Source organism: Microbulbifer mixtoriginis (SeqCode), assembly GCF_052467705.1.
This window is the reverse complement of record NZ_CP174322.1, coordinates 4,685,243-4,742,913: the sequence shown is the minus strand read 5'-3', so window position 1 is coordinate 4,742,913 and position 57,671 is coordinate 4,685,243. Positions and strand designations below refer to the sequence as shown.

51 protein-coding genes and 1 other RNA gene (2 of these 52 running past the window's edge) are annotated in these 57,671 nt (G+C 53.7%); 26 read left to right on the top strand and 26 right to left on the bottom strand.

The annotated features are described in order from the left end of the window. From ACJJIB_RS20550 to ACJJIB_RS20535, 4 genes are all read right to left on the bottom strand, one after another. Positions 1-1,048, bottom strand: partial view of a CaiB/BaiF CoA transferase family protein gene (locus ACJJIB_RS20550; RefSeq protein ID WP_444887409.1) — the 5' portion only. 146 nt of this gene lie to the left of the window's left edge; the window shows 1,048 of its 1,194 coding nt (coding positions 1-1,048); it begins with the start codon at positions 1,046-1,048; the stop codon falls past the left edge of the window. Between the two features lie 242 nt (positions 1,049-1,290). Then, complete coding sequence (locus ACJJIB_RS20545) at positions 1,291-2,439, bottom strand: acyl-CoA dehydrogenase family protein (protein WP_444883005.1); 1,149 nt, start codon at positions 2,437-2,439, stop codon at positions 1,291-1,293. A gap of 141 nt (positions 2,440-2,580) precedes the next feature. Next, positions 2,581-4,737 carry a 3-hydroxyacyl-CoA dehydrogenase NAD-binding domain-containing protein gene (locus ACJJIB_RS20540; protein WP_444887408.1) on the bottom strand — a complete coding sequence of 719 codons (2,157 nt, stop codon included), beginning with the start codon at positions 4,735-4,737 and terminating at the stop codon, positions 2,581-2,583. 9 nt (positions 4,738-4,746) lie between these two features. Next, positions 4,747-5,955, bottom strand: a complete 1,209-nt coding sequence (locus tag ACJJIB_RS20535) for an acetyl-CoA C-acetyltransferase (RefSeq protein ID WP_444887407.1) — start codon at positions 5,953-5,955, stop codon at positions 4,747-4,749. A gap of 377 nt (positions 5,956-6,332) precedes the next feature. Between ACJJIB_RS20535 and ACJJIB_RS20530 the strand changes: the two genes are divergently transcribed. Next, entirely contained in the window at positions 6,333-7,574 is a 1,242-nt protein-coding gene (locus tag ACJJIB_RS20530; protein ID WP_444887406.1) for an OmpA family protein, read from the top strand. Between the two features lie 107 nt (positions 7,575-7,681). Here ACJJIB_RS20530 and ACJJIB_RS20525 read toward each other — a convergent pair whose 3' ends face one another. Further along, the gene (locus ACJJIB_RS20525) at positions 7,682-8,716 is read right to left on the bottom strand and encodes an AraC family transcriptional regulator (protein ID WP_444887405.1); all 1,035 of its coding nucleotides are present in this window, start codon (positions 8,714-8,716) and stop codon (positions 7,682-7,684) included. Positions 8,717-9,168: 452 nt separating this feature from the next. Between ACJJIB_RS20525 and ACJJIB_RS20520 the strand changes: the two genes are divergently transcribed. Continuing rightward, entirely contained in the window at positions 9,169-9,483 is a 315-nt protein-coding gene (locus ACJJIB_RS20520) for a helix-turn-helix domain-containing protein (protein WP_252083600.1), read from the top strand. Between the two features lie 178 nt (positions 9,484-9,661). Here ACJJIB_RS20520 and ACJJIB_RS20515 read toward each other — a convergent pair whose 3' ends face one another. The 3 genes from ACJJIB_RS20515 to rpiA form a co-directional block, all read right to left on the bottom strand. After that, entirely contained in the window at positions 9,662-10,042 is a 381-nt protein-coding gene (locus tag ACJJIB_RS20515) for a DUF4168 domain-containing protein (RefSeq protein ID WP_252083599.1), read from the bottom strand. A 212-nt stretch (positions 10,043-10,254) separates the two neighbouring features. Then, positions 10,255-10,878, bottom strand: a complete 624-nt coding sequence (locus ACJJIB_RS20510) for a transglycosylase SLT domain-containing protein (RefSeq protein WP_444887404.1) — start codon at positions 10,876-10,878, stop codon at positions 10,255-10,257. 12 nt (positions 10,879-10,890) lie between these two features. After that, positions 10,891-11,565 (bottom strand): ribose-5-phosphate isomerase RpiA, encoded by a 675-nt coding sequence (gene rpiA, locus ACJJIB_RS20505; RefSeq protein WP_252083597.1) that lies wholly within the window; start codon positions 11,563-11,565, stop codon positions 10,891-10,893. Between the two features lie 216 nt (positions 11,566-11,781). On the opposite strand from rpiA, the gene ilvA reads away from it, so the two are divergent. Continuing rightward, positions 11,782-13,296 (top strand): threonine ammonia-lyase, biosynthetic, encoded by a 1,515-nt coding sequence (gene ilvA / locus ACJJIB_RS20500; RefSeq protein WP_252083596.1) that lies wholly within the window; start codon positions 11,782-11,784, stop codon positions 13,294-13,296. A 236-nt stretch (positions 13,297-13,532) separates the two neighbouring features. Continuing rightward, positions 13,533-13,679, top strand: coding sequence for a hypothetical protein (locus ACJJIB_RS20495; RefSeq protein ID WP_444887403.1), 147 nt, complete (start codon positions 13,533-13,535; stop codon positions 13,677-13,679). Between the two features lie 167 nt (positions 13,680-13,846). Here ACJJIB_RS20495 and ACJJIB_RS20490 read toward each other — a convergent pair whose 3' ends face one another. The 4 genes from ACJJIB_RS20490 to ACJJIB_RS20475 form a co-directional block, all read right to left on the bottom strand. Next, on the bottom strand, positions 13,847-14,425 hold the full coding sequence (locus ACJJIB_RS20490) for a 5-formyltetrahydrofolate cyclo-ligase (RefSeq protein ID WP_444882996.1): 579 nt from the start codon (positions 14,423-14,425) through the stop codon (positions 13,847-13,849). Positions 14,426-14,453: 28 nt separating this feature from the next. After that, positions 14,454-14,634: non-coding RNA, 6S RNA (ssrS, locus tag ACJJIB_RS20485), on the bottom strand. A gap of 72 nt (positions 14,635-14,706) precedes the next feature. Then, entirely contained in the window at positions 14,707-15,036 is a 330-nt protein-coding gene (locus ACJJIB_RS20480; RefSeq protein ID WP_252083593.1) for a cell division protein ZapA, read from the bottom strand. Beyond that, positions 15,036-15,239, bottom strand: a complete 204-nt coding sequence (locus ACJJIB_RS20475) for a TIGR02449 family protein (protein ID WP_152455364.1) — start codon at positions 15,237-15,239, stop codon at positions 15,036-15,038. The genes ACJJIB_RS20480 and ACJJIB_RS20475 overlap by 1 nt, the downstream gene beginning before the upstream one ends. A gap of 120 nt (positions 15,240-15,359) precedes the next feature. On the opposite strand from ACJJIB_RS20475, the gene ACJJIB_RS20470 reads away from it, so the two are divergent. The 9 genes from ACJJIB_RS20470 to gcvH all read left to right on the top strand — a co-directional run bounded on the left by ACJJIB_RS20470 (position 15,360) and on the right by gcvH (position 26,685). Next, entirely contained in the window at positions 15,360-16,001 is a 642-nt protein-coding gene (locus ACJJIB_RS20470; RefSeq protein ID WP_444882995.1) for a UPF0149 family protein, read from the top strand. After that, complete coding sequence (locus ACJJIB_RS20465; protein WP_444887402.1) at positions 16,001-17,356, top strand: aminopeptidase P N-terminal domain-containing protein; 1,356 nt, start codon at positions 16,001-16,003, stop codon at positions 17,354-17,356. Before ACJJIB_RS20470 ends, ACJJIB_RS20465 begins: the two co-directional genes overlap by 1 nt. A 66-nt stretch (positions 17,357-17,422) precedes the next feature. Further along, entirely contained in the window at positions 17,423-18,664 is a 1,242-nt protein-coding gene (ubiH, locus tag ACJJIB_RS20460) for a 2-octaprenyl-6-methoxyphenyl hydroxylase (RefSeq protein ID WP_444887401.1), read from the top strand. Between the two features lie 80 nt (positions 18,665-18,744). Further along, entirely contained in the window at positions 18,745-19,983 is a 1,239-nt protein-coding gene (locus ACJJIB_RS20455; protein WP_444887400.1) for a UbiH/UbiF/VisC/COQ6 family ubiquinone biosynthesis hydroxylase, read from the top strand. Positions 19,984-20,119: 136 nt separating this feature from the next. After that, positions 20,120-21,085, top strand: a complete 966-nt coding sequence (locus ACJJIB_RS20450) for a rhomboid family intramembrane serine protease (protein ID WP_444882991.1) — start codon at positions 20,120-20,122, stop codon at positions 21,083-21,085. Between the two features lie 425 nt (positions 21,086-21,510). Then, positions 21,511-23,562 (top strand): alpha/beta hydrolase family protein, encoded by a 2,052-nt coding sequence (locus ACJJIB_RS20445; protein ID WP_444887399.1) that lies wholly within the window; start codon positions 21,511-21,513, stop codon positions 23,560-23,562. Between the two features lie 253 nt (positions 23,563-23,815). After that, positions 23,816-24,940, top strand: a complete 1,125-nt coding sequence (locus ACJJIB_RS20440) for a CNNM domain-containing protein (protein WP_444882989.1) — start codon at positions 23,816-23,818, stop codon at positions 24,938-24,940. 202 nt (positions 24,941-25,142) lie between these two features. Further along, positions 25,143-26,231: a glycine cleavage system aminomethyltransferase GcvT gene (gene gcvT / locus ACJJIB_RS20435; RefSeq protein WP_252083586.1), complete on the top strand. Its 1,089-nt coding sequence runs from the start codon at positions 25,143-25,145 to the stop codon at positions 26,229-26,231. A 67-nt stretch (positions 26,232-26,298) separates the two neighbouring features. Beyond that, positions 26,299-26,685, top strand: coding sequence for a glycine cleavage system protein GcvH (gene gcvH / locus ACJJIB_RS20430; RefSeq protein ID WP_252083585.1), 387 nt, complete (start codon positions 26,299-26,301; stop codon positions 26,683-26,685). Positions 26,686-26,751: 66 nt separating this feature from the next. Here the strand turns inward: gcvH and ptsP are convergent, their stop codons facing one another. Together ptsP and ACJJIB_RS20420 are read right to left on the bottom strand one after the other, a co-directional pair. After that, positions 26,752-29,016: a phosphoenolpyruvate--protein phosphotransferase gene (gene ptsP / locus ACJJIB_RS20425; protein ID WP_444882988.1), complete on the bottom strand. Its 2,265-nt coding sequence runs from the start codon at positions 29,014-29,016 to the stop codon at positions 26,752-26,754. A gap of 88 nt (positions 29,017-29,104) precedes the next feature. Next, positions 29,105-29,611 (bottom strand): RNA pyrophosphohydrolase, encoded by a 507-nt coding sequence (locus ACJJIB_RS20420; RefSeq protein ID WP_252086035.1) that lies wholly within the window; start codon positions 29,609-29,611, stop codon positions 29,105-29,107. A gap of 339 nt (positions 29,612-29,950) precedes the next feature. Between ACJJIB_RS20420 and ACJJIB_RS20415 the strand changes: the two genes are divergently transcribed. Both ACJJIB_RS20415 and ACJJIB_RS20410 read left to right on the top strand, forming a co-directional pair. Next, positions 29,951-30,616, top strand: coding sequence for a histidinol-phosphatase (locus ACJJIB_RS20415; RefSeq protein ID WP_444882987.1), 666 nt, complete (start codon positions 29,951-29,953; stop codon positions 30,614-30,616). Between the two features lie 58 nt (positions 30,617-30,674). Continuing rightward, positions 30,675-31,856, top strand: coding sequence for an imelysin family protein (locus ACJJIB_RS20410; RefSeq protein ID WP_444887398.1), 1,182 nt, complete (start codon positions 30,675-30,677; stop codon positions 31,854-31,856). A 54-nt stretch (positions 31,857-31,910) separates the two neighbouring features. Here the strand turns inward: ACJJIB_RS20410 and mepK are convergent, their stop codons facing one another. The 5 genes from mepK to ACJJIB_RS20385 form a co-directional block, all read right to left on the bottom strand. Further along, complete coding sequence (gene mepK, locus ACJJIB_RS20405) at positions 31,911-32,444, bottom strand: peptidoglycan L,D-endopeptidase MepK (protein ID WP_252083581.1); 534 nt, start codon at positions 32,442-32,444, stop codon at positions 31,911-31,913. A gap of 318 nt (positions 32,445-32,762) precedes the next feature. Further along, positions 32,763-33,923 carry a L,D-transpeptidase family protein gene (locus ACJJIB_RS20400; RefSeq protein WP_444887397.1) on the bottom strand — a complete coding sequence of 387 codons (1,161 nt, stop codon included), beginning with the start codon at positions 33,921-33,923 and terminating at the stop codon, positions 32,763-32,765. Between the two features lie 27 nt (positions 33,924-33,950). Then, positions 33,951-35,189: a L,D-transpeptidase family protein gene (locus ACJJIB_RS20395; RefSeq protein ID WP_444887396.1), complete on the bottom strand. Its 1,239-nt coding sequence runs from the start codon at positions 35,187-35,189 to the stop codon at positions 33,951-33,953. 183 nt (positions 35,190-35,372) lie between these two features. Then, positions 35,373-37,328 carry a L,D-transpeptidase family protein gene (locus tag ACJJIB_RS20390; protein WP_444887395.1) on the bottom strand — a complete coding sequence of 652 codons (1,956 nt, stop codon included), beginning with the start codon at positions 37,326-37,328 and terminating at the stop codon, positions 35,373-35,375. A 447-nt stretch (positions 37,329-37,775) separates the two neighbouring features. Next, positions 37,776-38,612: an NRDE family protein gene (locus ACJJIB_RS20385; RefSeq protein WP_444887394.1), complete on the bottom strand. Its 837-nt coding sequence runs from the start codon at positions 38,610-38,612 to the stop codon at positions 37,776-37,778. Between the two features lie 95 nt (positions 38,613-38,707). Here ACJJIB_RS20385 and lgt point away from each other — a divergent pair, with 95 nt between their 5' ends. The 10 genes from lgt to ACJJIB_RS20335 all read left to right on the top strand — a co-directional run bounded on the left by lgt (position 38,708) and on the right by ACJJIB_RS20335 (position 47,280). Then, positions 38,708-39,556: a prolipoprotein diacylglyceryl transferase gene (gene lgt / locus ACJJIB_RS20380; protein ID WP_252083576.1), complete on the top strand. Its 849-nt coding sequence runs from the start codon at positions 38,708-38,710 to the stop codon at positions 39,554-39,556. Positions 39,557-39,562: 6 nt separating this feature from the next. Next, positions 39,563-40,396 carry a thymidylate synthase gene (locus tag ACJJIB_RS20375; protein WP_444887393.1) on the top strand — a complete coding sequence of 278 codons (834 nt, stop codon included), beginning with the start codon at positions 39,563-39,565 and terminating at the stop codon, positions 40,394-40,396. Positions 40,397-40,410: 14 nt separating this feature from the next. Continuing rightward, positions 40,411-40,920 (top strand): dihydrofolate reductase, encoded by a 510-nt coding sequence (locus ACJJIB_RS20370; protein ID WP_444887392.1) that lies wholly within the window; start codon positions 40,411-40,413, stop codon positions 40,918-40,920. 287 nt (positions 40,921-41,207) lie between these two features. Next, positions 41,208-41,990, top strand: a complete 783-nt coding sequence (locus ACJJIB_RS20365) for a DUF3450 domain-containing protein (protein WP_252083573.1) — start codon at positions 41,208-41,210, stop codon at positions 41,988-41,990. Then, positions 41,987-43,357 carry a MotA/TolQ/ExbB proton channel family protein gene (locus tag ACJJIB_RS20360; protein WP_444882981.1) on the top strand — a complete coding sequence of 457 codons (1,371 nt, stop codon included), beginning with the start codon at positions 41,987-41,989 and terminating at the stop codon, positions 43,355-43,357. The genes ACJJIB_RS20365 and ACJJIB_RS20360 overlap by 4 nt, the downstream gene beginning before the upstream one ends. Positions 43,358-43,371: 14 nt before the next feature. Next, positions 43,372-43,899, top strand: coding sequence for a MotA/TolQ/ExbB proton channel family protein (locus tag ACJJIB_RS20355; RefSeq protein ID WP_152455321.1), 528 nt, complete (start codon positions 43,372-43,374; stop codon positions 43,897-43,899). 116 nt (positions 43,900-44,015) lie between these two features. Then, positions 44,016-44,417 (top strand): ExbD/TolR family protein, encoded by a 402-nt coding sequence (locus tag ACJJIB_RS20350; protein ID WP_444887391.1) that lies wholly within the window; start codon positions 44,016-44,018, stop codon positions 44,415-44,417. 5 nt (positions 44,418-44,422) lie between these two features. Continuing rightward, positions 44,423-45,040 (top strand): energy transducer TonB, encoded by a 618-nt coding sequence (locus tag ACJJIB_RS20345; protein ID WP_252083570.1) that lies wholly within the window; start codon positions 44,423-44,425, stop codon positions 45,038-45,040. 12 nt (positions 45,041-45,052) lie between these two features. Next, positions 45,053-46,405, top strand: coding sequence for a tetratricopeptide repeat protein (locus tag ACJJIB_RS20340; RefSeq protein ID WP_444887390.1), 1,353 nt, complete (start codon positions 45,053-45,055; stop codon positions 46,403-46,405). 224 nt (positions 46,406-46,629) lie between these two features. Further along, positions 46,630-47,280 carry an energy transducer TonB gene (locus tag ACJJIB_RS20335; protein WP_444887389.1) on the top strand — a complete coding sequence of 217 codons (651 nt, stop codon included), beginning with the start codon at positions 46,630-46,632 and terminating at the stop codon, positions 47,278-47,280. A gap of 44 nt (positions 47,281-47,324) precedes the next feature. Here the strand turns inward: ACJJIB_RS20335 and ilvD are convergent, their stop codons facing one another. From ilvD to ACJJIB_RS20300, 7 genes are all read right to left on the bottom strand, one after another. Then, on the bottom strand, positions 47,325-49,160 hold the full coding sequence (gene ilvD, locus ACJJIB_RS20330) for a dihydroxy-acid dehydratase (protein WP_444887388.1): 1,836 nt from the start codon (positions 49,158-49,160) through the stop codon (positions 47,325-47,327). 126 nt (positions 49,161-49,286) lie between these two features. Continuing rightward, positions 49,287-50,609, bottom strand: a complete 1,323-nt coding sequence (argA, locus tag ACJJIB_RS20325) for an amino-acid N-acetyltransferase (protein WP_252083566.1) — start codon at positions 50,607-50,609, stop codon at positions 49,287-49,289. A gap of 82 nt (positions 50,610-50,691) precedes the next feature. Then, the gene (gene argE / locus ACJJIB_RS20320) at positions 50,692-51,855 is read right to left on the bottom strand and encodes an acetylornithine deacetylase (RefSeq protein ID WP_444887387.1); all 1,164 of its coding nucleotides are present in this window, start codon (positions 51,853-51,855) and stop codon (positions 50,692-50,694) included. After that, on the bottom strand, positions 51,833-52,711 hold the full coding sequence (locus ACJJIB_RS20315; protein ID WP_444887386.1) for a carboxylate/amino acid/amine transporter: 879 nt from the start codon (positions 52,709-52,711) through the stop codon (positions 51,833-51,835). Before ACJJIB_RS20315 ends, argE begins: the two co-directional genes overlap by 23 nt. 177 nt (positions 52,712-52,888) lie before the next feature. Further along, positions 52,889-54,589, bottom strand: a complete 1,701-nt coding sequence (locus ACJJIB_RS20310) for a thiamine pyrophosphate-binding protein (protein ID WP_444887385.1) — start codon at positions 54,587-54,589, stop codon at positions 52,889-52,891. Positions 54,590-54,785: 196 nt separating this feature from the next. After that, entirely contained in the window at positions 54,786-56,060 is a 1,275-nt protein-coding gene (locus ACJJIB_RS20305) for an inorganic phosphate transporter (protein ID WP_252083562.1), read from the bottom strand. A 10-nt stretch (positions 56,061-56,070) separates the two neighbouring features. Then, positions 56,071-56,748: a TIGR00153 family protein gene (locus tag ACJJIB_RS20300; protein WP_444887384.1), complete on the bottom strand. Its 678-nt coding sequence runs from the start codon at positions 56,746-56,748 to the stop codon at positions 56,071-56,073. A 144-nt stretch (positions 56,749-56,892) separates the two neighbouring features. On the opposite strand from ACJJIB_RS20300, the gene tfpB reads away from it, so the two are divergent. Continuing rightward, positions 56,893-57,671, top strand: partial view of a type IV pilus assembly ATPase TfpB gene (gene tfpB / locus ACJJIB_RS20295; protein ID WP_444887383.1) — the 5' portion only. The gene runs 997 nt beyond the window's last position; only the first 779 of its 1,776 coding nucleotides appear in the window; the start codon lies at positions 56,893-56,895; the stop codon falls past the right edge of the window.

Here is a 57,671-nt window from a genome sequence, read left to right as displayed (position 1 = left end):
TGATCTGTAGGAGAGGGCTGTCACTTTTGGTCTTTGCGTTTACAACCATTTGCCGCTCTTTGAATAATTTACTTTCTGTTGCTTCACTAAAGTTGAGAACAGGCTCAACGCAGGCGTCGAGATCAGAGAAAATATTAATCCATTCACTCAGCTTACGTTGTTGTATAACCTCGGAGATATCTTGTTTCAAGCTCTCTTGCTGATCGCTCTCTAGTACCCGAACCATCCAATCCGGATGCCCAATTCCTTGAAAGAAAGCTTCGGCAAACTGAGGTTCAAGGCTACCAACGGATAGATAGCGGTCATCGGCTGTACGGTAATAATCATAGTAACTTCCACCGTTAAGCAGTTCCATTTCCACCTTAGGATCTCCACCATTTGCGAGAGCACTGGCTCCGCTTATGGCGTTCAAAGCATAGGCACAGTCGGTCATACTGATATCGATATAGCCGCCGCTGCCTGTTTGTTGACGGTGATACACGGCGGCAAGAATTGCCATGGCTGCATGGTGGGATCCACCAGCAATATCGGCAACTTGCATACCACTCAGACTGGGTCCGCTGCTCTGCCGACCGGAATAGCTGGCGAGCCCTGAGAGTGCAAGATAATTGATATCATGCCCAGCACGCATTTTAAGAGGGCCATCTTGTCCGTATCCGGTAATTGAACAATAGATAATATCTGTGCGTATATCACTGAGGTCTTCATAGCCAAAACCAAGCTTATCCATGACTCCTGGGCGGAATTGTTCAATGACAATGTCGTATTCAGAAAGTAGTTTTTCAATAATTTTTTTTGCTTCATGGCTTTTTAAATCTAAAGCCAAAGATTTTTTGTTGCGATTAATTGTTGCATGAGCTGCGGAAACGGGATCCTCACTGTCGATCATAGGAGGAAGCCCCCTAAGCATATCCGGACGATTCGGCGACTCTATACGTAGAACCTCCGCACCCATGTCCGCTAATAACATAGTGGCATATGGACCTGGAAGCAGGGTGGTGAAATCGAGTATACGTAGGCCTTGCAGGGGGGTGATAGATTTATTCATTGCTTATTTTATATATTATTATTTGGAGGTTTACGTAAAGGAATTTTCAGAAGTTAAACATGTAATTAATCTTTTGTATGACAAGTATGAACGAATTGTGTGGAAAAGTTATATTTATTAGTTGATGGCAAATAGAGATTGGTGTAGTTGAAATCGTAAATTGGACCGGCGATTAATTGTTCTCTTATTAATACAGTGGCAGGATGAACCCGGCGATAGTGTAGACCGCCGGGTTATTGCATTTAGTTATCACGGAGAATTTCACGGGAAATAATGAGTTTCATGATTTCATTCGTTCCTGCATAAATACGTTGTACCCTGGCGTCAGCCCAGGATCGGGCAATAGGATACTCCCACATATAGCCGAATCCACCATGGAGCTGAACACACTCATCCAGCATCTTACATTGGAAGTCGGTAGCGAGTAATTTGGCTTTTGCTGCAGTGGCTACATCAAGCTTTTTCTCGTAATGGAGTTCCAGGCAACGATCCACAAAGACTCTGAGGGCAGAGAGTTCACTGTCCAGTTCCGCCAGCTTGAACTGTGTATTTTGAAACGCGGCTATCGGTTTTCCAAAGGCTTTGCGGTCTCGTACATAGTCAATAGTCCACCCTAATGCTGCTTCCGCATTGGCAATGGCAAAAATAGCTACACTGAGTCTTTCTTGTGGTAATTCCTGCATTAGGTAGACAAAACCTTGGCCTTCAGCTCCCAGTAAATTCTCCTGGGGTACTCTGACATCATCAAAGAAAAGCTCGGAGGTATCCTGAGCTTTCATGCCAATTTTTTCCAGATTATTGCCTCTTTTGAATCCTTCCGATTTGGCATCAACCAATAATAGGCTTACTCCGGAAGCCCCTTCACTGGGGTCTGTTTTTGCAACAACGATAACTAGATCGGCGTGCTGGCCATTGGTTATAAATGTCTTTGAACCATTGAGTAGATAGTGATCGCCACGCTTGATTGCGGTTGTTTTTACTCCTTGCAGATCGGAACCCGCGCCGGGCTCTGTCATGGCGATGGCCGTTACAATTTCACCGCTGATACATTTAGGTAAGTACTCCTTTTTTTGCTCTTCACTGCCGTAATTAATAATGTAGGGTACGGCAATATTGGAGTGCAGCCCCCAGCCGATGCCAGAAAGACCTGCACGGGCGATTTCCTCATCGATAATAGAGTTATAGCCGTAGTCCAGCCCAAGGCCGCCGTAGGATTCGGAGATTTGAGGGCAGAGAAAGCCCATTTCACCGGCCTTATTCCAAAGAGCACGATCGACCTGCCCATCTTTCTCCCACTGACTGTGAAAGGGGATGGCCTCGTTTTCGAGGAACTTTCGCACGGTATCGCGAAAATGCTCGTGGTCTTCGTTGTAAACGGTTCTCGGTATCATTCTGAACTCCAACATTCGTTTTTATTATCTGGAATTGTAGACTCTTCGCATTTGTGCAATTGCGGGACTGCCCGGCCGTTGCAGCCCCGTTAATTCTGCTGAGTCTTCTCGCTCATCAGCGACTTGGTAGTCTTTATGTGACTAATGGGTATCCTTCAACTCCTCTCTGGACTCGGCGAGTGCAATTAATGTTTCCGGGGGAGAAAATCTGTCCCCGTAGATTTCGGCAAGTTTTTGGGCGCGCTGTACAAAAGCTTCAACGCCATATTGGTTAATATATTGCAGGGCTCCGCCGGTCCAGGGAGGAAAACCAATACCAAAAATTGAGCCGATATTGGCCTCTCGCACGCTGCGTAGCACTTTTTCTTCGTAGCAGCGCAGTGTCTCTATGGCCATGATAAATAACAGGCGCTCCTTGATATCCTCAACAGGGGGTTGTTTGGCCGCTGGAAACTCCTGCTGTAGGCCTTGCCAAAGGTGTTTCTTACCCCCTTCTGGATAGCTGTAAAAACCGCCACCCGCCAACTTGCCGGCGCGGCCAAGTTCCAGCATATGATCAATTACAGATTCTGCAGGATGTGTGGGGACACTTTTACCCTCCTTCTGCAGGTCGTTAATCGTCTGTTGGCGAATTTTTCCCATCAAGGTGAGAGAGACCTCATCACTCACAGCTAGAGGCCCTACTGGGAATCCGGCCAGGGATGCGGCATTTTCAATCGTGGCGGGATTTATCCCTTCGCCAAGCATGCCAATTCCCTCATTGGTAAAGCAGCCAAAGACCCGAGAGGTGAAGAAGCCTCGGCTATCGTTAACAACAATCGGCGTCTTGCCGATTTGTAAAACGAAGGCGAAAGCCTGGGCCAAAGTCTCTTCACTGGTTTGCTTACCACAGATGATTTCCACCAGCGGCATTTTGTCTGCCGGGGAGAAAAAATGCAGGCCGATAAAGTTATCTGGCCGAGCAGAGGCCTGAGCCAGGCCGGTAATTGGTAGTGTGGAGGTGTTGGAGGCGAAGACAGCACTGCTATCCAGTTGGGCTTCTGCCTCGCGGGTAACTTCGGCTTTTAACTCTCGGTCCTCGAACACTGCTTCAATGATCAGCTCACAACCGCTCAAGTCGGCGGCATTATCTGTTGGGTGAATATGAGACAGGATAGTCTGTACGTGTGCCTCGTCTGTTCGGCCGCGCTCCAGACGTTTTTGCAGTGCCTTTTCTGCATAGTTTTTACCTTTTAAGGCTGCCTCGGTGGAAATGTCTTTCAGCACAACCTCAATGCCCTTGTTGGCACAGGCATAGGCAATGCCGGCACCCATCATTCCAGCCCCGAGTATGCCGATCTTTTTAACCGGAGTGGTTTTGGATTCGCGTGCGGCTGGTGGGAGAGAGGTGCCGGCCTTCAGGGCATTAAGAGCAAACCAGAAGGTGCCGATCATATTTTTTGCTACTTGACCGCAAGTGAGGTCGACAAAGTAACGCGATTCGATACGCGTCGCGGTGTCGAAATCCACTTGGGCGCCCTCGATAACCGTCGCCAGTATCGCTTCAGGAGCGGGCATACAGCCGTGGGTTTTCTTTTCCAGCATGGCGGGGGCAATCATCAGCAGCTGGGCATTTTTAGGATTTTTGGCGTCACCGCCGGGCATACGGTAACCGGGTTGATCCCAGGGCTGTAGGCTCGGTTGTTCACTGTTGCTGAGGATATGGTCCCGAGCCTTATTGAGCAGCTCTCCGGCATTTTGGGCTGTCTCATGGATTAAACCACTTGCCAATGCTTGCTTGGCTTTTATCTGCTTACCTTCCAGCAGGAAGGGCAGTGCATTTTGAATACCTAGCAAGCGGGGCATACGTACACAGCCTCCACCACCAGGCAGCAGCCCAAGGGTGACTTCCGGTAGCCCTATTTTTACTGAGTTCTCTTCTAAGGCGATCCTATGATGGCAGCTGAGGGCAATTTCCCAGCCGCCGCCGAGAGCGGCACCATTAATTGCCGCTACAACAGGTTTGCCCTGAGTTTCTAGCCAGCGCAAGTTTGCCTTAAGGGCCTCACAAGAGTTAAAAAACTCCTGAGCCTCACTTTTCTTTGCGGCATAGAGGGACTTGAGATCGCCACCGGCGAAAAATGTTTTTTTAGTGGAGCGAACAATAATCCCCGCATAGTCCCACTGTTTTATCTCCTCCACCGCGGCCTGTAGTGAGTCTGTAAAATCCCGATCCATTACATTGGCGGAGGCATTGGGGTTGTCCATAATCAGGTGGACAATGTTATCGCTGTCTCTTTCCAAGCGTATAGATTTCATATTTTCCCCCTAGACTCTTTCGATAATAGTTGCCACGCCCATACCGCCACCTACACATAGGGTGATCAAGCCATAGCGCAACTGACGTTGCTCTAATTCATCAAGCACGGTGCCAATTAACATGGCACCAGTGGCGCCGAGAGGATGACCCATAGCGATAGCGCCACCGTTTACATTGATCTTCTGCGGGTCGATATCCAATTCATGTTGGAAGCGCAGTACTACTGCAGCGAAGGCTTCGTTGACTTCGTACAGGTCTATGTCATGGGCGCTTAGGCCCGCAGCCCTGAGGGCTTTGCGAGCGGAGGGAGCGGGTCCAGTCAGCATGATGGTGGGCTCGGTGCCGACGACTGCGGCGGAGACGATACGTGCCCGGGGTGTCAGGCCCAGGTCTTTTCCGGCCTGCTCACTGCCGATAAGAATGGCGGCGGCGCCGTCCACAATGCCTGAGGAGTTTCCTGCGGTATGTACGTGTTCGATAGCTTCCACCTGGGGGTAGCGGGAAATCGCTACGCTATCGAAGCAGAGGTCGCCCATGGCAGTAAAAGATGGGGAGAGATTGGCAAGCCCCTCCATGGAGGTTTCTGGGCGCACCAACTGATCGCGATCGAGAAGTAACAGGCCGTTCTGGTCCCGCACGGGGATTACGGATTTGTTGAAGGCACCACGTTGCCAGGCACTTGCAGCTTTGCGCTGGGAGTGCAGAGCAAAGTTATCCACATCTTCCCTGGAAAAGCCCCCCAGCGTGGCAATTAGGTCGGCTCCGATGCCCTGGGGTGCGAAGCCTGTTTCTATGGCGGTTTGTGGGTCCATAGCCCAGGCACCGCCATCACTGCCCATGGGCACCCGCGACATAGACTCAACGCCACCGGCCACTACAAGCTGTTCCCAGCCAGAGCGGACCTTGGCGGCGGCTAAATTAACAGCTTCGGCACCGGAGGCACAAAAACGGTTTAAGGTGACGCCGCCAATATCCCAGTCCCAACCGGCACTGAGTGTGGCGACCTTGGCGATGTCAGCGCCCTGCTCACCGACAGGTGTCACGCACCCCATTACCACATCATCGACCCTGGCCGTATCCAGTTGGCTGCGCTGTTGCAATTCGCGCAGCAGGTTGGAGAGCAGGGTGATGGGTTTGACTTCGTGCAGCGCGCCGCTGGGTTTTCCTTTGCCACGCGGGGTGCGGATTGCATCGTAGATATAGGCTTCACTGGGCACGGTTATGGCCTCTTTATTTTTGATTGTGGGTACAACCATAGTTGTGTGGGGTTTCGGCGCAATGATGAAAGACGCCAGGGGGGGTGACGTGGTTGTCAGCTCAGATAATTAATGCAGCGAATCTTTTTACTTTACTTATTCCAAATCAAACTAACTCGATGAGTGGTGTGCCGTACACTCAAATAAGGCGCTTTATTTTTTATTTTCGGCCAGCGAATAGCAGCCGATTAGATTGTATTTAAGCCGCAATAGCCCCACCGAAAAATTTAGTTGTGGGTTTTGGCTCACAGGAAAAAGTCTTTATCTGGGTTGATTCATCACCAACACCATTTAAAGAGTGGCTTTAGCTTGCGGTTGTCTGGCAGTGAGGATCGACTATGGCAGAGAATCTACTGGAACTGGCGGCGAGCCAACTGGGCACCTCGGGTATCGGTACCCTGGCATCTGCACTCAACCTTCCGGCAGAGAAAGGTCAGTCAGCACTGGATACTGGAATTGCATTTGTTCTTGCAGGCATGCTGAATAAAGCCAGTAGTAAAACTGGTATGGCTTACTTGTTCAATATGGTTACGGACACTGAAGTTGCGGATCTCCCCAGTGTTTTGCAGCAGTTTGCAGATAAGGCAAAGTTGGAAGCCTCACTGCCAGCCGGTGATGCCTTGCTGCAAAAAGTATTTGGTACCCGGGTCGAAGAAGTGACCAAAGTAGCCACTACAGAACTGCCGGGTAATGAAGGTGGCCACCTATTAAAGTTGGTGTTGCCACTGGTGATGGCCCTGCTAGGCGCTCAGGTAAAAGCCAACAAAATGGACGTCTCTGACTTGGCTTCATTTTTAATTGGTCAGAGAGAGTTTTTACGTAACAAGGTCCCTGATGCACTCCTGGATGCTCTTGATGTAAAAGGGTTTGATAATCTGGGGGCCGCCCTGGTTACCCATGGCCATGCCAAGCCTCAGGAACCTCGGGAACAAGCCCTGCATGGCCATGTGGAAAAGAAAAAGCCCGTAAGTTTTAGCAGCTGGTTTTTTCCATTATTAGTGGTACTAATTGCCCTCTATGCCTTAAATATGTGCATGGACAAGGGTAGGCAGGAGGAAGCGGCAGGCCAACCTTTTGAGACTCCACAGGAGCAAGCCTTTATGGAGGCGCCTTCACAGCCTGCTGGCGATACTCCTCCCAATGAAAATAGCGCCCAGGCTCAGTTGGGTCCGGATAAATTCTCTAGTAACTTGCGGGATTACTTGAAGAGCTTTGATCGGGACCCGAACCAGGAATTTATTCTGCGAGTGAAGTTTGAAAAAGGCACGGCAAAAATTCTTGATCCCCAGTCTGCAGATATTGATGCACTTGCACAAATTATGCAGGAAAACCCACAGCTTACGGTTGCTATTGAAGGGCATGTACAAGGGGAGGGCAATGAAATTAAAGAGCAGGAAATTTCGCAAGAGAGAGCGGATGTTGTGCGGGAGCTGTTGCTGCAAAAGGGGATTGCGGCTAATCGTATGACGGCCACCGGTATGGGATCCGCTAAACCTGTGCAGGAAAGTGAGACAGGGCAAACAACACCGCAGCCGATGAACAATGAGCGTATTAGTGTACGAGTGGTTAATACCGAATAGATATTTTCACAATCTTGGCAAGCAAATAGCCCTACATTTCTGTGGGGCTATTTATTTTATGAAGCGATAAAAAACGCCCATTAATGTTGGAAATTTAATACTGGCAATCAGCTGCGAAATTTCTCGCGGTAGGCGCCGGGGGCGAGGCCAGTCCATTTTTTAAATGCGCGATTGAAAGCACTGGGTTCAGAAAAACCGAGTCGTTCGGCGATTTCTGCCACTGCGGTTTCCTGCTGTTTTAGCTGGTACACGGCCATATCGCGGCGTACAGAGTCTTTGATGTCCTGCCAGCTGTTGCCCTCGTCTTTTAGGCGCCGGCGCAGCGTTTGCGGGGAAGTGAACAGGCGTGCAGCCACATCGTCGAGGGAGAGATTTTCAATACTGTTCTGTTGTTGCAGCATACGGCGTATACGACCGGTAAAGCTGTGGTCAGATTTATATTGGGTGAGCAGGCACTCCGGTGCTCTGGATAAAAAGTCTGCCAGTTGCTGCTCATCCCGCACCAGCGGCATTTGTAAATAGCGGGTATTAAAAACCAGGCAGGTTTCAGCCTGGTTGAAGTAATGCCGGCACGGGAACATATCGCAGTAGTCCTCATTGTAATCCGGTGGCGGGAAGGCCAATAACACCCGTTCGAGCAAAATGGTGCGATCGATCAGCCAACTGAAAAAGCGCAGCCAGATAACGGCAATGGACTCTACGAAAATCTGATTAGGCAACTGTTTTTCGTTGCTGTGATGAATAATCAGCCTGGCCTCTTCGCCATCCTCTACCAGCTTGATATGCAGGTCGTCGCTGACCATGCTGATAAAGCGTGCTGAGCGCAATAGAGCACGCCGCAGGTTGGGGCAGCTGATGCAGGCGTGGCCCATCATGGCAAAAGTACCCGGTAGCCAGGGGCGGGCTAAAAACCCGCCTGACTCATCATTCAATAAATCCCACTCAAGGCGCAGTAGACTGGCCATCTGCTCACGGCCGATGCGGCTGTCGGAATCTTCAAGATGGGCGGGATCTATCCCGCTGTCCCGCAGCAACTGTTGGCAATCCAGCCCCGCTGCCTGGGCGCCCACCAGCTGGGCGCGAACTACTGCGGCGAGGATACCTGGGTCCGCATCGCGGAGTTTGGGAGTCTCGCTTTCCACTGTCTCAGCCCTCAACGTGATCTTGTTTGCTGGGTGTAATTTTTACGTGCAAGCAGAGATTATGCGCAAAGCGAGCGTGAAAGTCAGGTTTATCCCCAGCGGGTGTAAGAAAAGGGCAACTCAGGCGAGCTGCACGGTAAAGGAGCGCTAATGAAAACTGTAGCTATTGCAGCTTTTTCCACGAAGTTAGGCGTATGTTCATTGATTTATCGCCACCACTTATCAGATAGAGTGTAAGTGGTCGTAGCAATATCACTTTTCTTCGCTCTTTGCGTGAGGAGCAAGTCCTCCATCATTTGACTATGTTTTTCTCCAGGCGTAGGGAGTATAAATGGTCCAATAAACCCAATGATCAGCTTTTGGATAAAGCGTCTCGTAGGGTAGCTATAAATTAGACTAAAAAGTCAGATAAGATAAGAATAACCTAAACATGCCAATGAGGGAGTGGCCCGATGCCGTCAGCATCCGTCGAAAGCCAGCTGAATCCGACAATTTGTCGGCGTATGTTGATCGCCTATCTGATTGAACAGATTCCCCGCCCCAACAATCCAGCCCTGGAAGAGGCAACCGGGTGGCCGCGACGCACGGTTCAGGACATTATTGCCAAGGGATTACCAGGCCACGGCACACAGGTGGAGTTTATTCAGGAGGGGGTACGCCATAATGATGGCTATTACCGGCTTCACGACTGGGGCTCATTCGACCGCAATTGGGTAACAAGCAACTTATCGGTGATCTGTCGGGTGCTGGGAGTCAGCATCGAATAGCCTTTTCTTCGCGGATACTCACCAATAAAGCATCTTATTTATTCTGAAAACCAGCTGACCGGAATTAGCACAAACACGTAGGCACAATTGAAAAGTTGCGCCGACCAGTGGCCGGCGACGAAATCCAATTATTTGTTAATTGAGCAGATTGGCGGTGCAGTGAGATATTGTGTTGGAATTACTGCGGTTTTTGGTTATGTCCCTGTTGCAGTATTTTATTGACCTTTTCCAGTAGGGCAGGATTAGATTTAATACTGCTGGCAATTTCCTGATATTTACTCTTTGATAACCCTGCCTTTTCTATAGCTGCGACCATCTTGCCCTGCGCCTCCTTGTTGAGGGCTTCAGCCTCTTTGATATCTGCAGCGGCCTTGAGCTTGGGGGCATACTCCCGGCTCAACATCACGATTGAGCGATAGGCATCGGCAAATTGCTTGAGCTGAGGTTCACTGAAAGAGACTTTTGGGGCCTCGGCCTGTGAAGTTGCTGTCTGGGCGGTCGCAAAGGGCACTGTGAGCAACAAGGCGAAAAGAGCGAGATATTTAAAAGGGAATTTCATTGGGCACTCCTGAAAGTTGGGGGGCGCTTTTGCTTCTACAGAGCAATACCCAGTCACACTGCTCAAATGCCTGGGTGTTGCTGCGGAATCCATCGGTAATTGAAAGCGTTGGCAATCAACTCTGAGACATTAGTTTCAGGGTAGTCAGTTTCAGAGCGGCTGTGGCGCCATTCCCCGCCACCGCAGCAATTTTTATCGGCAGTGGCTCAGGGCTAAAACAGGCCGAGGAACTTCCTGCGTTTTGGCAGAGACTGCTCACAGCTGTTGAGTTGTTGCTGGTAGCGCTGCGCTTTTGCCGAAACCTTGTGGGAAACCTTCTTGAGCCAGGCTTTATTTTTAAAACTACGCCGATTAAAGCCGCCGTGCCCCTCGTGGTAAGCCAGGTAGAGGTGGTAAGCGTCGCGAGTGCGGATTTGGCAGCGGCGCGCACTGGTATTGTTATACCAGCCAACAAAATCGATGGCGTCGCCAAAATCATCTCGATCGGCGCCATAGTTAAAGCTGGAACGTTGATATCCGCGCCAGGTGTTGCCGAGTGCCTGGGCGTAGCCATAGGCATCTGAGGGCCGAGGACCGGGAATAAAGCCGAGGATCTTGGTGCGGGGGGGGCGTGCATCATGCACAAAGCGCGACTCTTGGTGCAGAATAGCCATCATAACGGCCACAGGTGATCCCCATTTCTCCTCGGCAGCCTTGGCTTCCCGGTACCAGCTCTTCTTCTCACGAAAAATAGAGCAGATATTATCGAGGTTGCTCGGCGGGCTTGTGGCACAGCCCGCGCTCAGTGTCACGGCACACAACAGTGCCGCCAGCAGTTTCTTATTCTTGTTTTCCATAATGTCTCTAGATTATCCAGCGGTGATGGTTTTCACTCCAGAGCTGGTGCCGAGCAGCAGTACATCCGCTGGGCGCTTGGCAAAGATTCCGTTAGTGACAACGCCGGTGATATTGTTGATTGCGTCTTCCAGGTCCTTGGGTTGCTCGATCTTCAAGTTATACACATCCAAGATGGCATTGCCATTATCGGTAATTACACCCTGGCGATAGACAGGGTCTCCTCCCAGCTTTACCAGCTCGCGGGCTACCAGCGAACGGGCCATGGGAATGACTTCCACCGGCAGGGGAAAATCGCCCAAAGTCTCTACCCACTTACTGTCATCGGCAATACAAACAAATTCCTCAGCACAGGCGGCGACAATTTTCTCGCGGGTCAGGGCCGCACCACCGCCTTTGATCAGCTCCAGGGCGGGGTTAGTCTCATCGGCACCATCCACATAAAACTGCATGCCATCCACGCTATTCAGTTCATAGACCGGGATACCGTGGGCCTTGAGTCTCTGTGCGGAGGCTTCAGAGCTGGCGACGGTGCCGTCAAATTGGCCTTTGATCTCTGCCAGGTAGTCGATAAAGAAATTGGCTGTGGAGCCGGTGCCGACGCCGACGATGGAATCGGCCTCCAGGCGCGGGGAGATATAGTCGATGGCGGCGCGAGCAGTAGCCTGCTTCAGTTCATCCTGGGTCATACGCTGGATAGTTTCCTGTGCAATTATTTCTGCTTTATCTATTTCTTTCGATAAAAAAAAGCGCAATAAATCTAAAAAAATGGTAATTATGCTGATCAAGGCTTAGACTGGCCTGCCGGTGTTGCGCTTGCGGCGGCTCCATGACCGCCCACTCCTGCTACTACGCTTGCCTGAGTCGCGCACAGAAATTAACCGCAACGGCAGTTGATACACGCCATGCCCAAGTCCTATATCAAGCGCATTTTAGACGCGCGCATTTACGATGTCGCCATTGAGACGCCTTTGGAGCCAATGCGCCAGTTGTCCCACCGTCTGGGCAACCGAATTTTGCTCAAGCGGGAAGACCTACAGCCGGTTTTTTCCTTCAAGATTCGCGGCGCCTATAACAAGTTACTGCAACTGCCCCCGGAGCAACGAGCGCGCGGAGTAATTGCCGCCTCTGCGGGTAATCATGCCCAGGGGTTGGCAATGGGTGCCGCACAATTGGGGGTGCGCGCGACTATTGTGATGCCAAAGACCACCCCGCAAATTAAGGTCAGTGCCGTTCGTATGCGCGGTGCTGAGGTGGTGCTGTACGGGGATACTTTTGATGAGGCGGCCAGCCGTGCCCGCCAGCTGGTGAATGAACGCGACTTGGTATTTGTACATCCTTATGACGATCCGGATGTGATCGCCGGACAGGGCACCGTAGCCATGGAGTTATTGCGCCAGCATTCGGGTAATCTCGAGGCGGTTTTTATCCCCGTAGGCGGGGGTGGGCTTGCTGCGGGCATGGCGGCTTACATTAAATATGTGAGGCCGGAGACCCGTGTCTATGCGGTGGAGCCAGAGGAGGCGGCTTGTCTTAAAGCGGCCCTGAAGAGTGGTGAGCGTGTCCGCTTGCCGCAGGTAGGGTTGTTTGCCGATGGCGTTGCGGTGGCGCAAATTGGCGAGGAGACCTTCCGTGTGTTACGCGAAACAGTGGATGACGTGATCACGGTTAGTACCGATGAAATTTGCGCGGCGATCAAGGATATTTTTGAAGACACTCGCTCAATTGCCGAACCGGCCGGGGCAGTAGGCTTGGCCGGCTTAAAAAAATATGCAGAGCAGAGTGGTGGCCGCAATGTGGCTCTGGCGACGGTGTGTAGTGGCGCCAATATTAATTTTGACCGGCTGCGTTATATCAGTGAGCGCACAGAAATTGGTGAGAAACGCGAAGCGGTGCTGGCCGTGCGTATTGAAGAGCGACCGGGCAGCTACCTGCGCTTTTGTCGCGATCTTGGGGACCGTGCTATCACCGAATTTAATTACCGTTATGCAGGCGATGGTGAGGCGCATATTTTTGTCGGCTTGCAGGTTTCTGCCGGCAGCGACCGCAGCCAGTTGGTAGAAGAGTTGGAGCGCAAAGGTTATAGCGTGACAGATCTTACCGATAATGAAATGGCCAAATTACATATCCGCCATTTAGTCGGTGGGAGAGTTCCGGGCTTGTGCCACGAGGTGGTCTACCGCTTTGAGTTTCCGGAGCGCCCCGGAGCCCTGCGGAAATTTCTCGAGCAATTAGCAGGCCGCTGGAATATCACCCTGTTTCACTACCGCAATCACGGTGCCGCTTACGGCCGGGTCCTAGCGGGTATGCAGGTTGAGCCCTCTGAGCGCGAGGAGTTATTGGATCTGTTGGAGCAACTGCAGTTTCCATTTTGGGATGAAACTGAAAATCCCGCTTACAGCTTCTTTCTGGGTAGTTGATCCCAATTTGGAGGCACGGCGAGAAAGGTATCTCTTCACTTTCTTTTCGAGTAGACCAGGGTTTAAGTTTTGTCGAACCCCCTTGAGCAAAAATGCGACAAAAAACGCAGAAATTATTCAATAAACGGTTACTATTCCGACGATTGTTCAGTATCTTCTTTTGTCGTGGAACTTTTGCTATGGCTTAGGTCATAAGCGGGGTGAAACGCATATAACAAAAAAATTGATCGTACAGGATGGTCCCAATGAAAGCCGATGCGCTGACAATCGCCGTGGTTGTCTTTGTCGCGGGCGTTCTGCTGAGTACTAGTGGTTTGACCGAGGTATTTGCCTCGGAAAAAGAGCCGCCTGCTGCTCTGCAAGAGGGAGTGGTTACCCGTTAGGCTGATGCCGGGGGGCGCTCTGCCCAAGCACAACAAAAAAGGCCGGATACCTATGGTGTCCGGCCTTTTTTGTTGTGCTTTTGCGCCTAGCTAGTTTTTTATAGGCCGGTGAGTGCTCAAAAACTTTGGCATTATGTGATGTTTGTCAGAGAGTTGCTGCTCACGAATTACCGGCAACGATAGATACGCTTCTCTGTCACCACCATATCGAGAGGAATATCCCAGTTATCCGTTGGCAGCTGATCCACACATTGCAATTGGTGGGCGGCGCCAATTAGCAGTGGTCCACTACCGGGCAGCAACTGTTTGTGTTCAAAGGTACGATCATAAAAACCCGCGCCCATCCCCAGACGGGCGCCATTGGGATCGAAAGCCACCAGTGGTACCAGCACTAGGTCTAATATGCCTGCGGCCCGGCTGGGGCTTCGCACTGGCTCAGGAATATCGAAACGGTTTCGAAAAGGTAGCGGGCTGCCATTCCACTGCTTGAAGCCCAGGTGTGGGTGTGGTTCCACCGGTAGTATTGGCAGGTAGAAGCGCTTCTTCGGAAAGCGTTGTAATAGAGGGCGAACATCTAACTCACCATCCATTGGCCAGTAAATACCAATATGGAGGGCGCGCTTCATCTGCGGAATTCGGTTCAGCAAAGTGATGGCAGAGCGGCCATGCAGACGCTGTTGGTAGGCACTAAGCTGCCTCCGCCCCGCGCGCATACGCCGTCGCAGCTGCGTTTTATTTTCGCTCATGAATTGGGGGAGTAATAGAAAAAGAAATGGAAACCCCGAGTGTGCGGCTGTAGACGGAGCCTTGAACCGTAAGGTTCAAGGTGGCAGTCTCCGGGGTACATAAGGCTTTCCGCTACATGGCGGACCTGCACACCAGCACCCGCTGGAAACCACCAGGGTAAGATTATCGGCTCAAGGACATAGTCTGCTGGCCAACACCCCAGGGTATGTACTAATTATAACTTGTTGAAAGGGGGGCTGTTAACCGCAAATTGGGATGTTTTGCGGCACTGCTGGCAAAGTTATGACTGGGCCTCGCTTTCTGGGTCGGTATCCCCCAGGGCGTTTTGCATCTTATTTTGAAGCCGTTCCAGGATTTCTTTCTGCAGGGGAATACTGCTTAATTCCGCTTTCGCTTGGATAAGTTCGTGGGCAATATTGAGCGCGGCCATCACGGCAATACGCTCTACGCCAATAACGGTGCCGGTGGTTCGGATTCGAGACATGCGCTCATTAAGTAATTGAGCGGAAGCCTGTAGTCCCGCACGCTCGCCGTCGGCACAGGCAACGCGGTACTCTTTGCCGAGAATGGAAACGGTGACGGTTTCAGAAGTTAATGCAGAGTCTGCCATCAGGATTCTTGCGTAAGCCCTTTGAGACGATTAATCATGGCTTCAACCCGCGAACGGGCGGCCTCATTATTTTTAATTAAGCGCTGGCGTTCGCGCAGCCAGTCGGCTTCCTGCCGGCGCAGTTCACGATTGTCATTAGCCAGCTGTTGGCAGCGGGCGATCAGTGAATCCACGGTGCTTTCTAACGCTTGCAGCTTATCCATATTTCCTGCGTTTGAGGTCTACGTCTGAGTTCGCAACACGACAGACTGCGAGGGATTCCGCTACTATATTGCCGGCGAAATGGTGGGTCAATCGCTCCACCTGCGTGGACAATCACAAAATTGTCCTTAGAACCCCGATTCTCATGCCTGCTGCTGCCACCGCAGCGCATCGAATCCATCCCGATTAAGAAAAACTGTGCGGTAATCATGACTTCAGAAAACAACCGATTTGAGCAGCTCGCCAATGCCATTCTCTCCGCGGGTGGTCAGGTGGACCCGAGTGAGTTACACGGCTTTACCTGTGGCGTGTTGGCTGCTGGCGCCGAACCGGATAAAAAACGCTGGCAAAAAGAACTGGCGGAGTTACTCGACCTTGAGGCGGTACCCGCAGATCTGGATCGGGACTTATTGCAATTGGCGGAGGAAAGCCGCAAGCAGCTGGGTGGATCGGATTTCTCTTTTCAGCTGCTCCTCTGCGACGATGAAGATATTGTCAGCCGCACTCTGGCCCTGGGGCACTGGTGTGAGGGTTTTTTACACGGGTTTGGCATCGGTGGAGCAGAAGTAAAGATGCAGCCCACCAGTGAAGAGGCGCTCAAAGATATTGGAGCTATCTCCCAAGTGGATGCCGATCACGTTGAAGAGAGTGAAGAAGCTGAACAGCAATTAATTGAGTTGCAGGAGTATGTGCGGGTTGCGGTGCTCAACATATTTACCGAAGTGCGCGGCAGCCACTCCGGCAGCGGCCCCACCGTCCACTGATGAGCGGCAGCGAAAGCGCAAAAGATCCGCTGATTAGTGGGTCGGAATATGCCCTGCGACGCGCCCGGCTTATGGCGGGGTTGGCCCCGGATAGCCTGGCGATTATCTCATCGGCTGGGGAACAGCTGCGCTCCCGCGATACCTACTTTCCTTTTCGACAGGACAGCGACTTTCTCTACTTAACCGGATTCGATGAGCCGGAATCATTACTGGTGCTTCTACCCGGCCGCAGTCAGGGAGACACGTTGCTGTTTTGTCGCGAGCGCGATAAAGAGAAGGAACTTTGGGATGGGCCACGTCTGGGACCAGAACGCGCAGTAGCTCAATTTGGTCTTTCGGATGCTTTTCCCATCGGCGACCTCGACGATATTCTGCCCGGATTAATGGAAGGGCGAGAGCGTATTTACTTCCCTATGGGGCGCTATGCCCATTTGGATCGACGGCTGCGCGCTTATCTACAGGCGATACAGGAGGCGCCCTCGAGCAAGGGAGCGCCGGAAATGCTTGACCTGGATTATCAGTTGCGCGAGCTGCGTCTGCTCAAGAGCGAACGGGAATTGGATTTGATGGCCCGTGCAGGGGAAATTAGCGCTGCTGCACATCACTCCGCCATGGTGCGCTGCCAGCCGGGACTTTACGAATACCAGTTGGAGGCGGCTCTCTTACATAGCTTTATGGATGCTGGTGCCCGGGAAACTGCCTACCCGACAATAGTCGGCAGCGGTCGCAATGCCCTGATTATGCACTATTGCAGCAATAAGGCACGGATGCGCGATGGCGACTTGGTATTGGTCGATGCGGGTTGTGAATACCGGGGGTACGTCGCCGATATTACCCGAACCTATCCGGTCAATGGCCGTTTTAGTGATGCGCAAAAAGCAGTGTATGAAATTGTCTTGGCGGCGCAGGCGGCAGCAATGGAGCAGGTTTGTGTCGGCAACCACTGGGATCAGCCTCATGGTGCCAGTGTTGAGGTAATCACACGCGGCTTGCTGGACTTGGGGCTGTTGCAAGGAGACTTTCGTGAACTGATCGATTCGGGTGCCTATCAGCGTTTTTATATGCACCGTGTAGGGCACTGGTTGGGTATGGATGTCCACGATGTGGGCGACTATCGGGTACAGGGCGCTTGGCGGCAGTTGGAAGCGGGTATGGTGATGACTATAGAGCCCGGTATTTATATTCCTGCAAACGATGATCGCATACCTCTGGAATTTCGCGGTATGGGGATTCGTATTGAAGACGATGTTGCGCTCACTGCCGAAGGTGTGAGGGTTTTGTCTGAGGGTGCTCCAAAAGCCGTGGCAGACATTGAGTACACCATGCGCCATGGGCGGGATTTACTGACCCGCTAATTTAATTTGAGATTTTATTATTCAGTGGGCATAGCTATTCAAACCACTGGGTAAGGGGAGGTTTCCATGAGTGAGCCGCTAGAGCGGGTAGATGTGGCCATTGTTGGTGGTGGTATGGCCGGTGCCAGTCTGGCACTGATGCTGGCACATTTCTGTCCTCACCTCAGCGTCCAGTTATTGGAGCAGAGGTCTCTGCCCAATGCCTCAGCGAGTGTGCAATTGCCCAGCTTTGATACCCGCGCCACAGCGATTGCTGCCGGCAGTCTGCAGCTGTTTGAGCAGCTGGGTCTCTGGCCGGCACTGCGGGAGTACAGTGCTCCAATCAAACGTATCCAGGTGAGTGATCGCGGCCATGCCTTTGGCGCGGCCCTCTCTGCAGGCGCACAGAAGCAGGCCAGTTTTGCTGGAATGCTGGGAGCCGTCATCGAAAATGCGGCGCTGGGGCCCGTCCTGCACAATGCTCTAAATGACACTCCGGTCAGGCTTATCTCCCCAGCTCGGGTAACTTCGGTGCGCATGAATAATGAGGGCGCTAACTTGCGCTGGACAGCCGTGGATGGCGGTTCGGAACAGGTATTGAAATGTGACCTGTTGGTTGTTGCTGACGGTGTCGATTCACCGCTGTGCAAGCAGCTGGGCATGGAAATTGACACAGTAAAGTACCAACAGAGGGCGTTGGTCACTACTGTTGCTCTACAACGGGACCACAATGGCGTTGCCTATGAGCGCTTCACTGCGTCCGGCCCCATGGCGCTGTTGCCTCTACCTCGTCGTGAGGGAGTACACCGCGCCGCTGTGGTTTGGGCCTGTGCCGAAGAGGAGGCCGATGTAGTTTGTGCGTTGCCAGAGCAGCAGCGCTTGCAACGCTTGCAACAGCAATTTGGGTGGCGAGCCGGTCGGTTTATCAGAGCTGGGGCCCTACAAGGGTATCCCCTCAGTCTTTCTCTGGCTCGTGAGCAGTGGCGTCGCAATCTGGTTTTGTTGGGTAATTGTGCCCACTTTTTGCACCCTGTGGCGGGTCAGGGATTTAACCTGACCCTGCGTGATTGTTATGCCCTGGCCCAGTCACTGGCACGGTCGCAAGTGCAGAGTGGCGCAGTGGGGCAGCTGGAGTGGCTGGCGGCCTATGGGGAAAACCGAAGGCTCGACCAGCAGTTAACCGTAGGTTTCAGTGACCGAATCCCGGCATTGTTTTCCTCGGCTAACCCTTTCCAGCAAGTAGTACGCCAACTGGGGATGCTTGGCCTTACACTGGTACCGCCACTGCGGCAGCAGTTTGCCGGGCAGGCGGCAGGGTTTGGGCTTTAACCCCAAGCCAAAATGGCGGGGTTTCAAACGTTGCACCGCGATGGGCGTTAAATTTGGCACAACAGTGGAATTGGCTAGATATGAATAGACACCGTTTGGACTTTGCCATTGTCGGCGCGGGAATGGTGGGTATGGCTCAGGCAGCACTGCTCGCTGTGCGCCACCCAAATATGCGCTTGGCGCTGTTGGAGGCTTCTCCAGAGACCACTGTGCAGCAATCCGATAGCTACGAGCCGAGGGTTGTGGCGCTTACCCAGGCGTCACGTGAGTTGCTCGAAGAGGTTGGAGCCTGGGAGGATATCTCCGCGCAACGGGCCTGCCCCTACGTGGAGATGCGCGTTTGGGATGCTGATGGTACTGGTTCGGTGCGCTTTAACAGCCGCGATGTGCAATTGCCCAATCTGGGACATATCGTCGAGAACAATATTATCGTCGCCGCTTTACGCGCGCGGCTAGAGGCCCTGTCCAATGTTGAGCTGGTTAACAGCTTCCGCTTGGAGAGCTGGTGGCGCGACTGTGGACTCTGGCATTTACAGCCGCGGGGCGAGCAGTCTGATGATGGGGTCGAAGGTTTGCGCGAGCAGGCTGAGATAGTGCAAACACGCCTGCTGATCGGCGCTGATGGGGCTCGTTCCAAGGTCCGTGATTTATTGCGCATCCGCTGCCAGGAAACCGATTACCACCAGACCGCTCTGGTCTGTGTAGCCCGCTGTGAGAAGTCCCACCGACACACCGCCTGGCAACGCTTCATGCAAAGCGGCCCTTTGGCCTTCTTGCCGATGGCCGGTCTCGGAGACGACAACCACTGTGCCGTGGTTTGGTCGGCGGATGATTCTCTCGCGCGTGAATTACTGATGCTGGATGACCAGGCGTTTGCCCTCAATCTTGAAAAGGCCATTGAGAGCCGCCTCGGTAAAGTGGAATCCGTCAGTGAGCGTTTCTCTTTCCCCCTGCGCGCGCGCCATGCAGAGCGCTACCACGGACCCGGTGCGGTGCTGGTTGGGGATGCCGCTCACAGTATTCACCCACTTGCGGGGCAGGGGGTTAACCTGGGCTTCCAGGACGTACGCGTACTCACCGATGAAATAGATCGCGCTTTGTCACGCGGCCTGGAGCCGGCACATACCTCGGTATTGGCGCGCTATGAACGCCGCCGCCGTGGAGATAATGCCTCGACATTAAAGGCCATGAGCGCCTTTAAATCCCTGTTTGGTGCTGGAGATTTGCACTGGCGCTGGCTGCGTAATACCGGCTTGAGTATGGTGGACGCCAGTCCCATGCTAAAGAAGCGTATTATCTTGCGGGCCATGGCGGTTTAAATCGGATCTGTCTTAAATTGCCCATCGGCCAGACCAAAGCTGGCCGATGGGCATATCAATAAAACCGTTAGAGCAGCCTGCCTGCCAGCTGATAATTTACCTCCGTAACACAAGTCGGAATTAAGGGTTTCCCGAATTGAGTCAGTGGATTTTTGTTTACAGTTTCCCCCTCTCCAAGGATCTCGGTGCGCTGGCGCGGTTTATTCAGCGCCACCAGTTACCTTTGCGTATCACCGAGGAAAAAAATCAGCAGTTACTACTCTGCCCGGATGCTGGTTTGGCAGAAATGCTTAAGCCTCTACTGCAGCGGTGGGATTCTGGTGAGCTGGATCTCGATCAGGTACAAATGCAGCGGGTAGAGGAGCGAGAGTCTGGCAGTGAAGGGGTGCAAACCTCTGCGGCTGCAACTGACAGTCAGCTTGGAAATACAGGAGATAATCCCGGTAAAAAACACAGGGATGCGGTCTCTGTCCTGCCAAGTTTTCCGTTGGACAGGACTCCACTCAGTCTTTTATTAATTGCGCTGTGTTTTTTCGGCTGGTTTTTACAGGTTAATAATTTATCCACTGGCTTATTAATTTACCCCGATCCAAATGCTGCGGACTCTTTTTCACAATCCTCACTGGCCTGGCATTTGGAGCGGGGGCAGTGGTGGAGAATATTCACACCAGCAGTTGTGCACTTCTCCCTACCCCATGCACTGTTTAATGCCCTGGGGATCTGGATTCTGGGCAGGCCAATAGAGGCCCGTGGTGGCAGTATTTTATTTGTTGTGTTGGTGCTGCTCGGCGCCGCCGCCTCCAATCTGGCCCAGTATTTTTGGCAGCCTGGGATTCGTTTTGGCGGTATGTCTGGCGTCGTTTATGCCTTGGTCGGTTTCGCCTTGGTTTTACAGCGTTTTCAGCCTCTGTGGCGGGATATACCTGCAGGAATTCTCACTGTAGCCCTGGTGTGGCTGTTATTGTGCGCTCTGGGTGTTGTGACTCTATTAACTGGAGTTGGGGTAGCTAACGCCGCTCATATCGGTGGGTTACTCAGTGGCTTAATAATTGCTCTTGTGTACAGCGTATTAGGAGGTCCGCGAAGATTTGCCTCCGTGTAGAGAGTTTAAATATAAGATGATAAGCCATTATCGCGTAGTGCGATCTCTTATGGTTATCGAAATGTCTTATAGGGGTCGTTAATGTTTATCTGAATTCAGGCTCAGGATGGAAAAGTTAACAAAAAGTACCCAATCTTTGTTCCAATGAATTGGTCTGATTCAGTCTTTATTTCCTTATTGATTGAGACGAGCTGAGTGGCCTGAGAGCTGGTCGGAATAGTGGGCCAGTGGATAATTGCGTACTCTATCTTCCCCAGGGTGCGTTTGACATAAAAGGCATAAAATATCTCTCTGCATTGTTACTCAGCATTAGGCATGGACTGTTAATGTTGAGATTAAGAGTCGGTATTTTCTCTCTCGCCGCCTTGCCCTAAGCGTTCCCCATATACCTCCGAAAATATCAATAAATCCAGGAAGGAACTCTTATGAGATGTATTTTCGTACTGATATCCTCGCTTTTACTAACAATGGCTGCTGGAGCTGAAGAGGCTCAGCGCTTGTCAGCCGAAGTGCTTTGGAAAATAAAGCGCGTGGGCACTCCAGTGATTTCTCCCTCTGGTGATCAGGTAGTAGCCCCTGTGACAACTTTTGATCTTGAACAGGATAAGGGGGAAACCCGCTTGTGGTTGCTCTCTACTGATGGTGATATCCAGAGGCCATTAACGGCTGTTGGGCTCAGTGTTTCGGAGCCGGTATTTTCCCCAGATGGTAAACATTTGGCTTTTATTGGCAAACGAAGTGATGACGATATCAAGCAAATTTTGATATTGCCTATGGCTGCTCCCGGAGAGGCGGTGCGTTTGAGTGAGGTACCGACTGGTGTCTCATCGATAAAGTGGGTGGGGGACCACCTTTATTTTATCTCGCGTATTTGGCCGGATAAAGCGCCGGAAGAAATGGCTGGCCGAGTTAAGGAAGAAAAAGAGAAAAAGGTGTCTGCCTATGTCTGGAATGCATTGCCTTTTTCTTTTTGGGATAACTGGATAGATGAGCAGCGGCAGGCACATGTATTCAGAATCCCAGCCAAAGGCGGTGCGGTAGAAAATCTGACTTTGAGGACGGGTTTAAAGCTTCCCAACTGGATCCAGGGGGCAGAAAGTTATGACGTATCGCCCGACGAGTCACACCTCGCTATTGTGGCCGATTCTAAGAAAAGTGGTACTCGCCCAGACTTCGATGTGTTCCTGCTGGAGCCCGGTTCCCCTAAAACCAGAAATTTGACCTTGGCCAATGAGGCGCCAGACTTCAATCCAAAGTTTTCACCGGATGGCCGTTTGTTAGCCTTTAATCGCCAGCTTATATCGGGTTTTTATGGTGATACGCGCCGCCTGGTGGTACACAGGTTGCGCTCTAGGCAGAACACTGTTTTACATGAGGAATGGGATAGATCCACGGATGGTATGGTTTGGGCACCCAGTGGGGGTGGTCTCTATGCCGCAGTCGACGACCAGGGCACTCGGCGAATTTACTATCTGCCCGTCGGTAATGGCGACCCAAGAGTAATCACCGATTCGACCGACTTTAGTAATTTGTCTGTTGCCAGTGATGGCACTCTGGTAGGTATTAACCAGAGCTTTCTCTATCCGCCAAGGGTGGTCAGTATTGATGCAAGAAATGGGGGAGTGGAGCGGCTGGATAGCTTTAATGATGATTTATTTGCCAATGTCGATCTGGGAACTTACGAGTCGGTGACATTTACCGGAGCGGAAGGTGCCGATATACAGATGTGGGTGCATTATCCACCGGGCTTTGATCGGAATCAGAAGTATCCATTAATGCTGTTACTCCACGGTGGGCCACACAATGCCGTCACCGATACCTTTCATTTTCGCTGGAATGCGCAAACCTTTGCCTCTTGGGGCTATGTTACCGCCTGGTTTAATTTCCATGGCTCCTCCGGGTTTGGTCAGGCATTTGCAGATTCCATCAATCCAGACTGGCTCAGTCGGCCGTATACCGACACCATCGCTGCAGCCGATTGGTTTAAATCGCAGAGTTGGATAGACAAGGATCAATTAGTGGCAGCGGGAGGCAGTTACGGTGGCTATTTGGCGAGTATTCTATTGGGTCGCGAACATCCATTTAATGCCCTGGTAATTCATGCTCCGGTGTATAACCTCTACTCCATGCTGGCAGCAGATTATTCGGTACACGGGGTTCGCTTTGGCGAATATTGGCAGAGCCCGGAGATTTACCCCTCAATTTCACCGCATACTTATGCGGCTCAATTCAAGACGCCGAGCTTGGTTATTCACGGTCAAAACGATCTGAGAGTACCGGTTGGCCAATCCTTCGAGTTGTTTCGCACTTTGCAAGAGCGCGGTGTTGAATCGCGCCTGATTTACTATCCCGATGAAAACCATTGGGTACTAAAACCGAATAATTCGTTGCACTGGTACGGACAGGTGCGTGAGTGGGTTGAGCGCTTTGCCGCACCTAATAGAGGCACCGAAGCCTCTGCCAGTGTAACGAAGTAAAGCTCGTTGGCAGCTGGAGAGAGTTGGCTTTCTCTCCACTTGGTTTGTCCTGGAGCCTCTGTCGGTAACGGCATGAGGCTCCAGGTATACGCAATAAGTCCTGGATAAAACGCTTTTCTGGCCAATGCCTTACTCTCAAGGGAAGATTGGCCGGTTAAATTCATTTTTATTGCGGCTTTGATGCTTTCTGGGCTTGTTGTGTCACGGACAGTGCGCAAGAATTCAGCTCTAATTCTGCTGTAACCAGGGATATATGTTTCTCTTAATTACCTATATTTTTATCGCTCTCGGCTTTTCCTTTTTGTGCTCGATTGCCGAGTCGGTCATTCTCAGCGTCACCACGCCCTATGTGAGACTTCTTGAGAGGGAAGGGCACAAAGCGGGGCCTCTGTTGCGCAAGCTGAAAGGGGATATCAATGCGCCCCTGGCCGCGATCCTTACCCTGAACACTATTGCCCATACTGCTGGTGCCGCTGGTGCTGGTGCCCAGGCTGCAGCGGTTTTTGGCAACCAGTATCTGGGTATTGCCTCGGCAATCCTCACCTTGTTGATTCTGGTGTTCTCCGAAATTATTCCTAAAACCCTAGGGGCGGTTTACTGGCGTCAGCTGGCTCCATTTACTGCCTACGCGTTGCGCGGACTGGTGTGGTTGCTCTACCCCTTTGTGAAAATGTCCGAGTGGCTCACACGGGGCTTATCGCACGGACCCACCCTTACGGGCTTCAGCCGCGATGAGTTTGCGATTATGGCGGAGATCGGGGAGGCCGAGGGCCAGCTGGAGCAGCGTGAGTCCAGTATTCTGCGCAACCTGTTTTTTACCCTGCGCGACCATTCTGTACGCGAGGTGATGACGCCGCGCACTGTGGTATTTTCCCTGCCCGAGGACGCCACTCTGGCTGAGGTCTACGAGGAGGTGGAAAGGGGGCGCTTCTCCCGTATCCCGGTATATGAAAACCGCGATCAGGACTGTGTGGTGGGGTTTGTACTTAAACAGGAACTACTGCTCGCCTATGCCAAGGGTGAGGGCGAACGTAAATTGTCCGAGTTCCGCCGCGAAATGTTGATGTTGCCGGAAACCGCCACTATATATCAGGCCTTCCAGAAAATGCTGTCGCGCCGGGTGCAGATCAGTGCGGTATTGGATGAATACGGCAGCCTGGAAGGGGTGGTTACCCTTGAAGATCTTCTCGAGACTCTGCTCGGTGAAGAGATTGTCGATGAAGCGGATAAAACTCCGGATCGCCAGGAGCTGGCCAAGCGCCTGTGGCGCTGGCGCTCAAAGAGACACGGCCTCAAGGTGGATGAATCTGCGCAGCAGGAGCAGGATATTGAGGAGGCTGGTGAGGGTCGTGATGGCCGAGAGGGGCGCGATAGCTAAATTTCACATCTGATAGCTTGTGCTTTCCCTGCCGGTGGCCCCGGCGGAATCTTTGACGGCCTCCGGCGGGCTGTACAGGTTTTGATTCCGATGGCTGCTAGGCTTCTGTGCAGATATGTCGCAGGCCATTGCCTGCTGGCAAGGTCTGTACCCAAGCCGCTAGAATACGCCGCTTCGGAACCTGACGGACTGAGATTTTAAAATGGGAAACAGAACGCCTCTGTATGACACACATGTCGCTATGGGCGGCAAAATAGTGGATTTCGGTGGATGGGATATGCCGCTGCACTACGGTTCGCAGCTGGATGAGCACAACAAGGTGCGCACCGATGCGGGGATGTTTGATGTCTCCCACATGACCGTGGTCGATGTCGATGGCGCTGACGCCCGCGACTACTTGCGCTACCTGCTGGCCAACGATGTGGCCAAGCTCGATGGCAATCCCGGCAAGGCACTTTACACCGGCATGCTGAATGAAAAGGGCGGCGTGATTGACGATCTGATCGTCTACCTGCGCGACCCCGGTTATCGCGTGGTGGTAAACTGCGCAACCCGCGAAAAAGACCTGGCTTGGATGAACAAGCAGGCGGAATCTTTTGAGGTCACTCTCACTGAAAGGCCTCAGCTGGCGATGATCGCCATCCAGGGCCCTAACGCTCTCAGCAAGACGAAAGAAGTTTTGGGCATCGACTGGACTGCGGCGATTGATGCGCTGAAAGTGTTCCAGAGCGTGGCCCGCGGCGAGTGGTTTGTGGCGCGTACCGGCTATACCGGTGAAGATGGCCTGGAAATCATGCTGCCCGGCGAAGATGCCAGTGGTTTCTGGCGTGCTTTGGCCGAGGCTGGCGTTGCCCCCTGTGGCTTGGGTGCGCGGGATACTCTGCGCCTCGAAGCGGGTATGAACCTGTATGGCCATGAAATGGATGAGGAAACCTCTCCACTGATCGCCAATATGTCCTGGACCGTCGCCTGGGCGCCGGAGAGCCGCAATTTTATCGGCCGCGCAGTGCTGGAAGAGGAAAAGGCTAAGGGCATCGAACACAAGCTGGTCGGGCTGGTTCTCGAGGAACGCGGTGTTCTGCGTGGGGGCCAGTATGTGATGGTGGACGGTAGCGAAGAGCGCGGTATCATCACCAGCGGAACCTTCTCGCCTACCCTGGGTTACTCCATCGCCCTGGCGCGGGTACCGGCCAGCGTCGGCGATACCGCCGAAGTGGAAATCCGCAAGAAACTGCAGCCGGTCAAGGTGGTTAAGCCCTGCTTTGTGCGCAACGGCAAATCGGTTATTTAAGCGCCGCACCACAGGTGTCAGCGCCATTCAGACAATATATACAGATGCTTAATCAAGGGATCACAGCATGAGCGAAATCCGCAATGAATTAAAATACCTCTCCAGCCACGAGTGGGCGCGATTGGAAGAGGATGGCACAGTTACTATCGGCATCAGTGACCATGCCCAGGACGCTCTGGGTGATGTGGTATATGTTGAAACCCCCGAAGTGGGCAGCACTCTGGCTGCCGGCGACGAGGCCGGTGTAGTTGAGTCTGTTAAGGCCGCTAGTGATATCTACTCTCCGGTATCCGGTGAGGTCGTAGAGGTGAATGAAACTCTGGAAGAGTCCCCGGAGACCGTGAACTCCTCTCCTTACGATGACGGTTGGTTTTTCCGTATCAAGCCCAGCGATGTGAAAGAGCTGGACAATATGCTGGATGCCGATACCTATCGCTCGGAGTCTGAGGACTAATTCCTCACGCTCACTGAGTGCAAAAACCGCTGCTATTGGCAGCGGTTTTTTGTTTATGGATGGTGTTTATTCGGTACTTGCCGGGTGAAGGATGCCTTTCAGACCTATTTTATGAAGGAATGCGCCGACGGTGTGCTCGATTTCCTCAGCACAATCCATTTGGATCACTTGTTGCAGTAGTAACTTGGTATCTGCTTGGCGTACCGCGCGCAGAGTTGCCTTTACTCGCGGTAGATTGGTGGCGTTCATCGACAGCATGTCGTAGCCCATGGCCACCAACAATAGGGCGCCCCCGGGTTCTCCTGCTAATTCTCCGCAGATGCCGACTCTGGTGCCCTCAGCGTGCGCGGTGCTGACAATCTCTTGCAGAGCACGCAACACTGCGGGGTGTAGGGCGTGGTAGATATTGGCAACGCGACTGTTATTGCGATCCACAGCCAGTAAGTACTGAGTCAGATCATTGCTGCCCACTGAGATGAAATCAGCGCGCTCGGCTAATTCGCGAATCTGATAGATCGCTGAGGGCACCTCCACCATGACCCCGAGCGGCGGCATCTCAATTTCATAATCTTCTTCCAGAAGTTCCCGGTAGGCTCTTTCGATCAGTTTGCGTGCGGCTTCGAGTTCATTGAGCCCACTGATCATGGGCAGCATGATACGCAGGTTGTTGAGCCCTTGGCTGGCCTTCATCATGGCGCGCACTTGCGCCAGGAAAATTTCCGGGTGGTCGAGGGTTACGCGAATGCCGCGCCACCCCAGGAATGGGTTGGTTTCTTCAATGGGAAAGTAGGCCAGTGCTTTGTCACCGCCTACATCGAGGGTGCGCATGGTTACCGGCATGGGGGCAAAGGCTTCGAGTTGTTCCCGGTAGATTTCCCGCTGTTCCTCCTCGGAGGGAAAGCGGTCGCGCAGAAGGAAGGGGACCTCGGTGCGGAACAGGCCGACACCCTCGGCCCCGCGCTCTAGGGAGCGAGTGACATCAGCCATCAGGCCGGTGTTGACCAGCAAGTGAACCCGGTGTCCATCGGCAGTTTCAGCAGGTAGTTCTGCCAGGTGATCCAGACTGTGGGCGAGCTGTTGCTCTTCGGCGACGATCTCGTCGTAACGGCGTTTGAGCTCTACGCCAGGATGAATGTGCAGGTCGCCACGGTAGCCATCCACCACCATATCCACATCGTCGATAGTTTCGTAGGGCAGGTCTTGCACGCCCATAATCGCCGGCAGCCCCATAGCGCGGGCAATGATGGCCATATGGCTGTTGGAGGAGCCTTTTACGGAAACAGCACCGATCAGCTTCTCCCGCGGCACTTCGGCCAGCACCGCGGCAGTGAGCTCTTCCCCAACCAGAATGGTGTTGTCTGGATAATCGCGCTCGCTCTGCTGTTGCTGGTGTAAGTGGGTGAGGACACGGGCTCCCAGGTCTCGCACGTCGGCGGCGCGGTCGCGGAAATAGGAATCGGACATGGCCTCAAAACGGCGCACGTGTTCGAGCATGACTTCGGCCCAGGCCCTGGGGGCGCTCAGCTGTTGTTGGATACGATCGCAAACCTCTACGGCGAGAGAATCATCGTCGAGCATACTGATATAGGCATCGAAAAGTGCGCGTTCTTCGCGGTTGAGTTCGTCTTTGAGGCGCTCACCCACTTCGCGAATCTCCTCTCTGGCGGAGGTGAGCGCTTGCCGGAACAAAATCAATTCCTCTTCGATGTCCAGGCACAGGGAGTAGGGCACGGTGGCCAAGTTGGCCCTGGGGGTGACGATATGGGCACGACCTATGGCGACACCTGGCGAGGCGGGAATACCGGAGAAGTGGGTTTCCTGGCGCTGCCGGCGGATGGTAGCCAACATGCCAGTGGCTTCGGCGTGGGCAATCACCCCGGCAAGCTGGGCAGAGAGGGTGACGAGAAAAGCTTCTTCACCTTCATCGAAGCGTCGCTGCTCTTCCTGCTGGACAACTAGGACACCGAGCACTGCGCGGTGGTGGATGATCGGTGTGCCCAGGAAAGCGCTAAATCGCTCCTCACCGGTCGAGGGAAAATATTGGTAGGCGGGATGTGCCTCGGCCTTTTCTAGATTGATGGGCTCTTCGCGGGTGACCACATTACCAACCAGGCCCTCATCGGGTGCTAATTGCACCTGGCCCACGGCACTTGGTAGCAGGCCATCGGTGGCCATCAGGACATAGTTGCCGGTTTCTTTGTCGCGAAGGTAAACAGAGCAGACACGGGTGTGCATCACTTCGCGCACTCGCCGCACAATGATTTCAAGCACCGCCGGCAGGTCCCTGGCGGAGTTAACTTCCTGAACGATACTGCGCAAAGATCCGAGCAATGGCCTTTCCTCGCCAGTCAACGGAGAATGAATTAGGCCCAGGAGAGCCTGGGCTTGGTGGTGCTGGAGCGCAGCAGACGCTGCGGAGTTACTCGCCCCGCTCGCGCAACCAGCGCCTTTCCAGCTGAATTTGTTGTGGGGCCAGTTCGGCCAGCGCGCGCCGATAAACCTCGCGCTTGAAGGTCACCACTTTACTGAGTGGGTGCCAGTAGCTCACCCAGCGCCAGTGGTCAAATTCGGGCTTATAGCCGTTGTCGAAGCTGATGCAAGACTCTTCAGCTTCTAACTTCAGTAAGAACCACTTTTGTTTCTGGCCAATGCACAGGGGTTCAGAGCGCCGGCGGATCAGGCGCTGTGGCAGGCGATAGCGCAGCCAGCCGCGGGTGCAGGTGATAAGACTGACCTGATCGCGTGTAAGCCCTACTTCTTCGTATAGCTCCCTATATAGTGCCTGTTCGGGAGTTTCGCCCGGATTTATACCGCCCTGGGGAAATTGCCAGGCGTCCTTGCCACCTACCCGCCGAGCCCACAGTGCCTGACCGCGGGCATTCAGCACAATGATACCGACATTGGGGCGAAAGCCCTCTGAGTCTATATTGCTGCTGTTGTCGCCACCCTGTCCCCGGTTGCGATTGTTGCTACTGGGGTTGTCGCTGCGATTTGACTGCTTGGCAGGCTTACGGCGGTTTCTTCGCCCGGCAGGTGCCGGTTTGCCGTCGCCCAAAATACCGTCCTCAATACTTTTGTGTGCGGCCGTGCGCTGCACTTACTTGTCCCGCATTGTTCCACAGAGGTGGGTTTACAGCAATTCAGTGACGCAGTCCGTGTGATAGGGGCGAGTGCGCGGTAAAATCGACCGCCACTCTAGTGGTGGTTGCTTTACCCTGGCGGTGAAATAGCCTTTGCGAATCTATAGTTTACGGGGGAGTTGGCGATGCACTTGGCAATTTTTGATCTCGACAACACGCTGATCGGCGGAGACAGCGATCACGCCTGGGGTGAGTTTCTGGTGGAGCGCGAGCATGTGGATAGCGAACGCTATCGTTTGAGCAACGATCGCTTCTATCAGGACTACCAGCGGGGTGAGTTGGATATCTTTGCCTACCTGGAGTTTGCCTTGGAGCCGCTGTCACAAATTTCTCGGGGCCAACTGGAGAATCTGCAAAGTGAATTTATGCAGGAGGTGATCAGCGAGCTGTGGCTACCGGCAGCGCAAGAGCTAATCGGCGAACATCGTCGCAAGGGACACCACATCATGATTATTACCGCCACTAACCGCTTTGTGGTGGAGCCGATTGCCGCCCGCCTGGGGGTGGATACCCTGTTGGCGACTGAGCCTGAAGAGCACGAGGGCCACTTCACCGGCCGTGTCGTGGGAGAGCCCTGCTATCAGGCTGGCAAGGTGTTGCGCCTGCGCCAATGGCTGGCGCAAAACCCTGAATACGCGGGTAGGGAGAAATGGTTCTACAGCGATTCCATCAACGATTTGCCTCTGCTCACGGAAGTGGAGCATCCGGTGGCGGTCGACCCAGATGCCCAACTGCGAGCAGAGGCGCAAGTGCGTGGATGGCCAATTATCAGTTTGCGCGATCAGGGCTAAATGGCGATTTTGGCCAAGAGAAAAGTGCGGCCTTGGAAAACATGAAAAGAGGAAGTGAGTGAACGGATATTGCCTTCGGTCTCTGGCCACAGCCCTATTGCTGGGAGTACTGGTTATCGTAGTTGGCTGCGAACAGCGAACCTCTCAGCCTTTAAAGGAACAGAAGCGTGCCCCAGAGGCCCAACAGGTTGATGAAAAGGTGGCCTCGGATCTCTCGCTGGCAATCTGGCAGGCGGGACAGGCTCAGGTATTGCACGCTCATGCCTCCGTGGAAACGTTGCGGAGAGCTGTCGATGCCTTGCTTGCTCAGCCCGATGAGGAGCAATTGGAGGAGGCCAGGCTGGCCTGGCTGGATGCGCACCGCGAGTTCGCAGCAACTTTGCCCTATATCCAACTGGCTTTTTCGCCCTCGGACCTGCGCAGTCAAGGGCGTAAGCTCTTATTGGCACTCGATAGCTGGCCCGCCCAGCCAGGTTATCTGGATACCGTGCCGGGTTATTCTGATAGCGGCATCGTCAACGACACCGCTATCGAACTGACTTTGACAAACCTGCGCAAACAACATCGCCTCACTGCACACGAAGAGGCGAGCACCGGCTTTCACGCACTTGAAGTGATGCTCTGGGGCCCCACAAGTGAGCGCATGGCGGAAGACTTTGTGGCAGTTAGCGAAGGGGAGAGGCCGGAGGCTCTGGCGGTCAATCGTCGCCGTGAACTAACCAGTCTGATTGCCAAGGGGATTGAAGAAGATATGGCCGGGCTGGCACGTCGCTGGCCCACTTCGGCCAATAACCTATCCCGAGAGTACCTGGCCCTAGGACCGGTAGCGCGATTGCAGCAGATTCGCGCGGCACATACCCAGGTGATTGATGAGCAGCTTTTGCGCCGTCTCCCCGAGGGCTCGGAGAGTGATGTAGAAAGTGGCCGCGCGGCAGACTCGAAGCAGGCGCTATTGGCAATTATGGCGACCTTGCAGTCTAACTGGATCCCCTCCGGAGGTGGTGGTCTGGCCGAGGTGCTTCTTGACCGCCATCAGGTCAATGCTTTGGAGGAGGCCTTTTCAGATTTTGAGGCCCTATTGTTAAAGATGGAGGATCCATTCGAGTTGGCAGAGCTTGGGCAGCTGGCCAAAGCGCGCAAGTTGCTGGAGCGGATGGCAGGTTTGATGACTGGTACCACAGAGGTGCCAGTATCGGAGAAGGATGTGATGCCGGTGTCTTTACCGGCCGTTGAGGGCTAAAGGAAATAAAAAACCCCGGCAATAGCCGGGGTTTTTTGTGAGATGTCTATAAGCTTACCAGCGACGTACAGGGCCTGTGTCCACGTGCACGAAGTTACTCTTCGGGTAATAGCCGACACCACCTGCCTTTAGGTTCAGCGCCGCCTGCCTCAGTTTTGACAGGGGTACACCGGGCATGCGGATATCTAAGGCCATACCGCGGGTATGGTAGCTGCGCTTGGCCACGCCCCGACCCGCAGCGCGTAACTTCGCATTGGTCTTGGGCGAACGGTACCCGGAGATAATCTCGATGGTACCGGTGTAATTGAACTTTTCCTTCAGCTTATACACGATATCAAATAGTTTCGGGTCCATGCGGGTCACTTCGTTAGCTCGGTGGTCCCGCAGCAGCTTATTGAACTGTTTCAAACCACCGTTGCTGTAGTTTCCGTTGCTCCAGTAGGCGGCCTCCAGCTTCTCCCCTGTGTGCAGGTTGCGCATCTTCAGGGTGCGGGAGCTACCTACTTTCGCGAAAGTCGGTCCGGCGCTGACCGCCGCCGCAGTTGCGCAGGTCACTGCCAGGAATCGACGTCTGGATGGATTCTTCATAATTCCGCCTCGTCGTTAAATCTCTTCGGTGTGCTCTTGATTGAGCGCATCCGGGTACGGCGGAAAATGTACAAAAAATAACCATTTGTTACAAATTGTGACCTGCTAATTAGGAAATATTTGAAGGCTTTCGTTGGTAAATTTTTTTACGGATGCTACTCCCATTGCGTTCTCGTAGCTGCTGGCGGGGGAATTAGCATTAGAAACAGGAGACAGCGTTGTCATTCAGTGGGCAAGCTTAAAAAATCATTTTTTTTGCGACTATTCAGTTTTTACCTAAAGCAGGGGCACTTTTTTGGGGGCGCCTGGGGCATTGACCTATTTATCCCTGTGATAAATATCCCGGCGGAATTGAGGGCGCCCTTCGGCGTCTATCCAAGCTGTCATATAAACGATAAAGAGTTTAGGGGCGGGTTTTATGGCTACTTTTAGAGGTTCGTCCCCGGTTGCGGCCTCGGCGATGCGGGTCCTGTCCCACCCCTGGGTTTCTAGCAGGTTATAGGCCAATTCCTCTGGTTGATGCAGGCGCACACAGCCGTGACTAAAAGCTCTATGGTGCTCTGTGAACAGGCTTTGCGCCTGGGTGTCGTGTAGGAATATGGCCTGCTTATTGGGAATAACGAATTTCACTTTACCTAGGGTGTTATCTGGCCCGCTGACCTGGCGCATGGTGGCGTGGCCACCTGCGGCCCTCTCCAAGCTCTCATCGGTGATCGGGGAAGTTTTGCCACCGCGATACTGGATGACCCGATAACCGCGGCGGTGCATGGCTGCAGGGTTGTGCCGTGCTTTGGGGAGTAACTCTGTGATGAGGATACTGCGCGGCACTGTCCAGGTGGGGTTGAATACCACACTGGTAATGCGGGTGTGTAAATTGGGTGTGCGGCTGCTGTTCTTGCCCACCACGGTTTTCATATCCAGCTTGATACGTCCATCTTCCACCAATTGCAGGCGGTAGTTGGGCACATTTACCAGCACATAGCGCCCTTCTTTCTGAGAGGGAAGCTTGTCCCAGCGCTGTGCATTTCTAACCATCTGTTCAGCTCTCTCGATGGGAGAAACCGACAGGGCCGTGAGGGTTTCTCCCTCGGCAACACCACTTGGCACCAAGCCGTGGCGGCGCTGGAAGCGCTCAAGTGCCGACTGCAATGCGCTGTCGAAGCGCATAGGGTCCTTCTGTGGAGATGATACCGGGCCGGGTTGTCCACGATAATCGCCGTATAGTTCGAGCAGTTTTCGCAATTGCAGCACCCGCTCGTTCTTGTCCCCGGCTTGCAGGGGGCCACCCTGGGGTATAGGGCGCCAATGTTTGGCTAGGTTTCTGTAATGCAGGGCTTCGCTGCGCAGCTGGTCTCCCATAAGGGCAATATCCAGAGCTGCAGCACCCTTGGAAGACTGGCCACCGCTTATTGAGGCGGTCGAGGCAATGGCCACTGTCAGGAGAGCAGCTAACCCTAGATGGCGGGGATACCAAGCCATAGTGAACTCCCACCAGATTGATGATACTCAGCCACGATTGGCTCCTTTTCCGGCTTTGTCCCGTTGATAGATATCCGGGCGGAACTGCAGTTGGCCGTTTTCATCCACCCAGGCAGTCCAGTAGGCGATGTATACCGGTAAAGGGTTTTTCAGCGCTACGCCATGGGTACGACCGCTCATCAGCGCTCGCTCAATGCGGGCGTTGTTCCAGCGATTTTGTTGGGCGAGCATCATGCGAGCAAATTTCAGGGGTTTTTCCAGGCGTATGCAGCCGTGGCTGAAAGCGCGCTGAGATTTCTTGAACAGGTGCTTGCTGTTGGTATCGTGCAGGTAAATGGCGTGACGGTTGGGTATCACAAATTTGACTCGTCCCAGCGCATTTCCCGGCCCTCCTTTTTGCTGCAGGGTTACCTGGCCCCGGCGCACAGCGGCGACATTTCCACGGGTGAAAGGTACCGCCCGGCCGCGATGGTTGATTAAGCGGTAGCCCTTGGCACTCAGCGCCGAGCTGCCCTTTGGCAGAAGCTCCCGTAAGGCGATATTGGGGGGGACTCGCCAAACTGGATTGAATTCCAGGCGTGTCATGCGCGTGGTAAGTTGTGGGGTCTTGTGCTTGGGCTTGCCCACCACCACTTTCATACGGAATTGCTCGCGCTCGTCGTCGATCAAGCGCAAGTTGAACTCGGGAACATTAACGACGATATAACGGGGCCCTAAATCCTTTGGGAGGTTTTCCCAGCGTTTGATATTGGCTGCCAGAATCCGAACCAGCTTATCCGGGTTAGTGTTGAGGCGACTGCGGGTGCGCTCATCCACCAGGGCATCCCCTTTTAGGCCGTGGCGGCGCTGGAATCGGCGCACAGCCTCTTGGAGGGGCTTGTCGTAGACGTCACCTGTAAGTGTTTCTTTGGAGCCTTTGCTGGGAAAATCCCTGGGGCGGAAATCGCCGTAGAGCATTAACAAGCTGCGCAACTGAGCTACTCTCGGTCCCCGGCTTCCCGGAGTAATTGGCTGTCCGCCATCCAGCGGTTGCCAATGATCCCCCTCGGCCAATGTCTGGTAGCGAGCCAGCTCCTCACTGAGGAGAGTGTACTGTCTGCCATAGGGGGAAAAGGGATCTCTCCCTGGCACAGGCAGATCAAGGTCTGCCCCTGCGCTCGCTAAGGACGGGGAGCTATCAACCCCCAGCACAAGGGCCAATATAAAAGCCATGGTGCCACTGTGGATTGATTTGCTCTGCAAGGAGGAGAGATAGCCAGCACCCATAAGTCACCCCAGTAAGCGAAATCGGATCAGAGAGACTGATCACCCTGCTCACATTGGTAACTTGTGACTCTTGAGCCCTAAATAATTTTGAGGAATGGATCGGGGCTATGCGCCGAGGAAAAAGACTATGGGGGGGTATTATTGAAGGCTATGGGACGGCCCCGAAGGCCGCCCCATACTTGCTCAAAATTGATTGTCGCTCAAACCATCCTTGCGATAGATATCGGGGCGAAAATTCAGCCGGCCCTTTCCGTCCACCCAGGCAGTCCAGTAGGTGATATAGACCTTAACCAAGCGGACTAAGTCGACCTCGGTGGTCTTCTCTCCGACAGTGAGCTGGTCGATGCGCCACTGGTCCCAGTCCCCCTGAGGGCGCAGAAGGGCCTCAGCCAGGTGGCGGGGTTTTTCCAGGCGGATACAGCCGTGGCTGTAATCCCGGTCTGTGAGAGAGAAGAGAGTGCGGGCGCGAGTATCGTGCAGGTAAATATCGTGTTTGTTGGGAATTTCGAATTTCACTCGCCCCAAAATATTTTCCTCTCCACCCATCTGGCGCATAAGGAAAGACCCTGCACCGGCGGCTGACAAGTTACTAGCGGTCAGCGGCAGGTGTTCCCCTCTGCCATTGACGACTCGATAACCCATGTTCTCCATCCCCGCAGGGTTCTTGCGTGCCTTGGGCAGAATTTCATTCACCAGGATACTGCGTGGCACTGTCCAGGTGGGGTTGAATACCACCTTGCTGACCCGGGTGGTGATCTCGGGAGTAGCGTGTTTCTTCTTGCCCACGACCACATTCATGGCCAGTTTTACCCGGTTGTTCTCCACATACTGGAGGCGGTACGCGGGTATATTCACCTGGATAAAGCGATCCCCAAGGCTGGCGGGAAGCTCTTCCCTGCGCAGGATATTCATCTCAACAATTTTTGCTCGCGCTGAGGGGGATAAGTTGAGTCGCTTGCGTGTGCCGCGGCCCACAATTCCGTCTGGCTTGAGGCCGTGGCGCTTCTGGAAGCGCAATAGCGCTTCATGCAGGCCCCGGTCAAAGCGGTTGGGGTCTCCTCCGCCATAGCTATAGCGGCTCTGATAGTCCCCGTAGAGGGTGAGCAATTCTCTCAGGCGGGCCACATGGGGGTGGCGAGCACCCATCGTCATCACCGGCCCCGGAGGTATCGGACGCCAACGGCCACTGTCGGAGATTCTGCGCAGGCGTTCCAACTCGTTTCGCAGGGCATAGACGTCGCTACCGTAAGGTGTGTTTTCTTCGAAATAGGGCCCCTCACTGTTTTCTGAGCGAGCTGCCCTGGTTCTTTCCTGGGGATGACTATTGCGGCCCTGATTGTAGTAAACCCTGCTGCCGCCCCTGGTCGCTCCAGAGGAACCACTGTCACTGGAGGTGTTGTAGCGCGTGCGATAGCGACGAGTGTCGGAAGGCCTTGAAGAGCTGCGTTCGTTGTCAGTGTTGTAGTCGCGGGAGTAATAGCGACTGCGTGGTTTACTGCCGATCATGCGCGCCCGATCATAGCCGCGAAAGTACTTGCGTCCGCTGGGCTCGTTGGATGCCTGCTGTGGGGCATTGCCGAAGGCGACCATGCGAAATCCTTGGTGCTCCCGCAGAACCGGTGTAATTCCTCGGCGCGGACGGCTTTTGGGGGTGATTCTGTCGAGCTGGGTATCCTGTGCATAAGAGACGAAGGCGTCTGTCAGCAGAATATCCAGTACTGCGGCCATTTGCAGGCGCTGGGGAGTGTCCCGCAAAGTGCGGTCGAAGTACCCCAGGTGGTAACGATAATCCACCATGCTGCTTGGATTGCCAGAGCTGGCAGCTGTTAGCTGCTTGAGGAGATCATTGGCGCTGTCACTCAGGTTGTAATTATCAAACCACAGCAGGCGATAATTAGTACGCTGGTAAATCCTGCGCACTGCCGCCGGGTTGAAAATGGGATCTTGGGCCGGCCATGCATCTGGGTTTTCCTCCAGCCAGTGCACCAAATGTGGGCGTACTGCACTCTCCGGCAATACTGGCACCGTTTTCTGGTTAGCGGAAAAGGCGTAATAGAGGATGGAGACACAGAGACTGCCTAGCACCAGCAGGGGCAGTAGTGATTTGCGTTTGCGCTGCTCTGGGTTGAAGTAAGACATGGTACCTCAGCGATACTGCAGGGGCCCGGTGTTGTCTTGTGGATAATGCCGGACGCCAGATCGTTCATACCTTCCGAACCTGTGGCGAGCCCATCCAGAGACTGTTAGGTGTCTAGCGTTGACTCGCACTTGTCATGCGTCCCGCGCGACTTCCTCTAATGTAAGACCACAATTGGCGTCACGCTTGCGCGAAACTCAACCAATTCCAGCCTGTGAAACTAAGTATGGCAATAAATGCGGAATTTGCTTGGCGTTTCTTTCCTCTGAGGATATGAGGCTTGGTAATCTGTGATTAAGGCACGCAAATCTTAGCCTTTACCACGATATGGTTCTGTTATTGACAGAAATTTGTCTGCTATGGCTTCGGGGCTTGGGCGATTAGATACGGCCAATTTTTTCAATAACCCCTAAAAACCCTACAGATTTCAGGGGCTTGGGATAAAGGATTCAGGGGATGGAAAAGTGGCGAATTGGCCCATACGGATTGCCCTGGGAAAAGCTCTGTTCCCATAACTGGGTCTGGCCACCCCGGTGAACTGCTATGAGGGTGCTGGCACGAGTGCCATAGCCTTGCTGAGTGTCGCTTAAATCTTGCCCGCCTGGCAGTTGATTCTTTCTCTGGGATATCTGCACAAATATTGGCGACAGGGCGCGCTCCATTGACAAACCCACGCCGGTATCTGGCAGCTCCGCATCTGCAGCGGGGGCCCTGTCCTGCAGAAGGTTGAAGGCCGGTTCAATAAAGTTCTCCCGGCCAATGGGGCCTTCAATTTGCCGTGTAATTTGTGTCAGCCCCGCCTTGCCCTTTTCCACCTTGGGCCAGGGAGCATCGGGTGCGCCATTGGAGATACCGTGTACTCCGGCAGAGAAAGCGAAGGGCTTATGCCTATTGCCCGCGCAGTAGAGGGGGGGGGCTTTATCCAGTGCGAATAGCAGCGCATTAAAGCCCCGATAGTGCTGTCCTTCGAGTTCCCCTGCGAACTGCTCGGGGGAATCATCGCCGGTTAGGAATTTATAAGGAATTTCCCCGCGAGATAGGACATTTTCGGGCTCTGCCCTTCCGGGCTCGCGGATATTGGTCACTGCGGCCACCCGCCGCGCAGAGATCCCTGCCCAGGTTCCGCCAGCCTGCAGGTCGCGCCCAGCGACTATTTGCCTCCCCTCTGGCCCATTCTTCCAGGGTTCGGCGGGGGCACTCTTCCTGACGTAAAATTCATCTCTATTGGCGATAAGTAGCAGCGGGTAGTCGGGATGGCAACGGTAGGCAAACAACAGTAGACACATAGTGTTTTCCTGAAGGTGGGCTTTTAGCACGCCTCTTTCGCTGGGGGGCGCTTTGCGACCATAATACGCTCTTCGCCAACAATCTCGATTCCCCCATGCTGACTTATCCAGAAATCAATCCGGTGGCCATTGCTATAGGCCCTCTAAAAGTACATTGGTACGGGCTGATGTACCTGTTCGGTTTCGTTGCTGCCTGGTGGTTGGCACTGCGGCGTAGCACTCGGCCCTGGTCTCCAGTTATTAAATCGGAAGTGGAGGACTTGATTCTCTACTGCGCTATCGGTGTGGTGGTCGGTGGGCGCCTCGGCTACATGTTCTTCTACAACTTGCCGCAGTTGATGGAGAATCCGCTCTCTCTGTTCAAAGTCTGGGAAGGGGGCATGAGTTTCCATGGTGGTCTGGTTGGCGTAATGTTAGCCACCGTCATTTATGCCCGAAAAATTGGCTCAACTTTCCCCGCGCTGATTGATTTTGTCGCCCCACTGGTACCTATCGGCCTGGGACTGGGGCGTCTGGGTAACTTTATCGGTCAGGAACTCTGGGGCCGCCCAACAGAAGGGCCCTGGGGAATGGTCTTTCCCAAGGACCCGGAACTGTTGGCCAGGCATCCGTCGCAGTTATATCAGGCCTTCCTGGAAGGGCTAGTGCTCTTCGCAGTGCTCTGGTGGTTCTCCAGCAAGCCGCGCCCGCGCCTCGCCGTTGGCGGCATGTTTGTGTTGCTCTACGGTATTTTCCGTTTCCTGGTGGAATTTGTCAGGGAGCCAGACGGTCATATCGGCTTCGACTTGTTCGGCTGGATGACTCGCGGTCAGCTTTTGAGTCTGCCGATGATTATTGCCGGTATCGCTCTATTGGTTTGGAGCTATCGTACCCAGCCGCTGCCTGAAGGACGCGGCAAGGGTGGAAACAAAGAAAACCGTTCTCAAGTAAATGGCGGAGCCTAGTTAGAAATGAAGCAGTACCTCGATCTAATGCGCCATGTGCGCGAAAACGGCACAGTAAAAGGGGATCGTACCGGCACTGGCACCCTGAGCGTATTTGGCTACCAGATGCGCTTTAACTTGGCAGAGGGTTTCCCTTTAATTACTACAAAGAAGTGTCATTTACGCTCCATCATTCACGAACTGTTGTGGTTTTTGCAGGGAGACACCAACATTCGCTACCTGCAGGAAAACAAGGTGCGAATCTGGGATGAATGGGCTACCGAAGATGGGGATTTGGGGCCAGTTTACGGCCACCAGTGGCGCTCTTGGCCCACGCCTGATGGTCGTAAAATTGACCAGGTGGAAGAGCTGGTGCAGCAGTTGAAAACCCGTCCAGATTCCCGCCGTCTGATAATCAGTGCCTGGAATCCGGCGGACCTGCCCGATGAGGGCGTCTCCCCGGCAGAAAATGCCCGTGAAGGGCGCATGGCGCTCGCCCCTTGCCACGCCTTGTTCCAGTTTTATGTGGCGGATGGCAAGTTATCCTGCCAGTTGTACCAGCGCAGTGCGGATATCTTCCTTGGTGTGCCTTTCAATATTGCCTCCTACAGCTTGCTAACGTTGATGCTGGCTCAAGTGTGTAACCTTGAGCCAGGTGAGTTTATTCATACTTTTGGCGATGCCCACCTCTACTCCAATCATCTGGAGCAGGTTGATCTGCAGCTGCAACGGGAACCACACCCCCTACCGACAATGCACCTCAATCCGGATGTCAAAGACCTGTTCACCTTCCGTTTCGAGGATTTCGATCTGCAGGATTACCAGGCGTATCCACATATTCCGGCTCCAGTTGCGGTTTGAATAGGAGAGACACTGTGGATACCCCGATTGCCTTAATCGCGGCTGTGGCCCGTAACGGTGCCATTGGCAGAGATAACGAGTTGCCCTGGCGTCTTTCTGGCGACCTGCAGTTCTTCAAGCGCACTACTATGGGCAAGCCTGTGGTGATGGGACGTAAGACCTTTGAGTCGATTGGCCGCCCGCTACCTGGACGTGTCAATATCGTGATTACCCGCAACCCTGATTGGCAGGCTGACGGTGTTGAGGTGGCAAGCACCTTGGAAGCCGCACTGGAACTTGGCGATAAGCACGCACAGGAAGCAGGGGTCAGCGAGCTGATGGTGATCGGCGGGGCACAGATTTATCGCCTCAGTATGCCCTATGCCGCGCGGCTCTATGTTACCGAAGTAGATGCTGAAGTGGCGGGAGATGCATTTTTTCCTGAAGTTAATGACTCATGGGTCGAAGTTGCACGAGAGTGTTACCCTGCTTGCGACAAGAATGAGTATAACTACGCATTAGTTCAGTACGACAGATTTAAATAAAAACAATTTGATTAAAAGTTGATCAATCTGTTAAATTCTGCGACAGCCAACACAGGGAATAGCGCCGTCAATGTGTGCAAGCGACCCGGTCTTGTTACCCGGTTGTTACTTTGCTACCCACGCGGGCCGATGCTGGCAATCGGCATTTGAATAATCAAATCGGCTGTTTACAATGTGCGGCTCTTAGCTGTCTTCTAACCAATGTTTTTAAAACAAAAGGACACCGCGTTGTGGCAGCTATCTCATCGCGACCATGTTGTGAAATATTGAACCCACTGGGGGGTCTAATGAAAACCAAGCGATTCATGGCTGTGGCGCTGACCACTGCGCTGTCTGCCGGCGCGCTCTACGGCAGCGTAGCCACTGCGGATACTCTCGATAACGTACTCGCCGTCGGCCAGCAGAAAACCACTGCGGCCCAGGCATCGCAAAAACGCATCGACAAGATTGCCGAAGAAACCAGCAGCCTGCTGCAGGACTTCAAGGTGGTCAATAAAGAAATCGATGGTCTGCGAGTGTACAACCGTCAGCTGGAAAAGCAGCTGGCCAACCAGCTCGAAGTGATCAATGAGCTGGACGAGTCCATTGCCAACGTTACTGTAATCGAACGTCAGATCCAGCCGCTGATTTTGCGTATGCTGGACGGCCTGGAGCAGTTCATCGAACTGGACGCACCGTTCAAGCTGGACGAGCGTATGGCCAACCTCGAAGGCGTTAAGAACAATATGGATCGTTCCGATATTACTGTTGCGGAGAAATTCCGCCAGGTACTGGAGCTGTACAATTTCGAAGCGGAATACGCGCGTAAGATCGACACTTACGGCGATACCCTGAACGTAAATGGCCAAGAGCGCCAGGTGAACGTGCTGCAGATCGGCCGTATCGCCCTGCTGGCTCAGACCACCGACTCCTCGATCTCCCTCGCCTATGACAAAGGCCAGAAAGCCTGGGTTGAGATCGATGCTGGCGAATACCGCCGCGCTCTCATGAACGGTCTGAAAATCGCCAAGAAGCAGGCCACTATCGATATCATGACTATGCCGATCGCGGCTCCGGAGGCAGCGCAATGAAATCCTCTATCGCCAAACGCGTACTAGTTGCAGCAGCGGCTGGCCTGATCAGCTTCTCTGCTGTCGCCCAGGAAAAAGCAGCTTCTCTCGATGACCTGCTGAAAATGGTTCAACAATCCAAGGTTGCTGAATCCAAAGAGCACAAGCAGCGTGAAGCTGAGTTCCGCCGCCAAAAGGCCAATCAGCAATCTTTGCTGAAAAAGGCTAAAGACACTCGCACTGCAGAAGAAAAGCGCTCTGCTGAACTGGAAAAGAAATACCAGGAGCAGGAAGTTGCTGTAGATCAGAAACGCCAGCAATTGGACGAGCGCCTGGGCTCTCTGAAAGAGCTGTTCGGCCATATGTCTTCTACTGCGGCAGATCTGCGTGCGAATATCGGTTCCTCCCTGGTTTCCGCCCAGTACCCCAACCGTACCGAATTTATCGACGGTCTGCTGGCCAAGATGAACAGCGCTACCAAGCTGCCGACAATCGAGGAAATCGAGCGCCTGTGGTTTGAGGTTCAGCGCGAAACCGTGGAATCCGGCAAAGTAGTTAAGTTCAACGCTACCGTGATCAAGCCCAACGGTGAGCAGGTTCAGCAGGAAGTTGTCCGTGTTGGTAACTTCAATCTGGTTTCCAGCGGCAAATACCTGGAAATGAACGACGCCTACCAGCTGGCCGAGCTGATTCGCCAGCCAGATGCCAGCTTCCAGAAGATGGCGGAAGGTTTACAGGCCTCTACCGCAGGCTTCAGTGCTTTTGGTATCGACCCGACTGGTCCTACCGGCGGCTCCTACCTGAAAGCCATGATCAACAGCCCCGATATTGTTGAGCGTTGGCACCAGGGTGACATCGTTGGCTATATCATCACTGCCGTTGGTGTATTCGCCATGCTGTTGGCTATCTTCCGCCTGATCGTACTGACTGGCGTGAGTGCCAAGGTAAGTGCTCAGCTGCGCTCTTCTACCCCGAACACCAATAACCCGCTGGGTCGTGTATTGGCTGTTGCGGAAGAGAACAAAGGTGTCGACGGTGAAACTCTCGAGCTGAAGATGGAAGAGGCGGTCCTGAAAGAGCGCCCGGCCATCGAGTCCGGCCTCAACCTGCTGAAGATTATTGCCATGGTAGCTCCGCTGCTGGGTCTGTTGGGTACCGTTACCGGTATGATCGTAACCTTCCAGGCAATTACCATCTTTGGTGCTGGTGACCCCCGCGCAATGGCTGGTGGTATTTCCTCTGCCTTGATCACCACCGTTCTCGGTCTGTGTGTGGCTATCCCCACTGTACTGATGCACACCATTGTTAATGCTCGTGCCAAGCGCGTCCTGCATATTCTTGAAGAGCAGAGCGCTGGTATCGTGGCGGAAAACGCCGAGCGTAAATAAGAGGAGGCGGCAACATGCACGCATTAATCGACGCATGGGCCGCCGTCAACGCCTTTATGGCGTCGGGCGGGCCAGTACTGTTCCTGATCGCCGGCCTGACCTTCTTTATGTGGACGCTGATTTTTGAACGTGTTTTCTACTTTAACAAAGCGTTAAAGAGTGACGTTCAGGGTGCGGTAGACCAGTGGGAAGAGCGCAGTGAGCGCAAATCCTGGGCCTCCCACCAGATCCGCTACGCGATGATCTCCCGGGTTTCCGAGAAGATTCAGGACAATATGGACATGATCCAGGCCTGTGTTGCCCTAGCGCCCCTGTTCGGGCTGCTGGGCACGGTTTGGGGCATGATCAACGTGTTCGATGTTCTCGCAATTACCGGTGGCGGTGACGCTAAGCAGATGGCCAGTGGTGTATCCATGGCAACTATCCCGACGATGGCGGGTATGGTTGCGGCCCTCTCCGGAGTATTCGCCAACACCTACCTCGCCCGTAAGGCCGAGCGTGAGACCCAGTTGTTGGAAGATCATCTGACCATGGATCACTAAGCACACATCAGCGAATAGGCCAGCTTATTTGCTGTGAAGGTTTAGCCAAGCCAGAAATTTTCGCCAGGGGCGCTCCCTGAGGGCCCCTGACGAGAAAGTTCGCTAAGAGAGTTGCTATGAGCAAAAGACAAAATACGGCAGAAGAAGAAGCCGGCGCTATTGACCTCACGCCCATGCTGGACGTGGTGTTCATCATGCTGATCTTCTTTATCGTCACTGCGACCTTTATTAAGGAACCGGGTGCTGATGTTGTTAAGCCGGAAGCGACAACCGCAGAACTCAAAGCCACCTCTATTCTGGTAGCGATCAACAATAGTGATGAGATCTGGATTGCCAAAGAGAAAGTTGATGAGCGCCAGGTAAGAATTGTCCTGGAGCGCCTCTACTCGGAAAACCCGAAGGGGTGGTTGGTGATTCAGCCCGATAAGGAAGCGAGTATTGAAAAGATCGCCCTGATTGCGGAAGCAGCCAGGAAGATTGGTATCAAGAAAGTTTCGGTCGCGACAGAAAAGAGTTAACAGCTATGAATCCGGTAAGACTTCTTGGGGCAGGTACGCTGGCAGTAGCCACAACCTTTGGCCTCATCTTCACCATGCATCAGCTGATTCAGGCAAATATGGGCGCTCCAGAGGAAAAGGAGCAGTTCAAAGTTGCCGATGTGGTGATGCCTGAGCAGAAGATCGAAACACAATACGACACGACCAAGCCGGTGAAACCGGAGGATCCTGAAACTCCGCCGCCGGAAATGCCTGAGCCGGAGTTTGAGGAGCCGGACATCGATGGCGGTATCAGTATCTCTGCGCCCAAGGCGTCTGGCGGTGTCAAGCTGTCTGGTTTTAGCTTTGGTGAGGGTGACTACCTGCCCATCGTTAAGGTTCAGCCCCAGTATCCACGCCGTGCACTTCAGCGGGGTATGGAAGGCTATGTAATCGTAGAGTATACGGTGACCACCAATGGTTCTGTGCGCGATCCTATTGTGATCGAAGCCTTTACCCTGGATGGCAAGCCCACCTCTGTTTTTAACAGGGCCGCACTCAAGTCCGCGCTGAAGTATAAATACAAGCCGCGGGTAGTTGATGGCAAGCCGACCGAAGTCCCGAATGTGCGGACTAAGATCAGCTTTAATATGGCTAAGGACTAAGGAGGAAGCACTATGAAGTTGACAAGCATTAGCAAAAGTTTGTCCAAGCTCGCGCTGCGCACCTCAGTAGCATTGCCCCTGGTCTTGGCACCAGCACTCAGTGTTACCGTGCTCGAAGCAGTGGGTGTTTCCGCACCTTTCGCCTCTGCCCAGGCCCAGGAGCAAAAAAAGCCCAGCAACCAGAAGAGCCGCAAAGTACCGGCTATGCGCGAAGCCGCGTATAAAAAGTTGGAGAAAGCCCAGGAAGCTGCTGATGCAGAAGATTGGGCGGGCGCTTTAGTTGCACTTCAAGAGATGGATGCGAGTAAGAAACGGTACAACGGCTATGAGATAGCTCAGATGTACAATTTCTTCGGTGTGGTTTACTACAGTACCGAGCGCTACAAAGAGGCCATCCCCTACTTTAAGAAGGTGCTAAACCAGGGCGAAAAAAACCTGCCGGTTGCACTTGAAGTGGGAACCTTGTTTACCCTCGCGCAGCTCTACTTTGTTACCGAGGATTACAAGCAGGCGATTAATTACCTGAATAAATGGTTTAAGGTCTCTGATCGTATAACTGCCGACTCTTATGCATTGCGTGCCCAGGCCTATAACCAGGTTGGTAATCAGAGCAAAGCACTGGCGGATATCAATATTGCGGTATCCATGTATGAGAAAGAAGGCAAGGTGCCCAAGGAAGGTTGGTACGGTCTTCAGCAGTACGTGTACTTCGAGCGCAACGACTACAAAAAAGTAGCTGGTGTTCTTGAGAAGCTGGTACAGCACTATCCCAAGCCTGTGTACTACAAAACACTGGCGGCTATGTATGGCGAGCTGAAGCGCGATAAAGATCAGCTGCATATGATGGAAGCCGCTTATTTGGCAGGTGCGCTGGAGAAGGATCGGGACCTGTTGAATATGGGTTATCTCTTTATGGGGCACGAAATGCCTTATAAAGGTGCCAAGGTGATTGCCAAAGGTATCCAAGAGAAGAAGATCCCTCGTACAGCCAAGAACCTGGAAACGCTTGCTCAGGCGTATCAGATGGCTCAGGAGCTGCAAAAAGCGATTCCCCAGCTGGAAGCTGCAGCTCAATTGTCTGATAAGGGTGAAATCTACTCGCGCCTGGCCGGGATCTACCTGGACCTGGACCAGAATGAGAAGGCCGTTTCCATGGGCAAAAAAGCTCTGGCAAAGGGCAAGATCAAGCGTGTCGACACTCTACATATTGTGTTAGGCATGGCTAATGCCAACCTGAAGCGCTATGACGCGGCAATAAAAAGTCTTAGAGAAGCCTCGAAAGATGAGCGCTCTGAGAAGTTTGCCAAGCAGTGGATGGAATTTGTCAAGGGTGAGCAGGAGAGGGAAAAGCAATTGGCAATTTAATCGCTTAGTTACTTTTCAATCCCAGAAAAGCCGTACAGAGATGTGCGGCTTTTTTTATGCCCCGGTTTCCTCTTTCAATAATATTAAATGTTGCTATAACCTGTATTTGCGAACTATTTGCATTTTTTCGTGAATTGGCTAATGATTAAAGTCAGCTGATCAGCTTTTTCCATTTCGGCACTTAGATGCCTTTTACGCACCCTAATAACAATAGGAGAGGTGTTATGGATAGAGCTTGCACGCCATTTTCCAGCCCCGATTTTTTCCCTACCCACCTGCTTGCTGGTTATGCTAAAGGCTTGGCCTACGCAGCCCTGATTACTCTCGGTTTGATTTTTGCAATGAGTCAGTTGATCTCCACAAATTTTGTGGAGCCGGTGGCTAAGCCGTTACCGACGATTCAACCTATAGATATGACCGACAAGAAAGTGGTTACCCAGCAAGAGTATCAGGCTCCGCCGAGCCCTCAGGATATTCCGCCACCGCTAGAGCGTACTGAGGTGATTAGAGAAGTGGAGACCATAAATACCATCCCAACGATTACTCCTCCGGTTACTGAATCTGGTAATAATCCAGCTATCGTATCGAGAGAGCCTGTGCCTGTTTATAAGGCTACACCGCGTTACCCGAGCACGGCTATGCGCAGAGGTATAGAAGGTTATGTAGTTGTGGAGTTTACGATAACCAAAACCGGTGCGGTGCGCGATGTGCGTGTTATTGCTGGCTATGACAGCGCCGGCAATCCAACCAATGTATTTAATCGTTCGGCACAGGCTGCGGCAGAGCGGTTTAAATATCAGCCACAAGTGGAAGATGGCCACACCGTCGAGCGGTATGGTGTTCGCAATCGGATCACCTATAAACTTGCACAATAAAAAAACGGCCCGTTTGGGCCGTTTTATAATTTCTGTATATCTGCTTAATCAATTTCCCTTACCGCACCGCGATCGGCGCTGGTGGCGAGTAATGCATAGGCTTTTAGGGCCTTGCTGACTTTGCGGGGGCGCTCTTTTTGGGGTTTCCAGCCCTGCTGGCCGAGACTCTCCATTTCCTGGCGGCGATTCTCAAGCTCCTCTTCACTGAGGGCAATCTCAATTTTGCGCGCTGGTATATCGATTCGGATTGGATCGCCATCCTGTACCAGAGCGATATTCCCTCCAGATGCAGCCTCTGGAGAGACGTGGCCGATAGAGAGGCCAGAGGTGCCCCCGGAAAAACGACCATCGGTAATCAGGGCACAGTGTTCCCCAAGTCCCTTGGATTTTAGATAGCTGGTGGGGTACAGCATTTCCTGCATACCGGGCCCGCCTTTGGGGCCCTCATAGCGAACAATTACCGCTTGGCCTTTCTTTACTTTACCTTCGAGAATATGGGCAACCGCCTCCTCCTGGCTCTCGACAACATGGGCCGGGCCCTCAAACTTCCATAACGCCTCGTCAACACCAGAAGTTTTTACAACGCAGCCATTTACAGCCAGGTTACCGAATAAAACTGCCAGCCCGCCCTCAGCAGAATAAGCGTGCTCGGCGGAGCGAATACAGCCATTTTGTCGATCGGCATCCAGGGTAGGCCAGCGACAGGCCTGGCTAAATGCGGTCTGTGTGGGAATACCTGCGGGGCCGGCTCTATAGAATTCTTGTACCGATTGCTGGTCGGTACGAGAGATGTCCCACTGCTCGAGAGCATCGGCTAGTGAACCCCCATAAGCGGTGGGCAGGGAGGCATCAATTAACCCAGCAGATTCCAATTCGCCGAGAATCGCCATTACCCCACCGGCTCGGTGGACGTCCTCCACATGGTACTTCTCTGTGTTAGGTGCGACTTTGCACAGTTGCGGCACCTCGCGGGAGAGTCGATCGATATCCTGTAAGTTGAAGTCGATATCGCCCTCCTCGGCTGCGGCGAGTAGATGCAATATCGTGTTGGTCGAGCCGCCCATGGCGATATCGAGAGCCATGGCATTCATAAAGGCTGCGCGGTTGGCGATATTGCGAGGCAGGGCGCTCTCGTCATTTTCTTCGTAGTAACGCTTGGTCAGCGAGACGATTTCTCGTCCGGCGCGCAGGAACAATTCTTTGCGGTCAGCATGGGTGGCCAACAGGGTGCCGTTGCCTGGCAGTGAGAGGCCCAACGCCTCAGTCAGGCAGTTCATGGAGTTGGCGGTGAACATGCCGGAGCAGGAACCGCAGGTGGGGCAGGCAGAGCGCTCGTACTCCGCAACCTCTTCGTCAGAGGCTGTATCTGTGGCGGCGATCACCATGGCATCCACCAGATCGAGCTTGTGGTCGGCCAGTTTGGTCTTGCCAGCCTCCATTGGTCCGCCGGATACAAAAATAACCGGGATATTCAGGCGCAGGGCAGCCATCAGCATGCCCGGAGTGATCTTGTCACAGTTGGATATACATACCAGGGCATCAGCGCAGTGGGCGTTGACCATGTATTCCACCGAGTCGGCGATAATCTCACGGCTGGGCAGGCTGTAGAGCATGCCATCGTGGCCCATGGCGATACCATCGTCTACGGCGATGGTATTGAATTCCTTGGCGACACCGCCGGCTCGCTCGATCTCCCTTGCCACCAGCTGCCCCATATCTTTGAGGTGTACGTGCCCGGGTACAAACTGAGTGAATGAATTGGCGATGGCGATAATCGGCTTGTGGAAATCCGCATCGGTCATACCTGTGGCACGCCACAGGGCACGGGCGCCGGCCATATTGCGTCCGGCGGTGGAGGTACGGGAACGATATCTGGGCATGGTACAAGCATCCGGCTGTGTAAATTAGAGCGTCAGCTTAGCAAAAAAAGCCTATATCTGGGATGTTTTCGCGCAGTGCGGATCCACTGCGCTACTTACTAGGATAGGTATTGCGATAGGAGAGAGTTAAGACATACCGTCCTGGCCGAGCTGTTTGCGCAGAATGCGTGAATTGCGCTGGATGTTGTACAGGGATTTACGTGAGGCTGGCAGATCACTCACCCCGACCTGATCAAACCCCTGTTCGATAAACCAGTGTTCGGTTTGGGTGGTGAGCACATAGAGCTCGCGGATATTGACCGCTCGGGCTTGGCGTTCGAGGTGGCGCATCAGCTTGGCGCCGCGCCCACCGCCACGAAAATCTGGGTGGCTTGCCACGCAGGCAATCTCTGCGGCAGAAGTATCGTCGCTGTCGTCTCCAATAGGGTAGAGTGCGGCACAGGCTACGGGTGTACCATCGACCTCCACCAGGGTGAAATGATCTATCTCGGCTTCGAGCTTTTCCCGTGAGCGTCTTACCAAAACGCCTTGCTTCTCCAGTGGGCGAATCAGACCGAGAATCCCCCCTACATCGGTGATTCGCGCCCGGCGTACCACTTCATAACTATCCCGGTAGATCATGGTACCGGCGCCTTCACGGCGAAAAAGCTCCTGGATCAGAGAACCATTCTGGCAGTAACTGAGCAGGTGGACCCGGGCTATACCTGAATTGCAGGCCTGAATGGCACACTGCAGGGTTTTGCTCTGTATTCGGGTGGCGGATTGCTCGGCCTGCACAATACTGAGCTCGTTGATCGGATTACCATCAAGCATTAATTGCGCCGGCTCGCGGAACAGCACCAGTTTCTCGGCTCGCAGGACTCTAGCGGCCTCTGCGGCTAGGTCCAGGTAATTAATATTGAATAGTTCGCCGGTCAAAGAGGTCCCCAGGGGGGATAGTAGCACCAGTGCGCCCTGGTCTAGTGCCTGTTCAATAGTGTTGACTTCCATGCGCCTCACTGTGCCGGTCCAGCCCAGGTCGACACCATCCAGAACGCCGCATGGGCGTGCAGTAACCAGATTTCCAGAAATTACCTTCAGCGCTGAGCGCGCCATGGGGGAGTCGGGGAGCCCCTGGGAAAAGGCCGCTTCGATATCGAAGCGCAATCTGCCCACTGCGGCTTTTATCACTTCCAAGCTTTCCCGGTCGGTAACACGCTTGTTGCCGTGAAAACGGCCCTCAATGCCGCGCTCTTGCAGGGCGCGGTTGACTTGTGCACGGCAGCCATGCACCACTACCAGGCGGACTCCAAGGCTGGCGAGCAGCGCAAGATCGTGGACCAGGTTGCGAAAGTTGCTGTGTTCGAGCCCGTCGCCGGGAATGCCGACTACCAGAGTGCGACCGCGCAGGTCATTGATATAGGGCGCCGCATGGCGGAACCAGTTGAGGGAGGCGTTCTCGTCGGTCACTAATACCTTTCCGTCTGTCGATATATTTGCTTGTGTAAGGAGCGGATAAAAATTTAACTGAAGCCAGGCCGGCCTGAATGGTTTAGAGGCAGAAGCGTCCGATCAGGTTGCGCAATATTTTTACCATCGGCTCTATACGATCGAGCTCCAGGTATTCATCCGGTTGGTGAGCCTGATCTATATCACCGGCGCCAAGCACGATAGTGTCAATATTCATGCTCTTCAAGTAGGGGGCTTCAGTGCCGAAGGCGACACTCTGGGCGCTGTAACCGGTGAGCTTTTCCGCAACCTTGACCAACTCAGAATTAGGATCCTGTTCGAAGGGTTCGGTACCGGGAAACAGAGAAACCATATCGAGATGAATTCTACTGTTGTCGATACATGCCTGCAGCCTTGTATTTAACTCACGGCGCAATTCCAGCAGTGACATACCGGGTAGTGGGCGTACGTCAAACTGTAATTCCGCATGGCCGCAAATTCGGTTGGGGTTGTCACCACCGTGGATGCAGCCAAGGTTGAGGGTAGGTACGGGGACGACAAATCCGGGGTTATTGTACTTTTCCTGCCACTCCCCGCGCAGACGTAATAACTCCCCAATAACCAAGTGCATAGCCTCCAGGGCGTTGGCACCGAGGCTAGGATTGGAGGAGTGCCCCGATTGTCCCGTGATACGCACGGCCTCCATCATCACACCCTTGTGCATGCGAACCGGGCGCAAGCCAGTCGGCTCGCCAATTACCGCGTAGCGTCCTTGCGGTCGCCCTGCTTTGACCAACTCTCTGGCGCCGGTCATTGAGGTCTCTTCATCGGCGGTAGCGAGAATGGTCAGGGGCTGGCGCAGAGGTTTATCGATAAAGCTACGGGCGGCTTCGATGGCCAGTGGGAAAAAGCTTTTCATATCACTGGTGCCCAAGCCATAGAGGCGATTGTCGCGCTCCTGCAGGATGAACGGGTCTGAATGCCAGCGCCCATCGTCGAAGGGAACCGTGTCGGTGTGTCCGGAAAGGATCAGGCCGCCTTCAGCGCCCTCATGTGCGCCGAGGGTGGCAATCAAGTTGGCTTTATTCGTGCTGTCTGGCAGGGGCATCAATTCCACGGTGAACCCTAGGGTATCGAGCCAGTCTGCGAGTTTTTCCACCACCGGGCGGTTGCCCATGTCCAGCGCTGGATCGGTGGCGCTGACACTGGGGCAGGCGATTAATTGTCGAAGCTGGGTCTTTAACTCAGGTACTGCGATAGGCGCCATGGGAATTGTCCCCTATTTTGTTGCGTCGCTCGTTGAGGATAACCGCCAGTGCGATTGCGCATCCACCCAGAGCGAGTCTGGGAATATCCGCATCGCGGTTCCAGATTAACAGGTTTACCAGTAGGCCGGCGGGTACCAGGGCATTGTTCATAGCCGCGAGAGTCGCCGCGGAGACTAGGGTGGCGCCCTTATTCCAGAGGAAATAACCGAGGCCGGAGGCCACAAGGCCGAGCCACAACAATACTCCCCATTGGGTTAGGGTTTGTGGATACCTGGGCTCGCCCAAAAAAGCCCATGCGCATACCGTAATGACTGCCGCACCTAGAAAAAACCAGCCAAATGTCTGCCTGGGCGGGAGAGATTGATCCCGCTGCATAAATTGCTTGTAAGCAACCTGGCCGACGGCAAAACACAGGTTGGCCCCCTGAACCACGGCAAAGCCTAACCAGTAATCGCCACTAGGGGAGTCCCAGCGGATAATGGCCGCCCCGCAGACTGCCAGCATTGCGATGGCCAAATTCCACAGTGATAGGCGTCGCTCAATCAGATCATAAAGCAGTGCAATGTATAGAGGGGTAAATATGGTAAACAGCAGCACCTCAGGCACACTCAGCAGCAGGAATGACTGATAGTAAAAAAGGTACATGGCCCCCAGCTGTAAGGCGCCAATGGCCATTAGAACAATGGCGTCGCGAGCACTAGAGCGTCGCCACTGTAACAGGGGCAGAAATACCAGAGCGGCCAATAAAACCCGAGTCATCGCCGAGAAATAACTGTCGACCTGACCGGCGAGGTAAACTCCGATCAGGCTGAAAGAAAAGGCCCAGAGCAGGGTGACAAGGATCAATAAAGGCATGGGAATGCTTTCTCGGGAACGGATGATATGCGGCAAATAGCTAGTGGCTGGTGAGTATTGCGCGGGCGAAGAATAAATGGAAGAGGTTGCCACTTACTGCGATGAGTAGCGTTCAATGAAGCTTGCTCAATCGAAAATGGGGGACAAAAACATCGCCCTCACCGTTTGGAATGGCTGTCATATACTACGATGCGCCCGGCTGTTATTGCGGGCAACTTGGTTGCCCCAACGCAGTAGGTTTACATTGCAGTCGTTGCGGTCGATCAGCACTTCGATCAGGCACAGGCCACTACGCTTCTTGGCCTCAGTGATTGCCTGATCCAGCTCGCCCTGGGTGGTGACCCTACACCCCCAGGCGTTGCCTTCCCCTGCACTAAAAGTCTCGATCAGCTTGGCGTAATCCCAATTCTTAATCGTGTTATAGGGGCCATCGTGGATCTCCACCTCAATGGTATAACCACCATTGTTGATCAGGAAAATAACCGGGTTAACCCCGTAGCGAATCATGGTGGATATTTCCTGGGCAGTGAGCTGGAAGGAGCCGTCGCCAATGCAGGAGATCAGGCGCCCTTTGCTCATTCCGAGGGCGTAGCCGAGGCTGGCTCCCACAGACCAGCCGATGCTTCCATATTGCATCTGAATCTCAAACTGTGCTCCCTCGGGCAATGAAAGCTCCATACCGTTAAACCAGGAGTCCCCAGTCTCCACCAGCAAGGTACTTCTGCGATCGAGCAGTTTCTGTATTCGTGCGAATAGTTGTCTAGTGGTGAGTGGTGTGTCGGGTTTACCGGGTTTGGGGGTATGTTTAGGACTGCTCACCCTGTGGTAGGCCTTCAAGGCCCCATCGTTTGCGTTTAGTTGTCCTACAAGGGCATTTAGCAGATCCCTCATATGCACATTGCTGTAGCAGGTGTCCCCCAGTTGAACAGAAGTAGGTTGCACCAGGATGGCTTTATCACCCTGAAAGCACAGCTGATGGCCGGTTGTTGTGTAATCGGTAAACAGGGGACCGGCAAATAATAGAGCATCTGCTGTATCCACAATTTCACTGCATCCAGGGGTGCTCACAGGGCCCCAATAGATACCCATAAAGCTCTCAAGGGTCTCGGGAAGTAGACCCTTGGCATCGGGCATAGAGGCGAGACCATATTTACAGCTATGGGCCAGATCGCACAGGGCTTTTTGCGCACTGGCTGCACGCACCCTGCTGCCAGCAATTAAAACCGGGCGCTCGGCACCATTTAAGAAATCGACGATATGCTTCACAGCGGCGGCGAGGGAGTCGGGATCGCTGGTAGGGCGCCGGGCAAAGCCGCGCGGAATTGGCGCCGAGGTTGGGGCATTGGCGACATTGGCGGCGACCTCTATATACACTGGTTTGCGCCGCAACATGGCGGTGTCCAGTGCGCGATCTATAGCGGCCGGTGCCAATTTGGGGTGGTGGATAATTACGGTCTCGGCGGTGACGTAAGAGTACATCTCGCGCTGGTAGCTGTAGTTCACTTCGCCCAGAGTGTGGTGCAGGTACTCCCACTCGGCTTCCGAATTGGTATTTGGGCCCCCGGAAATGGCAATCAGAGGGAGATCCTCGGCATAGGCCCCTGCGACTGCGTTGATCATGCTGAGCCCGCCAACAGAAAATGTGACCACGGCTGCGGCGGGTCCCTGGGTTGCCCGAGCGTAGCCGTCAGCGGCATAACCTGCATTCAGCTCATTGCAGCAACTGATCATCTTCAGGTCTGGCTCCAGCAGTAGCTGGTCGAGCAATACCAGATTGTAATCGCCAGGCAGGGCAAAATAGTGGCGGATACCCACATCCATCAAGCGCTGTGCCAGGTAGGTGCCAACGGTCCAATGTGTAGTGTCACGTGTCGTCATGTGGCGATATTCATTCTCAGCCGGTGATCGCTACTCGGCAGGCGGGACGGTTTCGGGTAGATCTGGGACAGCTTAGTTCAGTTTTTGAGAGGGTGATGAGGAGGGCTCTGGCTAGGCAGCAGGACAAGAGCGGTTCGCTTGAAATAAAAAAGGGAAGCTGAGCTTCCCTTTTTTGATGGATATTGCACAGCCGCAATTAGCCAAACAATCCCTTGAAGAAGTAGAAGAACAGGATTGCAATTCCAGCGCCAGCGGGCAGGGTAACTACCCAGGAAGCGGCGATGGTGGTAATCATACGCAGGTTCAGCGCACCGATGCCACGGGCTAGGCCAACACCCAGTACCGCGCCCACCAGGGTATGGGTGGTGGAGATGGGCAGGCCGGTGCCGGAGGCCATAACCACGGTAGCAGCGGCGCCGAGTTCTGCAGCAAAGCCGCGGCTGGGCGTTAGCTCAGTAATTTTACGGCCAATAGTCGCCATTACTTTAAAGCCATAGGTGGCCAGGCCCACCACAATACCCAGGCCCCCAAGCAACAGAATCCATGAAGGCATGGTTGCCTTGGCGGTTACCGCACCCACTTGGATGGTGTTGACTACCGCCGCTAGTGGACCAACGGCATTGGCCACGTCGTTAGAACCATGGGCGAAGGCCATGGCACAGGCGGTGAAAATCATCAGGATAGCGAAGACACGCTCCACATTGGCAAAGCGGTTTTCTGCTTCGATGGAGGTGTCACGCTTGATACGCTTGAGCATGGTGACGCCAACGCCTGCGACCAACAGACCTACAATCGCGGCAATACCGGCGTCCTGCAGGAAACTGAGCTTGATATCTGCGTCTTTGAGAACGTGCTTCAGACCCTTGGTCAGGGTCACCATAGCGATCATCCAGCCCACGGCGAACATATAAAAAGGAATGTAGCGCTTGGCGTTGGCAAATGGATCCTCGGTATCGAGGATCAGGCGTTGCACGCTGCGGAACAGCAGGAAGGAAATAGTACCTGCCAGCAGCGGGGAGACTACCCAGCTCGCTACAATGCTACCCACCTTGCCCCAGGCCACCGCATCGGGGGAGATACCCACTGCGGAGAAACCGACAATAGCGCCGACAATGGAGTGGGTGGTGGATACCGGCCAGCCGAGGATACTGGCCACCAGTAGCCAGGTGCCGGCGGCGAGTAGGGCGGACAACATGCCGTAGACGAGCAGTTCGGGCTGCGAGGCAAAGATTTCAGAATCGATAATGCCTTTGCGGATTGTGGCGGTTACCTCACCACCGGCTAAATAGGCGCCCGCAAACTCGAAAATCATGGCGATGACAATCGCCTGTTTGATAGTCAGTGCTCGCGAGCCGACTGAAGTGCCCATGGCGTTGGCGACATCGTTGGCACCAACACCCCAGGCCATAAAAAAGCCCGCGACACAGGCCAATATCAACAGAATATGGCCATATTGACTAAGAATTTCCACGTTGAACCCCCTAACGTGCCAACAACAACTGCAAACGGTTACCCACGCTGTGGGCGCGATCGGCCAGTTCGCCGATCCATTCAATTACCCGGTAGAGGAACATCACATCCACCGGTGGTAGGTCTTTTTCAATAGTGAACAGCGAGGCGCGAATTTCGACTTCCAATTTATCCGACTTACGCTCCAGTTCATCCAGCTCTTCGGTCATACGCTTGGCGATGGTCACCTCGCGCCCGGCAAAGCCGCTCTCCAGCAACTCATCCAGTTCATTGATCGCGCGCAGGGCCTGGGCGGAAGTGGCCACGGCGCTCTCTACAAAAGTGGTCATCAGAGACTGCAGACTCTCAGGGACCTGCATTTTTCTACCGACCGCCAGCCCGGCAATATCCTGCGCTGTGTTGGCCACTTCGTCTTGGGCGTGCAGCAGCTCCAGCAGGTCGGAGCGGGAGACAGGCATAAACAGGCTGTCTGGCAGGTGCAGACGCAGGTCTCTCTTGATGTCATCGGCGCGATTCTCTGCTGCAGAGATACGCAATTGAATCTGCTCCGCTTCTTTCAGGTCGCCTTTGATGAGGGCGTCGAAGAAGGGGATCAGGTCGGCTGAAGCCTCGTGGGCCGTAGCCATATGCTTCTCGATCGGCTTGATCGGTGAGCGGCCAAACAAATTGGCAATATTCGACAGGGCCATGGTTAGCTCCATTGCTCAGGGTGCGAAACGGCGGCATGGTACCCCAATCGGAGCCACTTCGGTATTAGTGCGTTAACGATGCACTGTCGGCTTCGATTGATAGGGCTACAATGCGTCGTCATATGAGAATAAGGGGGCATGCCGATGACAGAGAGTAGAGCGGCGGACAGGTTGCTGGATTTGCGTGGATTACTGGAGGACCTCGTTGCCCAGGGCTACGTGAGCAGGCTGGATGCGAACCGTATTGTGGGTACTCCGCGCACTGCGGAGCAGGCACAGATGCATCCGCTCAGCTATATCGCCAGCTGCGATCTGGCCAGCCAGAAGAGCCCAGGCACTTTACTGGGCGACGAGCTACTCAGTGCCTGGCTGGCGGAGTGTGCAGACCACCCCCTCTATCATATCGACCCGCTCAAAGTGAATGTGAGCGCGGTAACCGAGGTAATGAGTTTCCAGTTCGCCAAGCGCCACCAGATTTTGTGTGTCGAGGCTGGTGCAGAAGAGTTAACCGTTGCCACGGCCCAGCCTTTCACCCACGGTTGGGAGGAGCAGCTGGAACATACCAGTGGGCGTCGGGTGCGGCGGGTGGTGGCTGACCCTGCAGATATCAAGCGTTACTGTGTGGAGTTTTACTCCCTGGCGAATTCCATTTCTGGCGCCAGTGGACTGCAGGGTACCTCTGCGGCGAATAATTTTGAGCAGCTGCTGGAGTTGGGCAGCCTTAAAGACCCGGAGGCCAATGACCAGCATATCGTTAATATCGTCGACTGGTTGTTACAGCACGCTTTCGATCAGCGCGCCAGTGATATTCACATCGAGCCGCGGCGTCAGGTGGGGCGTATTCGTTTTCGTATCGATGGGGTACTTCATCCGATCCATGAACTGCCCGATCAGGTCAATGCGGCGGTAACCAGTCGTCTAAA

Bases quoted from the DNA above. Each gene is read 5' to 3' on its own strand.
- ACJJIB_RS20545 (WP_444883005.1), bottom strand. From the start codon at position 2,439: ATGATACCGAGAACCGTTTACAACGAAGACCACGAGCATTTTCGCGAT.
- ACJJIB_RS20540 (WP_444887408.1), bottom strand. From the start codon at position 4,737: ATGAAATCTATACGCTTGGAAAGAGACAGCGATAACATTGTCCACCTG.
- ACJJIB_RS20530 (WP_444887406.1), top strand. From the start codon at position 6,333: ATGGCAGAGAATCTACTGGAACTGGCGGCGAGCCAACTGGGCACCTCG.
- ACJJIB_RS20520 (WP_252083600.1), top strand. From the start codon at position 9,169: ATGCCGTCAGCATCCGTCGAAAGCCAGCTGAATCCGACAATTTGTCGG.
- ACJJIB_RS20515 (WP_252083599.1), bottom strand. From the start codon at position 10,042: ATGAAATTCCCTTTTAAATATCTCGCTCTTTTCGCCTTGTTGCTCACA.
- ACJJIB_RS20510 (WP_444887404.1), bottom strand. From the start codon at position 10,878: ATGGAAAACAAGAATAAGAAACTGCTGGCGGCACTGTTGTGTGCCGTG.
- rpiA (WP_252083597.1), bottom strand. From the start codon at position 11,565: ATGACCCAGGATGAACTGAAGCAGGCTACTGCTCGCGCCGCCATCGAC.
- ilvA (WP_252083596.1), top strand. From the start codon at position 11,782: ATGCCCAAGTCCTATATCAAGCGCATTTTAGACGCGCGCATTTACGAT.
- ACJJIB_RS20495 (WP_444887403.1), top strand. From the start codon at position 13,533: ATGGTCCCAATGAAAGCCGATGCGCTGACAATCGCCGTGGTTGTCTTT.
- ACJJIB_RS20490 (WP_444882996.1), bottom strand. From the start codon at position 14,425: ATGAGCGAAAATAAAACGCAGCTGCGACGGCGTATGCGCGCGGGGCGG.
- ACJJIB_RS20480 (WP_252083593.1), bottom strand. From the start codon at position 15,036: ATGGCAGACTCTGCATTAACTTCTGAAACCGTCACCGTTTCCATTCTC.
- ACJJIB_RS20475 (WP_152455364.1), bottom strand. From the start codon at position 15,239: ATGGATAAGCTGCAAGCGTTAGAAAGCACCGTGGATTCACTGATCGCC.
- ACJJIB_RS20465 (WP_444887402.1), top strand. From the start codon at position 16,001: ATGAGCGGCAGCGAAAGCGCAAAAGATCCGCTGATTAGTGGGTCGGAA.
- ubiH (WP_444887401.1), top strand. From the start codon at position 17,423: ATGAGTGAGCCGCTAGAGCGGGTAGATGTGGCCATTGTTGGTGGTGGT.
- ACJJIB_RS20455 (WP_444887400.1), top strand. From the start codon at position 18,745: ATGAATAGACACCGTTTGGACTTTGCCATTGTCGGCGCGGGAATGGTG.
- ACJJIB_RS20445 (WP_444887399.1), top strand. From the start codon at position 21,511: ATGAGATGTATTTTCGTACTGATATCCTCGCTTTTACTAACAATGGCT.
- ACJJIB_RS20440 (WP_444882989.1), top strand. From the start codon at position 23,816: ATGTTTCTCTTAATTACCTATATTTTTATCGCTCTCGGCTTTTCCTTT.
- gcvT (WP_252083586.1), top strand. From the start codon at position 25,143: ATGGGAAACAGAACGCCTCTGTATGACACACATGTCGCTATGGGCGGC.
- gcvH (WP_252083585.1), top strand. From the start codon at position 26,299: ATGAGCGAAATCCGCAATGAATTAAAATACCTCTCCAGCCACGAGTGG.
- ACJJIB_RS20415 (WP_444882987.1), top strand. From the start codon at position 29,951: ATGCACTTGGCAATTTTTGATCTCGACAACACGCTGATCGGCGGAGAC.
- mepK (WP_252083581.1), bottom strand. From the start codon at position 32,444: ATGAAGAATCCATCCAGACGTCGATTCCTGGCAGTGACCTGCGCAACT.
- ACJJIB_RS20400 (WP_444887397.1), bottom strand. From the start codon at position 33,923: ATGGCTTGGTATCCCCGCCATCTAGGGTTAGCTGCTCTCCTGACAGTG.
- ACJJIB_RS20395 (WP_444887396.1), bottom strand. From the start codon at position 35,189: ATGGGTGCTGGCTATCTCTCCTCCTTGCAGAGCAAATCAATCCACAGT.
- ACJJIB_RS20390 (WP_444887395.1), bottom strand. From the start codon at position 37,328: ATGTCTTACTTCAACCCAGAGCAGCGCAAACGCAAATCACTACTGCCC.
- ACJJIB_RS20385 (WP_444887394.1), bottom strand. From the start codon at position 38,612: ATGTGTCTACTGTTGTTTGCCTACCGTTGCCATCCCGACTACCCGCTG.
- lgt (WP_252083576.1), top strand. From the start codon at position 38,708: ATGCTGACTTATCCAGAAATCAATCCGGTGGCCATTGCTATAGGCCCT.
- ACJJIB_RS20375 (WP_444887393.1), top strand. From the start codon at position 39,563: ATGAAGCAGTACCTCGATCTAATGCGCCATGTGCGCGAAAACGGCACA.
- ACJJIB_RS20365 (WP_252083573.1), top strand. From the start codon at position 41,208: ATGAAAACCAAGCGATTCATGGCTGTGGCGCTGACCACTGCGCTGTCT.
- ACJJIB_RS20360 (WP_444882981.1), top strand. From the start codon at position 41,987: ATGAAATCCTCTATCGCCAAACGCGTACTAGTTGCAGCAGCGGCTGGC.
- ACJJIB_RS20355 (WP_152455321.1), top strand. From the start codon at position 43,372: ATGCACGCATTAATCGACGCATGGGCCGCCGTCAACGCCTTTATGGCG.
- ACJJIB_RS20350 (WP_444887391.1), top strand. From the start codon at position 44,016: ATGAGCAAAAGACAAAATACGGCAGAAGAAGAAGCCGGCGCTATTGAC.
- ACJJIB_RS20345 (WP_252083570.1), top strand. From the start codon at position 44,423: ATGAATCCGGTAAGACTTCTTGGGGCAGGTACGCTGGCAGTAGCCACA.
- ACJJIB_RS20340 (WP_444887390.1), top strand. From the start codon at position 45,053: ATGAAGTTGACAAGCATTAGCAAAAGTTTGTCCAAGCTCGCGCTGCGC.
- ACJJIB_RS20335 (WP_444887389.1), top strand. From the start codon at position 46,630: ATGGATAGAGCTTGCACGCCATTTTCCAGCCCCGATTTTTTCCCTACC.
- ilvD (WP_444887388.1), bottom strand. From the start codon at position 49,160: ATGCCCAGATATCGTTCCCGTACCTCCACCGCCGGACGCAATATGGCC.
- argE (WP_444887387.1), bottom strand. From the start codon at position 51,855: ATGGCGCCTATCGCAGTACCTGAGTTAAAGACCCAGCTTCGACAATTA.
- ACJJIB_RS20315 (WP_444887386.1), bottom strand. From the start codon at position 52,711: ATGCCTTTATTGATCCTTGTCACCCTGCTCTGGGCCTTTTCTTTCAGC.
- ACJJIB_RS20310 (WP_444887385.1), bottom strand. From the start codon at position 54,589: ATGACGACACGTGACACTACACATTGGACCGTTGGCACCTACCTGGCA.
- ACJJIB_RS20300 (WP_444887384.1), bottom strand. From the start codon at position 56,748: ATGGCCCTGTCGAATATTGCCAATTTGTTTGGCCGCTCACCGATCAAG.